This is a genomic window from Gammaproteobacteria bacterium, assembly GCA_029884425.1.
GTDB lineage: Bacteria > Pseudomonadota > Gammaproteobacteria > S012-40 > S012-40 > JAOUHV01.
This window is the reverse complement of the sequence record JAOUHV010000008.1, coordinates 1-57,307: the sequence shown is the minus strand read 5'-3', so window position 1 is coordinate 57,307 and position 57,307 is coordinate 1. Positions and strand designations below refer to the sequence as shown.

At 51.7% G+C, this 57,307-nt stretch carries 55 protein-coding genes, 3 tRNA genes and 2 pseudogenes (1 of these 60 cut by a window edge); 40 read left to right on the top strand and 20 right to left on the bottom strand.

All coding sequences use genetic code 11. The annotated features are described in order from the left end of the window. A protein-coding gene (locus OEW58_03830) for an FGGY-family carbohydrate kinase (GenBank protein MDH5300470.1) crosses the window boundary here: on the bottom strand, positions 1-152 show its beginning. Its footprint begins 1,138 nt before the window's first position; 152 of the gene's 1,290 nt are visible here — the first part of the coding sequence; its start codon is at positions 150-152; its stop codon lies beyond the left edge, outside the window. Beyond that, a complete protein-coding gene (queF, locus tag OEW58_03825) occupies positions 153-542 on the bottom strand; it encodes a preQ(1) synthase (protein MDH5300469.1) in 390 nt (129 codons plus the stop codon). It lies immediately after the preceding gene. A gap of 125 nt (positions 543-667) precedes the next feature. On the opposite strand from queF, the pseudogene smc reads away from it, so the two are divergent. From smc to ligA, 3 genes and pseudogenes are all read left to right on the top strand, one after another. Beyond that, positions 668-4,185 (top strand): annotated as a pseudogene (smc, locus tag OEW58_03820) (chromosome segregation protein SMC). Positions 4,186-4,191: 6 nt separating this feature from the next. After that, positions 4,192-5,241 (top strand): hypothetical protein, encoded by a 1,050-nt coding sequence (locus OEW58_03815; protein ID MDH5300468.1) that lies wholly within the window; start codon positions 4,192-4,194, stop codon positions 5,239-5,241. A gap of 21 nt (positions 5,242-5,262) precedes the next feature. Then, complete coding sequence (ligA, locus tag OEW58_03810; protein MDH5300467.1) at positions 5,263-7,290, top strand: NAD-dependent DNA ligase LigA; 2,028 nt, start codon at positions 5,263-5,265, stop codon at positions 7,288-7,290. A 59-nt stretch (positions 7,291-7,349) separates the two neighbouring features. Here ligA and OEW58_03805 read toward each other — a convergent pair whose 3' ends face one another. Then, entirely contained in the window at positions 7,350-9,155 is a 1,806-nt protein-coding gene (locus OEW58_03805; GenBank protein MDH5300466.1) for a DEAD/DEAH box helicase, read from the bottom strand. 280 nt (positions 9,156-9,435) lie between these two features. Between OEW58_03805 and OEW58_03800 the strand changes: the two genes are divergently transcribed. Continuing rightward, positions 9,436-9,561, top strand: coding sequence for a hypothetical protein (locus OEW58_03800; GenBank protein ID MDH5300465.1), 126 nt, complete (start codon positions 9,436-9,438; stop codon positions 9,559-9,561). A gap of 132 nt (positions 9,562-9,693) precedes the next feature. Next, positions 9,694-9,969: a hypothetical protein gene (locus OEW58_03795; GenBank protein MDH5300464.1), complete on the top strand. Its 276-nt coding sequence runs from the start codon at positions 9,694-9,696 to the stop codon at positions 9,967-9,969. 148 nt (positions 9,970-10,117) lie between these two features. Here OEW58_03795 and OEW58_03790 read toward each other — a convergent pair whose 3' ends face one another. The 4 genes from OEW58_03790 to OEW58_03775 are packed head-to-tail and all read right to left on the bottom strand — an operon-like array spanning position 10,118 to position 12,039. Then, positions 10,118-10,939, bottom strand: a complete 822-nt coding sequence (locus tag OEW58_03790; protein MDH5300463.1) for a peptidylprolyl isomerase — start codon at positions 10,937-10,939, stop codon at positions 10,118-10,120. Beyond that, entirely contained in the window at positions 10,929-11,201 is a 273-nt protein-coding gene (locus OEW58_03785; protein ID MDH5300462.1) for a BolA family transcriptional regulator, read from the bottom strand. The genes OEW58_03790 and OEW58_03785 overlap by 11 nt, the downstream gene beginning before the upstream one ends. After that, a complete protein-coding gene (locus OEW58_03780; protein MDH5300461.1) occupies positions 11,198-11,500 on the bottom strand; it encodes a YciI family protein in 303 nt (100 codons plus the stop codon). The genes OEW58_03785 and OEW58_03780 overlap by 4 nt, the downstream gene beginning before the upstream one ends. An 11-nt stretch (positions 11,501-11,511) precedes the next feature. After that, the gene (locus OEW58_03775) at positions 11,512-12,039 is read right to left on the bottom strand and encodes a septation protein A (protein MDH5300460.1); all 528 of its coding nucleotides are present in this window, start codon (positions 12,037-12,039) and stop codon (positions 11,512-11,514) included. 121 nt (positions 12,040-12,160) lie between these two features. Here OEW58_03775 and OEW58_03770 point away from each other — a divergent pair, with 121 nt between their 5' ends. Continuing rightward, the gene (locus OEW58_03770; GenBank protein ID MDH5300459.1) at positions 12,161-12,364 is read left to right on the top strand and encodes a DUF2892 domain-containing protein; all 204 of its coding nucleotides are present in this window, start codon (positions 12,161-12,163) and stop codon (positions 12,362-12,364) included. Between the two features lie 66 nt (positions 12,365-12,430). Here the strand turns inward: OEW58_03770 and rsgA (OEW58_03765) are convergent, their stop codons facing one another. From rsgA (OEW58_03765) to OEW58_03745, 5 genes are all read right to left on the bottom strand, one after another. Beyond that, the gene (gene rsgA, locus OEW58_03765; GenBank protein MDH5300458.1) at positions 12,431-13,501 is read right to left on the bottom strand and encodes a ribosome small subunit-dependent GTPase A; all 1,071 of its coding nucleotides are present in this window, start codon (positions 13,499-13,501) and stop codon (positions 12,431-12,433) included. Continuing rightward, the gene (locus OEW58_03760) at positions 13,498-13,668 is read right to left on the bottom strand and encodes a hypothetical protein (GenBank protein ID MDH5300457.1); all 171 of its coding nucleotides are present in this window, start codon (positions 13,666-13,668) and stop codon (positions 13,498-13,500) included. Before OEW58_03760 ends, rsgA (OEW58_03765) begins: the two co-directional genes overlap by 4 nt. A 467-nt stretch (positions 13,669-14,135) precedes the next feature. After that, positions 14,136-14,507 carry a hypothetical protein gene (locus tag OEW58_03755; protein ID MDH5300456.1) on the bottom strand — a complete coding sequence of 124 codons (372 nt, stop codon included), beginning with the start codon at positions 14,505-14,507 and terminating at the stop codon, positions 14,136-14,138. 252 nt (positions 14,508-14,759) lie between these two features. After that, a tRNA-Met gene (locus OEW58_03750) sits at positions 14,760-14,836 on the bottom strand. 124 nt (positions 14,837-14,960) lie between these two features. Next, positions 14,961-15,037: transfer RNA gene (locus tag OEW58_03745), tRNA-Met, on the bottom strand. A 282-nt stretch (positions 15,038-15,319) separates the two neighbouring features. Between OEW58_03745 and OEW58_03740 the strand changes: the two genes are divergently transcribed. Both OEW58_03740 and OEW58_03735 read left to right on the top strand, forming a co-directional pair. Then, on the top strand, positions 15,320-16,501 hold the full coding sequence (locus OEW58_03740) for an O-succinylhomoserine sulfhydrylase (protein MDH5300455.1): 1,182 nt from the start codon (positions 15,320-15,322) through the stop codon (positions 16,499-16,501). Positions 16,502-16,517: 16 nt separating this feature from the next. Next, on the top strand, positions 16,518-17,009 hold the full coding sequence (locus OEW58_03735) for a DUF4149 domain-containing protein (GenBank protein ID MDH5300454.1): 492 nt from the start codon (positions 16,518-16,520) through the stop codon (positions 17,007-17,009). Between the two features lie 3 nt (positions 17,010-17,012). On the opposite strand, the gene yhbY is transcribed toward OEW58_03735, so the two are convergent. Continuing rightward, positions 17,013-17,303 (bottom strand): ribosome assembly RNA-binding protein YhbY, encoded by a 291-nt coding sequence (gene yhbY / locus OEW58_03730; GenBank protein ID MDH5300453.1) that lies wholly within the window; start codon positions 17,301-17,303, stop codon positions 17,013-17,015. Positions 17,304-17,312: 9 nt separating this feature from the next. On the opposite strand from yhbY, the gene OEW58_03725 reads away from it, so the two are divergent. From OEW58_03725 to OEW58_03615, 23 genes are all read left to right on the top strand, one after another. Then, positions 17,313-17,585: a hypothetical protein gene (locus tag OEW58_03725; GenBank protein MDH5300452.1), complete on the top strand. Its 273-nt coding sequence runs from the start codon at positions 17,313-17,315 to the stop codon at positions 17,583-17,585. Then, positions 17,563-18,180, top strand: coding sequence for a 23S rRNA (uridine(2552)-2'-O)-methyltransferase RlmE (rlmE, locus tag OEW58_03720; GenBank protein ID MDH5300451.1), 618 nt, complete (start codon positions 17,563-17,565; stop codon positions 18,178-18,180). Before OEW58_03725 ends, rlmE begins: the two co-directional genes overlap by 23 nt. Before the next feature lie 118 nt (positions 18,181-18,298). Beyond that, on the top strand, positions 18,299-20,227 hold the full coding sequence (gene ftsH / locus OEW58_03715; GenBank protein ID MDH5300450.1) for an ATP-dependent zinc metalloprotease FtsH: 1,929 nt from the start codon (positions 18,299-18,301) through the stop codon (positions 20,225-20,227). A gap of 3 nt (positions 20,228-20,230) precedes the next feature. Continuing rightward, positions 20,231-21,082, top strand: coding sequence for a dihydropteroate synthase (gene folP / locus OEW58_03710; GenBank protein MDH5300449.1), 852 nt, complete (start codon positions 20,231-20,233; stop codon positions 21,080-21,082). Then, entirely contained in the window at positions 21,079-22,416 is a 1,338-nt protein-coding gene (glmM, locus tag OEW58_03705) for a phosphoglucosamine mutase (GenBank protein MDH5300448.1), read from the top strand. Before folP ends, glmM begins: the two co-directional genes overlap by 4 nt. A gap of 66 nt (positions 22,417-22,482) precedes the next feature. After that, positions 22,483-23,235, top strand: a complete 753-nt coding sequence (gene tpiA, locus OEW58_03700; protein MDH5300447.1) for a triose-phosphate isomerase — start codon at positions 22,483-22,485, stop codon at positions 23,233-23,235. A 6-nt stretch (positions 23,236-23,241) separates the two neighbouring features. Next, a complete protein-coding gene (secG, locus tag OEW58_03695) occupies positions 23,242-23,583 on the top strand; it encodes a preprotein translocase subunit SecG (protein MDH5300446.1) in 342 nt (113 codons plus the stop codon). Positions 23,584-23,612: 29 nt separating this feature from the next. Continuing rightward, positions 23,613-23,697: transfer RNA gene (locus OEW58_03690), tRNA-Leu, on the top strand. A gap of 214 nt (positions 23,698-23,911) precedes the next feature. Further along, positions 23,912-24,268, top strand: coding sequence for an NADH-quinone oxidoreductase subunit A (locus OEW58_03685; protein MDH5300445.1), 357 nt, complete (start codon positions 23,912-23,914; stop codon positions 24,266-24,268). Next, positions 24,259-24,738: an NADH-quinone oxidoreductase subunit B gene (locus OEW58_03680; GenBank protein MDH5300444.1), complete on the top strand. Its 480-nt coding sequence runs from the start codon at positions 24,259-24,261 to the stop codon at positions 24,736-24,738. Before OEW58_03685 ends, OEW58_03680 begins: the two co-directional genes overlap by 10 nt. A gap of 12 nt (positions 24,739-24,750) precedes the next feature. Next, positions 24,751-25,425: an NADH-quinone oxidoreductase subunit C gene (locus tag OEW58_03675; GenBank protein MDH5300443.1), complete on the top strand. Its 675-nt coding sequence runs from the start codon at positions 24,751-24,753 to the stop codon at positions 25,423-25,425. 5 nt (positions 25,426-25,430) lie between these two features. Continuing rightward, a complete protein-coding gene (locus OEW58_03670; protein MDH5300442.1) occupies positions 25,431-26,684 on the top strand; it encodes an NADH-quinone oxidoreductase subunit D in 1,254 nt (417 codons plus the stop codon). Beyond that, positions 26,684-27,181: an NADH-quinone oxidoreductase subunit NuoE gene (gene nuoE, locus OEW58_03665; protein MDH5300441.1), complete on the top strand. Its 498-nt coding sequence runs from the start codon at positions 26,684-26,686 to the stop codon at positions 27,179-27,181. The genes OEW58_03670 and nuoE overlap by 1 nt, the downstream gene beginning before the upstream one ends. A gap of 17 nt (positions 27,182-27,198) precedes the next feature. Next, positions 27,199-28,464: an NADH-quinone oxidoreductase subunit NuoF gene (gene nuoF / locus OEW58_03660; GenBank protein ID MDH5300440.1), complete on the top strand. Its 1,266-nt coding sequence runs from the start codon at positions 27,199-27,201 to the stop codon at positions 28,462-28,464. A 36-nt stretch (positions 28,465-28,500) separates the two neighbouring features. Continuing rightward, complete coding sequence (nuoG, locus tag OEW58_03655; GenBank protein ID MDH5300439.1) at positions 28,501-30,891, top strand: NADH-quinone oxidoreductase subunit NuoG; 2,391 nt, start codon at positions 28,501-28,503, stop codon at positions 30,889-30,891. Continuing rightward, the gene (gene nuoH / locus OEW58_03650; protein ID MDH5300438.1) at positions 30,884-31,942 is read left to right on the top strand and encodes an NADH-quinone oxidoreductase subunit NuoH; all 1,059 of its coding nucleotides are present in this window, start codon (positions 30,884-30,886) and stop codon (positions 31,940-31,942) included. Before nuoG ends, nuoH begins: the two co-directional genes overlap by 8 nt. Positions 31,943-31,956: 14 nt before the next feature. Continuing rightward, a complete protein-coding gene (nuoI, locus tag OEW58_03645) occupies positions 31,957-32,445 on the top strand; it encodes an NADH-quinone oxidoreductase subunit NuoI (GenBank protein ID MDH5300437.1) in 489 nt (162 codons plus the stop codon). Positions 32,446-32,469: 24 nt separating this feature from the next. Next, on the top strand, positions 32,470-33,075 hold the full coding sequence (locus OEW58_03640) for an NADH-quinone oxidoreductase subunit J (GenBank protein MDH5300436.1): 606 nt from the start codon (positions 32,470-32,472) through the stop codon (positions 33,073-33,075). 20 nt (positions 33,076-33,095) lie between these two features. Beyond that, on the top strand, positions 33,096-33,401 hold the full coding sequence (gene nuoK / locus OEW58_03635; protein MDH5300435.1) for an NADH-quinone oxidoreductase subunit NuoK: 306 nt from the start codon (positions 33,096-33,098) through the stop codon (positions 33,399-33,401). A gap of 15 nt (positions 33,402-33,416) precedes the next feature. Then, positions 33,417-35,369: an NADH-quinone oxidoreductase subunit L gene (gene nuoL, locus OEW58_03630; GenBank protein ID MDH5300434.1), complete on the top strand. Its 1,953-nt coding sequence runs from the start codon at positions 33,417-33,419 to the stop codon at positions 35,367-35,369. Between the two features lie 34 nt (positions 35,370-35,403). Beyond that, positions 35,404-36,921: an NADH-quinone oxidoreductase subunit M gene (locus OEW58_03625; protein MDH5300433.1), complete on the top strand. Its 1,518-nt coding sequence runs from the start codon at positions 35,404-35,406 to the stop codon at positions 36,919-36,921. An 18-nt stretch (positions 36,922-36,939) separates the two neighbouring features. Beyond that, a complete protein-coding gene (gene nuoN / locus OEW58_03620; protein ID MDH5300432.1) occupies positions 36,940-38,379 on the top strand; it encodes an NADH-quinone oxidoreductase subunit NuoN in 1,440 nt (479 codons plus the stop codon). A 15-nt stretch (positions 38,380-38,394) separates the two neighbouring features. Beyond that, the gene (locus OEW58_03615; GenBank protein ID MDH5300431.1) at positions 38,395-39,270 is read left to right on the top strand and encodes an HDOD domain-containing protein; all 876 of its coding nucleotides are present in this window, start codon (positions 38,395-38,397) and stop codon (positions 39,268-39,270) included. On the opposite strand, the gene rsgA (OEW58_03610) is transcribed toward OEW58_03615, so the two are convergent. After that, complete coding sequence (gene rsgA / locus OEW58_03610; protein MDH5300430.1) at positions 39,271-40,290, bottom strand: small ribosomal subunit biogenesis GTPase RsgA; 1,020 nt, start codon at positions 40,288-40,290, stop codon at positions 39,271-39,273. 112 nt (positions 40,291-40,402) lie between these two features. On the opposite strand from rsgA (OEW58_03610), the gene orn reads away from it, so the two are divergent. Then, positions 40,403-40,945: an oligoribonuclease gene (gene orn / locus OEW58_03605; protein ID MDH5300429.1), complete on the top strand. Its 543-nt coding sequence runs from the start codon at positions 40,403-40,405 to the stop codon at positions 40,943-40,945. Here the strand turns inward: orn and queG are convergent. After that, complete coding sequence (queG, locus tag OEW58_03600; GenBank protein ID MDH5300428.1) at positions 40,929-42,020, bottom strand: tRNA epoxyqueuosine(34) reductase QueG; 1,092 nt, start codon at positions 42,018-42,020, stop codon at positions 40,929-40,931. The two genes, orn and queG, sit on opposite strands and share 17 nt — an antisense overlap. A 35-nt stretch (positions 42,021-42,055) precedes the next feature. On the opposite strand from queG, the gene OEW58_03595 reads away from it, so the two are divergent. The 3 genes from OEW58_03595 to OEW58_03585 all read left to right on the top strand — a co-directional run bounded on the left by OEW58_03595 (position 42,056) and on the right by OEW58_03585 (position 45,484). Continuing rightward, the gene (locus OEW58_03595) at positions 42,056-43,543 is read left to right on the top strand and encodes an NAD(P)H-hydrate dehydratase (protein ID MDH5300427.1); all 1,488 of its coding nucleotides are present in this window, start codon (positions 42,056-42,058) and stop codon (positions 43,541-43,543) included. A gap of 2 nt (positions 43,544-43,545) precedes the next feature. Then, complete coding sequence (tsaE, locus tag OEW58_03590) at positions 43,546-44,034, top strand: tRNA (adenosine(37)-N6)-threonylcarbamoyltransferase complex ATPase subunit type 1 TsaE (GenBank protein MDH5300426.1); 489 nt, start codon at positions 43,546-43,548, stop codon at positions 44,032-44,034. A 61-nt stretch (positions 44,035-44,095) separates the two neighbouring features. Next, on the top strand, positions 44,096-45,484 hold the full coding sequence (locus OEW58_03585) for an N-acetylmuramoyl-L-alanine amidase (GenBank protein ID MDH5300425.1): 1,389 nt from the start codon (positions 44,096-44,098) through the stop codon (positions 45,482-45,484). 204 nt (positions 45,485-45,688) lie between these two features. Here the strand turns inward: OEW58_03585 and OEW58_03580 are convergent, their stop codons facing one another. From OEW58_03580 to OEW58_03565, 4 genes are read right to left on the bottom strand one after another with little or no spacing between them, the layout of a single operon-like run. Next, positions 45,689-45,994 carry an EscU/YscU/HrcU family type III secretion system export apparatus switch protein gene (locus OEW58_03580; protein MDH5300424.1) on the bottom strand — a complete coding sequence of 102 codons (306 nt, stop codon included), beginning with the start codon at positions 45,992-45,994 and terminating at the stop codon, positions 45,689-45,691. After that, positions 45,991-47,760 (bottom strand): flagellar hook-length control protein FliK, encoded by a 1,770-nt coding sequence (locus OEW58_03575; GenBank protein ID MDH5300423.1) that lies wholly within the window; start codon positions 47,758-47,760, stop codon positions 45,991-45,993. The genes OEW58_03580 and OEW58_03575 overlap by 4 nt, the downstream gene beginning before the upstream one ends. 27 nt (positions 47,761-47,787) lie before the next feature. Next, on the bottom strand, positions 47,788-49,455 hold the full coding sequence (recN, locus tag OEW58_03570; protein MDH5300422.1) for a DNA repair protein RecN: 1,668 nt from the start codon (positions 49,453-49,455) through the stop codon (positions 47,788-47,790). 11 nt (positions 49,456-49,466) lie between these two features. Next, positions 49,467-50,345, bottom strand: a complete 879-nt coding sequence (locus tag OEW58_03565; protein MDH5300421.1) for an NAD(+) kinase — start codon at positions 50,343-50,345, stop codon at positions 49,467-49,469. A gap of 175 nt (positions 50,346-50,520) precedes the next feature. Between OEW58_03565 and hrcA the strand changes: the two genes are divergently transcribed. From hrcA to dapB, 5 genes and pseudogenes are all read left to right on the top strand, one after another. Next, positions 50,521-51,564 (top strand): heat-inducible transcriptional repressor HrcA, encoded by a 1,044-nt coding sequence (gene hrcA / locus OEW58_03560; protein MDH5300420.1) that lies wholly within the window; start codon positions 50,521-50,523, stop codon positions 51,562-51,564. Between the two features lie 60 nt (positions 51,565-51,624). Then, positions 51,625-52,230, top strand: a complete 606-nt coding sequence (grpE, locus tag OEW58_03555) for a nucleotide exchange factor GrpE (protein MDH5300419.1) — start codon at positions 51,625-51,627, stop codon at positions 52,228-52,230. 83 nt (positions 52,231-52,313) lie between these two features. Continuing rightward, positions 52,314-54,238 (top strand): annotated as a pseudogene (dnaK, locus tag OEW58_03550) (molecular chaperone DnaK). Positions 54,239-54,376: 138 nt separating this feature from the next. Continuing rightward, positions 54,377-55,510, top strand: a complete 1,134-nt coding sequence (gene dnaJ, locus OEW58_03545) for a molecular chaperone DnaJ (GenBank protein MDH5300418.1) — start codon at positions 54,377-54,379, stop codon at positions 55,508-55,510. A gap of 116 nt (positions 55,511-55,626) precedes the next feature. Continuing rightward, on the top strand, positions 55,627-56,430 hold the full coding sequence (dapB, locus tag OEW58_03540) for a 4-hydroxy-tetrahydrodipicolinate reductase (GenBank protein ID MDH5300417.1): 804 nt from the start codon (positions 55,627-55,629) through the stop codon (positions 56,428-56,430). A 51-nt stretch (positions 56,431-56,481) separates the two neighbouring features. Here the strand turns inward: dapB and OEW58_03535 are convergent, their stop codons facing one another. Continuing rightward, positions 56,482-57,192: a response regulator gene (locus OEW58_03535; GenBank protein MDH5300416.1), complete on the bottom strand. Its 711-nt coding sequence runs from the start codon at positions 57,190-57,192 to the stop codon at positions 56,482-56,484. Positions 57,193-57,307: the final 115 nt, after the last annotated feature.

Below are 57,307 nucleotides of genomic sequence, written 5' to 3'. Positions count from 1 at the left end.
CACCACAACGCCGGTGCCTGACGCACACCGTTGGCCGCATGGATTGGCGCGGGCAACGAGGTGTGCGCCCAGCCGACCGCGCGTCCCTGCTCGTCGATGGCGACGGCACGGACACCGGAGGTGCCCAGGTCTATGCCGAGATACAAACCCACTTAGGGCAGCTGAACCAGAGGTTTTGGGGTCCAACCTTTGGCGTGATGTTCAACCACCACGTTGGTGTAAATTCCACCGCGAACGGCAAATTCACCGGTCAGGCGCATGAAGCGAGGCTGGCAGGCAGCAACGAAGTCCTGCAGCATTTGATTGGTCACTGCCTCGTGGAAGGCACCTTCCTCGCGGAATGACCAGATGTACAACTTCAACGATTTCAGCTCGATACACTGTTTGTCCGGGATGTAATCCAGGTACAGCGTAGCAAAGTCGGGCTGGCCGGTTTTGGGGCACAGGCAGGTAAACTCCGGCATCCGAATGCGGATGGTGTAGTCGCGCTCTGGATTTGGGTTGTCGAAGGTCTCAAGAATTTTGGACGGTTGGCTAGGCATAAACAGTGTCTCTGTGATACTTTAAAGCGCTCAATTTTACCCCAAGAAACAGCCGTTTGGCGAAAAAGTTTCGTCGTTCATCGGGGAACTAATGCTTTGTTTCCGTTAGAGTTGTCACTGGTTATATGCGCTTATCAAAAATAAAGCTGGCTGGATTTAAGTCATTCGTGGATCCAACCACGGTCATTCTCAAGAGTAATCTGGTGGGAGTGGTGGGGCCTAACGGCAGCGGCAAGTCCAATATTATCGACGCGGTACGCTGGGTCATGGGGGAAACCTCGGCCAAACACCTGCGTGGTGGTTCCATGGCGGACGTCATTTTCAATGGCTCCTCCAGCCGTAAGCCCGTGGGGCAGGCGTCGATTGAACTGGTTTTCGACAACTCCGAAGGCAAGCTGGGTGGCCAGTACGCCAATTTCATGGAGATTTCGGTCAAGCGCGTGGTCAACCGCGATGGCCAATCAGGTTATTTCTTGAACGGTGCCCGTTGCCGACGCAAGGACATTACCGATTTGTTCCTGGGAACCGGCTTGGGTCCGCGTTCTTACGCCATCATCGAACAGGGCATGATTTCGCGCATGATCGAGGCCAAGCCCGAAGAGCTGCGCGCGACCATTGAAGAAGCCGCCGGCATTTCCAAATACAAGGAACGCCGTCGCGAAACCGAAACCCGGATTCGAAGCACCAAAGAAAACCTGGATCGCATTAACGATTTGCGCGATGAGTTGGGCAAACAGCTGGAGCGCCTGCAGCGTCAGTCGCGTACTGCCGAGCGTTTTAAGGAATTGAAGCAACAAGAGCGCGACACTCGTGGTCAGTTGTTGGCGCTGCAATGGCAGAGCCTGGACGAAAAAGCCCGCGAAGTTGAAGGTGGTGTGACCAGCCTGGAAGTCAAACTCGAAGAAGAGCTGGCCACGCAGCGTTCAGCTGAAGCCGGCATTGAGCGTCAGCGCGAAGCGCACACCGAGTCCAATGACGTTTTCAACGAGATTCAGGGTAAGTTCTATCAGGTCGGCGCGGATATTTCGACCAAAGAACAGTTTATCGCCCACACCCGCGACCGTCAGCGTCAGCTCAGCACCGATCTGGATCAGGCCGAGCGCAGCTTGCAGGAAATGCAGGCGCATCAAACCGCAGATCACGAACGTTTGATGGAGCTGGAACTGCGCGAGCAGGAACTGGCACCCCGTTACGAAATGGCGGCGGAAACGTCGGCACAGGCACGCGTTCAGCAGACGGAAGCTGAATCGGCCATGCAGGACTGGCAAAACCAGTGGGACGCCTTTAACCAAAGCGCCAACGAGCCAGCGCGTCAGGCCGAAGTCGAACGTACCACCATTACCCACATGGAAGTGCAATCACGGCAGTTGGAACAGCGTCATCAGCGCCTGCAAGAGGAAATGCTCGGACTGAATTTCGCCGACCTCGAATCAGAGCTGGAGCTGGTCAACGAACAGATCGAAAATGAGCAGCAGCAGGCCGAAAGCCTGCTCTACAATCGTCAGGACACACAAACCAAACTGGCAGAACAGCGTGAGCAAATCACCGCGCTGAACCGGCAGTTGTCTGCGGTGCGCGATCAGTCGCAAGCACTGTCGGGACGCATTGCGTCCCTGGAAGCGCTGCAGGAAACCGCGTTGGGCAAATCCAATTCTCAAGTGGGCGATTGGTTGCGTAACAACGGTTTGGCCAGTGCGTCGCGCTTGGCGCAAGGCATCGATACCGAATCCGGCTGGGAAAAAGCAGTTGAAAGCGTTTTGGGCTTTCACCTGGAAGCGGTTTGTGTCGATAACCTCGCCGATATTCCGCAGGCGTTGTCGCGCTTGGAGCGTGGTGCGCTGGAAATATTTAATTTGCAAAACAGCGGCGTCAGCCTGACTGCCAATGAGGCGCTGGGTTTGCCAACGTTGTGGTCAAAGATCAACAGCCGCTGGCCGGTGCAATCGCTGTTTGCCGGGGTGTATTGCGCCGAAACCCTGGAACAGGCGTTGGCCGCGCAGAACAAACTGCAGGGCAACGAGTCCATCGTTACCCGCGATGGCTTGTGGCTGGGGGCGCAATGGTTGCGGATTAATCGCAGCCAGGACGAAAAAGCCGGTGTGTTGCAGCGCGAAAAAGCCCTGCGCGATGCCATTGCAGAAAAATCTGCTTTTGCCGAACAACTGGATACGCTGGAAGCGAGCTTGTTGCAGGCCAGAGATACTCAGGCGCAACTGGAAGAAGAACGCGATCGCATTCAGGCACAACTGAGTGAATTTGAACGTCGCCTGGGTGACTTGAAAGCCAGTCGCAGCGGCAAGCAGGCGCGGGTTGATCAGTTGCGCAAGCGCAAGGACACCATCGTTGGCGATATGGAAGAGTTGCAAATGCAACTGCAGACCAACAGCGAAAATATCGCCGAAGCGCGGGGACGGCTCGAAGAAGCGGTTGAGCGTATGGAAGAGCTGGCAATACGCCGCGAGGAATTGCAGCAGCGCCGCGAAGAATTACGTTTGCGCCTGGATGAGGCGCGTGCCGCCGCCAGTCAGGATGCTGTGGCCATGCAGGCATTGACGGCAGAATACACTGCGGTGAAATCCAACATCACCTCGACTCAACAAAGTCTGGCGCGTGTCGAAAACCAATTGCGGCAACTGCAGCAGCGTCGCGATATGCTGTTGGAGTCACTCAATATTGACGACAACCCGATCGCGTCGTTGACTGAGGAACTTGAAGGCTTACTGGCGGTTCGTCTGGAAGTGGAAGGCCGTTTGGCCGAGGCACGCCGGGCGATGGAAGCAGCCGATGCAGAAATGCGCGAACTGACCACCAAACGCATGCTGGCTGAACAGCGTGTGCACATGGTGCGCAGCTCGCTCGAACATGACCGGATGGAAGCGCAAACCTTGCGGGTGCGTCGCCAGACTATCCAGGAGCAGTTGACCGAAGCGGGCTACGAATTGCATCTGTTGTTTGAAGGGCTGTCTGATACGGCCAACATTGCCGAATGGGAAGAGGCGCTACGCGATCTGGAACAAAAAATCCAGAAGCTGGGGCCGATCAACCTGGCCGCGATTGACGAGTATAACGAACAGTCGCAGCGCAAGGAGCACATCGAAGCGCAATACAAGGACTTGATGGATGCGCTGGAAACGTTGGAAAATGCGATCCGTAAAATTGATCGTGAAACGAGAGCTCGCTTTAAAGAAACCTTTGATTTTATCAATAATGGTTTGAAGCGCATGTTCCCGAAATTGTTTGGTGGCGGTCAGGCGTATTTGGAAATGACCGGCGAAGATTTGCTGGATACCGGCGTGACCATTATGGCGCGTCCTCCTGGCAAACGTGTCACCAACATTCATTTGTTGTCGGGTGGTGAAAAAGCACTGACTGCGGCGGCGTTGGTGTTCTCGATTTTTGAGCTGAATCCGGCGCCGTTCTGTATGCTGGACGAGGTGGACGCACCACTGGATGAGGCCAACGTTGGTCGCTTCTGTGACTTGGTGAAAGAAATGTCCAAACAGGTGCAGTTTATTTTTATCACCCACAACAAGGCAACGATGGAAATTTCGAACAGCTCAATGGTGTCACCATGCATGAGCCGGGTGTCTCCCGCTTAGTGGCGGTAGACGTGGAAGAGGCAGTACAACTTGTGGCGTCGTAAAACTCTATGATTACACCCATTGTTCAGTTCTTTTCTGATCCGTTACGACTGACGTTATTGGTAGTCGGTTTTTTTGTGTTGTTGGCCGTTTTTTTCATTAGCCGACGTCCCCGTTTGAGCAAAACCGCGCTGGCAGAAGAAAACCGTGCGGTGCATCCCAGTCAGTACCAAGATCTGCCCGAGGAACGCGGTGCGCTGGGCAAGGTCTCTGTGCGCAAAGCCGCTGATCACGAGATGGTGATGCCCAAGCCCAAGTCCACGGTGAAAGCGTTTCGACGTCTGGAAAAAGAAGACGAACTCCCCAGCGTCAAGCTGCATGACGATGAAGACAATGTGGACGATGTTGGTCCGGTATCGGTAAAGAAGGCACCGGCACCTGAGGTGAAAAAGCAGCAGGCTCCTGCGGCAGAAAATAAACCGCGCAATGAAAAGAAATCGGAAGTGGTGGAGAAAAAAGTCGGTTCTGCATCATCACGACCAACGCCACCAGCCAACGACAAGCCAAAAGTAACCCGGCCCGTGGTGGAAGTGAGCAAGAAAAATTCGGAGCCGATGGATGAGGCTTCGGTGGATGCTGCGGAAACCTCCGATCATGCCGAGCCGGTTGTACGTGTCGCCGAAAGAGTCAAGCTGTCACGCGACAAAACAAAAAAAGTGATCACGGTGTACCTGAAAAGTGATGGTGGTCGCAAGTTTGGTGGGCGCATGTTCGTGAGCGCGATGCAGGAAGTCGGTTTGGAACTAAACGACCGTGGTATCTATCAGCATCTTGCCAAAGACCAGAGTCGCGTCTACGTGAACTTTAGTGTTGGCAATGTTACTGAAGCCGGAAATTTTGATCTGCAGAACATCGATGAGTTTTCCACAAATGGTTTGACGTTCCAGATGCAGGTGCCCATGGAAGTGGGTAACGCGTCGCTGGCATTTACCCAAATGATGTCTGCCGCACAGCGTTTGTCACGCCGTCTTGGCGGCAAGTTGTACACCGAAGATCGCAAACTGCTTAGCGTCTCCGAAATCAATGTCATGCGCATTGATGTAGAAAAATACATGTAATTTCTTCTGGAGTTTTTCTCCATGTCCAATGTTGATCATCAACGGGCTGCTGAGCTTCGTCAGCAGCTCAATTACCATAATTATCGCTACTACACGCTGGACGAACCGGAGATTCCCGACGCCGAATACGATCGGCTGATGCGCGAACTGGAACAGCTTGAGGCGCAGTATCCCCAATTGCGTACCGCTGACTCGCCAACCCAGCGGGTGGGCAATGCACCCCTGGATGCGTTCGAACCTGTTACTCATCATGTTCCCATGTTGTCGCTGAGCAATGCATTCAGTGACGAAGACGTGTTCGACTTTGATCGCCGCATCCGCGAACGCCTGGAGCTGGGCGACGAAGAATACGTTGCCGAACCCAAGCTGGATGGTTTGGCTATCAGTTTGTTGTACGAACACGGTACGCTGGTGCGTGCTGCGACGCGGGGCGACGGCACCACTGGTGAAGATGTCACCCAAAATGTGCGTACCATCCGAGCTGTGCCGCTGCAATTGATCAGAAATTTTCCTGCGTTGCTGGAAGTGCGTGGCGAAGTGTTCATGCCCAAAAAAGGGTTTGAACAATTGAATCAACGCCAACGCGAGGCCGGCGAGAAAACATTTGCCAATCCTCGCAATGCCGCCGCAGGTTCATTGCGTCAACTGGATTCGCGCATTGCTGCAAAACGGCCGCTGGCAATGTATTGCTACGCAATTGCTCAAGTGGAAGGGCAATCTTTGCCAGTCACCCAATTTGCACAACTGGAGTGGCTTAAAACATTGGGTTTGCCAGTGTGCCCATTGGCGGAAAAAGTCACAGGCCCGCAAGGTTGTCTGGATTATTTTCAGCGCCTGGGTGAGCGGCGCGAGCAGCTTGAATATGACATTGATGGCGTGGTTTATAAGCTCAATGATGTTCGTTTGCAGCAGCGAATGGGATTTATTGCCAAAGCACCTCGTTGGGCAATCGCGCATAAGTTTCCGGCGCAGGAGCAGCTCACCGTGCTTGAGCGCATCGAAATTCAAGTGGGCCGTACTGGTGCATTGACACCTGTGGCGCGGTTGCAGCCAGTGTTTGTTGGCGGTGTAACGGTGACCAATGCGACCCTGCACAATCTGGATGAAATTGAGCGCAAGGATATTCGCGAAGGCGACACGGTGATTGTTCGTCGTGCCGGCGATGTGATTCCTGAAGTGGTGGGTTCGGTGCTTTCCATGCGTCCGCAAAATACCCAGGCGTTTGTGATGCCGCAGCAATGTCCAGTGTGTGGTTCACACGTCATGCGCGTCGAAGGCGAAACGGTTCTGCGTTGTACCGGTGGATTGTATTGTGCGGCACAGCAAAAAGAAGGCATCAAGCACTTTGCCTCGCGGCGGGCGATGGACATTGAAGGTCTGGGCGATAAGCTGGTTGATCAACTGGTCGAGCTGGGCCTGGTGAAAAATGTTGCCGACTTGTATTCGCTGACGGTAGATCAATTGGCGGGGCTGGAGCGCATGGCGGAAAAGTCTGCGTCCAATTTGATTGCCGCGTTGGAGAAAAGTAAAGCAACAACGCTCGCACGTTTTTTGTTTGCGCTGGGCATACGCGAAGTGGGCGAAGCAACGGCACAGGCACTGGCAAATTACTATGGCAATCTCGACAAAATTATGCAGCAAGACGTGGAGTCCTTGCAGCAGGTACCTGATGTTGGGCCGGTGGTTGCCAGTCGCATCGCCGAATTTTTTGCAGAAATGCATAACAAAAATGTGATTGCAGAGCTTCGCAAGCCTAATATGCTGCACTGGGATGATGTGGTGGTTGATGATTCGGTTTCCAAACCACTAGAAGGCAAAACCATCGTACTGACGGGTACGTTCAACAGTCTGAGTCGCACTGAAGCCAAAGAGGCATTGCAAAAACTCGGTGCGAAAGTGGCGGGCAGTGTGTCTAAAAATACTGATTACGTGATTGCAGGGGCGGACCCTGGTTCCAAGGTGGAAAAAGCCGAGTCATTGGGGGTCGCCGTTTTGGATGAAGCCGCGCTGCAAAAATTGCTCAACGGTGAGTTGCTGGCTGACGAATAAAAATTCAGTGTATTGAACAAAAAAAAGAGGGGACGTTGGTCCCCTCTTTTCATTTTGGTTTAGCCTTTAGGCTTGCTGTCTTTGTTTTTCGGCCGAGGCTTGGCTTTTGAATTGCCGCCTTTGTTAGGTGGTCTGGGTCCCTTGGGCTTGGGTTTGCCCGCATGACTGCGTGGGCTGCCGCCGTCAGCCAAACTGATATTGAGCATCCGACTGGCAACGCGAACTTTGCGCAGGTGCTGGAAAATATCGTTGGGCATGCCTTCCGGCAAATCCACGGTGGAGTAATCATCATGGATGGTGATGTTGCGAATGAACGCGCTTTCGACACCGGCTTCGTTGGCGATGGCACCGACAATGTGTTTGGGTTCTGCGCCATGTTGACGACCGACTTCAATGCGGTAGCGGGCCATGCCTGCTTCCGCTTGTTGCTGCGACTTGAACTTGTTGCCGCCGCTGCGTTCGCTACGCTCGCCGCGATCGCCTGAACCGTAGCTGTCTCTGTCACGCTTGTCTTTGCGCGGTGGCGCAGATTCCACAACGTCAGTGAACTCTGGTGCAAGCGGACGATCTTTTTGCAGCAGATACGCCAGCGCAGCAGCGACTTCGCTCATGCCGATGTTGTGTTCTTCCTGATAGCCTTCGACGATTTCCTGGAAATACGCGAGCTCCTGCGATTCGATGGCATCGCTGATCAATTGTTTGAACGCCATGACGCGCTTGTTGGCGATGGTTTCACGACTGGGAAGCTGCATGGGCTCAATTTTCTGGCCGGTCGCTTTTTCGATGGTGCTGAGCATGCGTTTTTCGCGGGGGGCGACAAACAAAATGGCGTCACCTTTACGACCCGCACGACCGGTACGACCGATACGATGCACGTAGGATTCGGTGTCGTATGGAATGTCATAGTTGATGACGTGACTAATGCGTTCAACGTCCAGTCCACGGGCAACAACGTCGGTGCCGACCAGAATATCCAGACTGCCTTTTTTCAGACGATCGACCGTTTTTTCCCGCAACTGCTGACTCATGTCACCGTTGAGTGGCGAGGCAGAATAGCCACGGGCTTCCAGTTTTTCTGCCAATTCAATCGTCGCGTTTTTGGTGCGGACAAAGATAATGACACCGTCGAATTCTTCCACTTCCAGCATACGCGTTAGCGCGTCGAGCTTGTGAATGCCACTCACTTGCCAGTAGCGTTGGGTAATGGCGGAAACCGTCGTCGTTTGCGACTTGATTTTGATTTCTACCGGATTACGTAAATAGGTGTCGGCAACACGCTTAATGGCGGGCGGCATGGTGGCGGAGAACAACGCCACTTGTTTATCCGCAGGCGTGTGCTGCAGGATGGCTTCAACATCATCGATGAATCCCATACGCAACATTTCGTCGGCTTCGTCCAGAACAACAGCACGGATGGAATCCAGCTTCAGGGTGCCGCGACGCAGGTGATCTTGTACGCGACCGGGGGTACCAACCACAACGTGCACACCGCGTTTTAGCTGGCGCAGCTGGGTGTCCATGCCTTGACCACCGTATACCGGCAAAATGTGAAAACCCTGCATGTGACGCGCATAAGCCTGCATGGCTTCGGCAACCTGGATGGCCAGTTCCCGCGTGGGCGCGAGTACCAGCAACTGAGGCTGGTTTCGCGAAATGTCCAGTCTGCTCAGCAGAGGAAGTGCGAATGCCGCCGTTTTACCCGTGCCGGTTTGCGCTGTGCCCAGCAGGTCGCGTCCTTCCAGCAAAGGGGGGATGCTTTGCGCCTGGATGGGCGATGGCGTTTCGTAACCAATATCCGCAACGGCTTGCAGGATAGCAGGTGACAGTGAAAGTTCGGAAAAACGGCTGATGACTTGCTGCGACATAAGAAGACCTAGATTGTGAGGTACACCGGCAACTGATGGAGCCGTGGCGCCCATAGTGGTGGAGGTCGGCATTATACCTGATTGTTGTGTTGGGCAGGCGGTGATTTATTAACCTCATATATTTAAGTAATAAAAAATGAAAGGTTATTAAAAAATTGTATTAGCTATCCTGCAATTGAGGGACTACAATGAAATTACTATCTGGATCTAAGTAAGTTGTTGATAGTAAAGGTAAATTATTGCTAGCCGTAGTTCCTGTGTGATGTGAGAGGAGAAAGTTATGACTTCCGTGTCTGATGATGTAAAGGGCTATTTGGCATTTGCCGCGTTTATGTTTGCGCTACCTGCTATGTACTTGGCGCCAGCACTTCTTAACGCATTGGTCGACCTGTCAGGTCGTTTCTAGTCCGGCGTTGAGGACTCTGCCGCGAGGCTAGGAACCTTGCGCTCACAGTTCTCCCCGAACAAACAGCCGCTAAATGCGGCTGTTTTGCGTTCTGAGGCTGAAAAAACAAATTAAAACCCTCAGAAAATACAGATGAATTTTTTATTCCCTCGATCAAGTTATTTAATTGGCGCTTATTTCCCTTTGAAAATATACTTCTACGCGCCGTATGGTTATGCGGCGATGTGGGGCGGCTGGTGCTGTTGCCAGCGCTTTTTTAAAACATGTATGTGGGAGATGACCGGTATGGTGCTTTCTGATGATGTAAAAGGCTACATGGCGTTTTTCGTGTTCTTGTTTGCTCTGCCAATGTTGTATTTGGCACCCACCATCCTGAATGCCATCATAGACTTGTCTGGCAAGTTTTAATGAATGGCTAGCAGCAGGGCGTGTTGCTGAGGCAACACTGGAGGGCGCCCCGCTGTTTCAAATCGATATCGTTGCCGAGGGGTCGGTTACGGGATCGAATCAAAAGGTCTGCATAGACCGTCAATTCGAGTTTTTTGGCTTCACCGATCTAGTTTTCGTCGATAATCGCGTCTTCACGCAGCTTGTTGATGTAATCTTCGATCGTCTGGTTCTGAATCATTTTTGCCAATTTGCTCTGCAGGCTGTGATAGCTTGGGGGAGCAACATCTCTGCTTTCTTCTAACTTGATAACATGCCAGCCGAAACGGGTTTGCACGGCTTTTTTGGTGTATTCACCCGGTTTGAGCGCTTCTACAGCTTCTGAAAACGGCTGTACCATTTGATCGGGTGTGAACCAGCCCAGGTCTCCGCCATCGGGAGTAGAGCCAGAGGACGTTTCATTTGCCAGTTTGACGAAATCAGTGCCCTTATCCAGGATGGCGATGATCTTGTTCGCATCTTCTTCGCTTTTCAGCAAAATGTGGCGGGCGTGATATTCACGATTGGCACTGTCGGCCAGTTGTTGCTCGTACAACTTGCGCATTTCTTCTTCGGTGACCGGCGTTTCCGCCAGCAGTTTTTCAATGCGCTGCGTGGTAATGATGTTGCGGATTTGCTCATAGATAAGAGTTTGCACCGCGTCTGTCTGGTCGAATCCTTCGTTCAACGCGGCCTGATAAATCAGTTCACGATTGATCATTTCTTCCATGTATTGACTGCGTTTGTCCATTGGCAGGCTCGCACCGGGGGACACGCCCAGGCGGGATTTGGTGTAGGCCTGAAAATCCACTTCGGTGAATTTGGTGCCGTTGACCGAGGCAATGACTTTTTCCTCAGCGTCTTGGGCGGAGGCTGTGGAGGCCAGACAAACTGAAAGGCAAAGTAACCAGAGATTTTTTTTCATCGGCTCAAAATAATTATTAAATTTCATCAGAAGACAGGGCGCGAATGCTCAAGGCATGTATTTCGGTATTCATTGCTTCGCCCATGGCCGCATAAACCATGCGGTGACGCTGAATAGTGGGCTTGCCGCGAAACGCGTCGCTGACCAACATCACCCGAAAGTGGCCGCCACCCTTGGCACTGGCGTGGCCAGCGTGCAAGTGACTGTCGTCACCAATTTCCAGTTGCGAGGGCGAAAACGCATCGCTCAAGCGTTGACGAATGTAATCTATTCGCTCTTGTGGCGTCATTGCGGAAATACCTTGCGGAACGGCTTGACGATTACCTGCTCGTAAACCCCGGCGGATTGATAGGGGTCGTTGCTGGCCCAGGTTTCTGCGGCGTCCAGGCTGGCAAATTCGGCAACGATCAGACTGCCGCTGAAACCCGCGCTGGCAGGATCGGTATTGTCGGCGTTGGGATGAGGGCCGGCGATGATCAAGCGACCTTCATCCTGCAGTTGTTGCAACCGCGCCAAGTGCGCTGGGCGTGCGGCCAAACGTTTCTCCAGACTGTTTTTTACATCGGTAGCGATAATGGCGTAAAGCATGGTTCCTCAGCTTATTCCTTGATGTAGCGTGCGAGATAAAGTCCCTGAGCGATCATGAAGGCAACCGTTAATCCGAGCATGCCGAACAGTTTGAAGTTTACCCAGGTATCCGTGTCAAAATTGTAAATCACGTAGATGTTGATCACACCCAGCGCGAAGAAGAAGTAGACCCAGCTCCAGTTGATGCGGCGCCAGACGTGATCAGGCAGGGTCAGTGCTGCCCCCATCAAGCGCTGCGCAACGTTTTGTTTGCCCACAAACTGGCTACCCAGGAATACCGCTGCAAACAGCCAATTGACGACGGTTGGCTTCCACTTGATGAAGATTTCGTCCTGCAAAACCAGGGTGGCACCACCAAACACGGCGATCAGACCGAGCGTGATCAAGTGCATTTTTTCGAATTTGCCGGTGCTATAGCGCGAATACAGCACCTGGACCAGGGAAGCGACGATGGCCACCACGGTGGCGACGTAAATGTCGTATGTCTTATACGCTATGAAAAACAACAGGATAGGAAAAAAATCCAACAGCAGTTTCATTACGGGTACCGGCAATTAAATGGAGTCGCCATTAAAGCACAAAGGGGTAAAGGCCGCTATATTTTACATAATTAGAATATTGTGATATTCTAATCTGTAGGTGTGTTATGAGGAGCTTTTTATGAGTATCGAACGTATTGTGTTGGCCTTTGCGGGCGCAATGATTTTGGTGACCTTACTGTTGGCGCATTACCATGCCAGCGAATGGCTGTATTTCACCGCGTTTATAGGTGTTAATCTGTTGCAATCAGCGTTTACCGGTTTTTGCCCGCTGGCGAAAATCCTGCGTGCCGTAGGTGCGCGTAGCGGTACCGCGTTTTCCTAAGATTTAGTCAGAACGTTGCAGATAGAGCGCGGGCGGTTTCGTCCGCGCTTTTTTGTGGGTGGACGATCAGCCTTTTCTCAAATCTTTTTTTGCTGACTTGATATATCGACCAAAATCCCGATCCTTCTTGCGTTTTTCGGCATAGGACATGTCGTTGAATGCGGATTCTTCTTTGAGCTTAAGAAAACTATCAAGGGATTCCTGGCTGATCTCGCCGGCACGCACCGCCGCGAGTACCGCGCAACCTGGCTCGCCAGTATGGTTGCAGTTTTGATAGCGGCAGTTGGATGCGATATCGACAATGCCGGCATAGCTGTTTGCCAGGCCGCTTTCTGAGCCGAGGATGCCGAATTCGCGCATGCCAGGGTTGTCGATCACCAGCGCGCCGCCGTCAAGACGGATCAGCTCACGACGAACGGTTGTGTGTCGACCTTCTCCTGATTCGCTGACAGATTTTGTTTCCATTTTTTCGCGGCCGACCAACTGATTTATCAGTGTGCTTTTGCCAACGCCTGATGAGCCGACGAAACAATAGGTTTTTCCTGGCTGCAGTAACTGTTTAATGCCTTCCAGACCGTCGCCAGTTATGTTGCTCAATGTCGCAACCGGCGCGGTGATACCGATAGACTTGATTTGTGCCAGCTGCGTGGCCAGTACCTCTGAATCCACCAAATCAGTTTTGGTCAATAGAATGTACGGTTCAGCGCCGCCTTCCATCACCATGACAAGATAGCGTTCCAAGCGTTTCGGATTAAAATCGAAGTGACAAGACTGCACGATCAGCACGTAATCCACGTTCGCTGCAATCATCTGGTACTCAATGACGTTTCCTGCTGATTTCCTGCGCAGCGATGTTCGGCGTTCCAGCAGCGCGTGGATTATCCCAAAGTCGTCTTCAGGCTGTTTTTCCACACAAACCCAGTCGCCTACGCACGGCAATTCCTGGCTCAGGTGGTGATGATGCAAGTATCGGCCAGCCAATTTTGCCCGAAAACTTCCGTTTTGATCCGTGAGTAACAACTGGTCACGGTCGACAGCCGCAACGCGAGCGACAGTATCTGTTGGTTGGCACACGGCTTGTTGTTCGAACCAATCGCTCCAGCCCAGTTCATGCAATTCATCGCGTTGTTTGTTCATTTGTTTATCCATATTGCTTGCATCTTCTGATCAAACGCATAGCGTCCGAATTCAGCATTGTAGCCGGGATTCCGCATCTCGGGCACCAGGAAAATTGCTCGATAGGGTAGGGTGCGCCGCGCGCACCAAAGCAGCGGGTTTGGATTGATCGCAATGATGGAGTTCATCGAAAATTCGGGGGTAGGGCGTAATAAGCAAAGCGCATTACGCCGGATGTTTCGCAAAAAATGGTGCAATGCCTTTCAGTTCTTGCAGCCTACGGCTGCTCTTGCTCAAGTCAGAACAGTAGGTGCGAATAGCGTTAGCGTATTCGTACGCATGAAATGAACCTCCATGCCTCCGATTACGCTGCGCTAATCGGAGCTACGAGGCTCGATAGGGTAGGGTGCGCCGCGCGCACCAAAGCAGCGGGTTTGGATAGATCGCAATGATGGAGTTCATCGAAAATTCGGGGGTAGGGTGTAATAAGCAAAGCGCATTACGCCGGATGTTTCGCAAAAAACGGTGCAATGCCTTTCTGTTATTGCAGCCTACGGCTCTTGCTCAAGTCAGAACGGTAGGTACGAATAGCGGTAGCGTATTCGTACGCATGAAATGAACCTCCATGCCTCCGATTACGCTGCGCTAATCGGAGCTACGAGGCTGCGCCAACTATTTGTAACAAAAAGCCCGCTGTTAACAGTGATATGCCCAGTACTGCTGCAATTATCGCTTTGTCTTGGTGCTGTTCGCTTGCATCTAACACAATATCCTGGTTTTTTTTGATCATAGGCAGCCAGTTGGCATCAATTACCGCCTTGCTTTTTTCAATATCTTCTTTCGGAAATGGTGGTGAATGAACTTTATCGATGTTGGCTTTCAGCATTTCAAAATAAAATTGTTGCTGTTCAAGTCTTATTTGAGCGACTTTCGCTAGCTGCCTTTTGTGGTAGCCCCATAAAAATTCGTAGGCGAGCAGCCACGCACCGACGATGTCAAAAATAAGGCCAAGGATGGTATATGACATTTGCGCACCTCGGTTTTTGGCAGTTGCTTAGGCAGTTTTCTCGATCCCATCCCATGATGATCCCTATTGGGAGTGTATATTTTCCGCTTTGGGTGGTCCAGGGCGCAGAATAGGGAAAAGACCAAACTAGCTGGCTGCTATTGGTTGAAATATTTTGGCTTGGAAGTTTTTGAGGATTTGCCAGTGAATTCAAAAGAACTCACTGGCAATCTCGCTGGTCGAATGGCTGATGCATCAGACCAGTTTTAAAGTTGGTAGCGGGGGCTGGATTTGAACCAACGACCTTCGGGTTATGAGCCCGACGAGCTACCAGGCTGCTCCACCCCGCATCAGATGGACGGTATACTATCACGGAAAAGTCAGATTGCAAGGAACCCGCCAAGGGAATGTTGAAAAAGATTTTGCCGGGCTGAAAAAGAAAAAAGCCGACTTATAAAAGTCGGCTTTTTGTATTGGTAGCGGGGGCTGGATTTGAACCAACGACCTTCGGGTTATGAGCCCGACGAGCTACCAGGCTGCTCCACCCCGCATCAAATGTGGCGCTATAGTACCATGTAGCTTTTTGATTGCAAGGCCAAAAAAGTATTTATTTTCAGATTGTTGGAATTTTGATCGAAGCCGTTTGCCCCGCCTTCCATAATAGGGACGATTGACAAGCAGGGCAGCAAAAACTACAGTGTGCACAAATGAGGTTGGCGCCGATTTGTCTCTGATTGCGGGCGCCTAATAAATGCGGCTAAAGTTGAGGGTAACCTGCTTTGGCTGTGAAGCGGGTTTTTTTGTGCCCAGGTTTTTTTGAAGGTGGTGCCAAAATGGTAGGTGAGTGGGAAGAATTTGAAACGTTGGCCGTGCGCGCAGGTCATGTACGCACCAATGAGCTGGAGCAGGGGGAGCCGATTTTCCCGACGTCCAGTTATGTTTACGCCAATGCGGCACAGGCGGCGGCGCGTTTTCAGGGGCAGGAGCCGGGCAATATTTATTCGCGCTTCACCAATCCCACGGTGCGCACGTTTGAACAGCGTTTGGCGGCACTGGAGGGCGGTGAGCGTTGCGTGGCCACGGCTTCTGGTATGGCAGCGATTTTGGCGACGGGCATGGCGATTTTGCAGAGCGGTGATCACATCGTTTCTTCGCGTGCGATTTTTGGTTCAACCGTCATGCTGTTTAATGCCTACTTCAAAAAATTTGGGGTGGACACCACGTATGTGCCACTAACCGATTTGCAGGCGTGGGAAGCGGCGATTACGCCCAAGACCAAAATGTTGTTTGTTGAAACGCCATCCAATCCGTTGACAGAAATTGGTGATTTGCGCGGTTTGGCGGCAATCGCCAAGAAACACGGTTGTTTGTTGGTGGTGGATAACTGTTTTTGTACGCCAGCACTGCAAAAGCCGTTGGAACTTGGTGCCGATATCGTGGTCCATTCTGCGACCAAATATATTGATGGTCAGGGACGCTGCATCGGTGGCGCGGTTGTTGGCAGTAACGAATTGATGGAGCCAGTGTACGGATTTTTACGCACTGCCGGCCCAAGTATGAGCCCATTCAATGCGTGGGTGTTTTTGAAGGGCCTGGAAACGTTGTCGCTGCGCATGCGTGCACATTGCGACAGTGCGTTGGCGTTGGCGCAGTGGCTGGAAAAAAGCGCGTTGATCAAGCGCGTGTACTATCCTGGTTTGCCATCGCATGCGCAGCATGAGCTGGCCAAAAAGCAGCAGTCGCATTTTGGTGGTATTGTGGCGTTTGAACTGCAGGGCGGGCGTGAGGCGGCGTGGAAGTTTATTGATTCAACGCGATTGATTTCGATTACGGCAAACCTGGGTGATACCAAGTCGACGATTACTCATCCCGCAACGACAACGCACGGTCGGTTAACCGATGAGGCGCGTGCGCAGGCGGGAATTTCTGAAGGTTTGATTCGTATTTCTGTTGGCCTTGAAGGGCTGGAAGATTTAAAGGCTGATTTACAACGTGGTTTGGATGCGTTGGCATAATTGAGGGCTTCGCACAATGTTCGGTAACAGCGTTAAACGATTGGAACAATTGCTTTTGGCATTGTGGACAGGAAGTATGGTTGGCGTGGGTTACATTGCAGCACCAGTGTTGTTTAAAACGCTGGATGATCGCAAGTTGGCCGGAATGCTGGCGGGTAACATGTTTGGCGTGATTTTTATCGCCGGCAGCGTTATCGGTTTGGTGTTGTTGCTGTTGCTGATCGGTCGCCTGGGGCGCAGCGTATTTGCGCAGTGGCGATTCTGGGTCTTGCTGGTGATGTGGTCATTGGCAATGGCGAGTTTGTTTGTGGTGCAGCCGATGATGGCAGAGTTGAAATCGCAAGGATTGTTGCCCGGCAGTGAAGCGGCCAAGCAGTTCGGCATGATGCACGGCGTTTCGTCGGTGATGTATATGCTGACCAGTCTGGGCGGTGTGGTGCTGGTATGGGCGGGATTGCGTAAAAGTGAGGTCAACCGACCGCGCTCGGCGATCGGTGGCCACATTTAGTTGTTAGGGCAGGGTGATTTTTTTCTTTTCTGAGCTGCGGAAAAGCACGACAATACGGCCGATGGTCTGGGCGTGTGCAGCTTTGGTTTGCTTGCAGATGGCTTCAATCAGTGCCGATTTGGTGTCTTTATCGCCAGCCGGCACTTTTATTTTGATCAGTTCGTGGTAGTCAAGCGCACCTTCAATTTCGGCAAGAACGTTTTCGGTTAATCCTTTGTCGCCGATCATGACCACGGGTTTGAGTGGGTGAGCTAAGCTGCGCAAGAATTGAGTTTGTTTACCAGTAAGTTTCATGGGGTTTCCGTGGATCGCGAAAAAGAGCGTAGTCTAACGCAAAACGACGAAGGTTTCACCGTTGCCGCCAGCCCTTTTAATGCCGTCAAGGTGGAATTGGCCATTATTTTGATCCTTGGCGTGGTGTTGTTTGCCTGGCATCCTCATTTGACGACCGACGAGGATTGGCAGTTGCTCATCCTGGCGGGATATGGGGTGGTGTCGGCGGCGTGGTTGGTGTTGCGGGTAAAAAGGGTTGAAAAGGTATTGGCGGTAAAGCGTGGCGAAGAAGAAAAACAGTAACTGGATGCAGCGGCACGTGAGCGATGTCTACGTGCAGCAGGCGCAAAAAGACGGCTATCGCAGTCGTGCTGCCTATAAGTTGCTGGAAATACAGGAAAAAGACAGGTTGTTCCGGCCGGGAATGCGGGTGGTTGACCTGGGCGCGGCACCGGGTGGCTGGGTGCAGGTGGTTTCTCGCCTGATCGGCGATAGCGGTACCTTGGTGGCCATGGACATTTTGCCGATGGACCCGTTTGAGGATGTGGTGTTTATTCAGGGCGATTTCCGTGAGCAGGCGGTGTATGACCAATTGCTTGAGGTTTTGGACGGCGAGCAAGTCGATGTTGTAATTTCCGATATCGCCCCCAACTTAAGTGGCGTCAAGAGTGCGGACCAGGCGCGGGCGATGCATTTGGCGGAGCTGGTCCTGGACTTTTCCAAGCAGGTATTGCGGCCAGGGGGCGACATGCTGGTCAAGGTATTTCAGGGCGAAGGAATGGATCAATACCGTAAGGATGTACAGCAGGCATTTGCTAAGTTATTGACTCGAAAGCCCGACTCGTCACGGTCTGAGAGCCGCGAGTTCTATATATTGGGCAAAAACCGCATTGTTTAGTCGTTGTTGCTGTAGTAATGTTGTCAGATGATAGTTTGCATGTTGTCCGCCAGAATTCTGTTGTGGTCAGCGGTGTGACAGACATAGCCAATTGAATGAGGGGCGAATTTTGAACGAGATGGTTAAAAACATCATTCTGTGGGTGGTAATCGCCATCGTGCTGATGTCGGTGTTTAGTAGTTTTTCACCTCGGCAAGCAGGGACACGTCCCTTGGAGTATTCGCAGTTTATCCAAGATGTGAAAAATCGTGATGTTCAGCGGGTATTGATCGAAGGACGTGAAATTCAGGGAATTCGCCAGAACGGCGAGCGTTTCCGCACCTACAGCCCCGGTGACCCCGGCCTGATTGGTGACCTGCTGGATAGCGGCGTTGTTATTGATGTTAAGCCACCTGAGCAGCAAGGTCTGTTGATGCAGATCTTCATTTCCTGGTTCCCGATGCTGTTGTTGATTGGGGTCTGGGTGTTCTTTATGCGCCAGATGCAGGGCGGTGCCGGTGGTCGTGGTGCCATGTCGTTTGGCAAGAGTAAGGCGCGCATGCTGGGCGAAGATCAGGTCAAGGTGACATTTAATGATGTTGCCGGCGCTGAAGAAGCCAAAGAAGAAGTGGCGGAACTGGTTGAGTTCCTGCGCGACCCCAGCAAATTCCAGAAGCTGGGTGGCAAGATTCCGCGCGGCGTGCTGATGGTTGGTCCTCCCGGTACTGGTAAGACGCTGCTGGCAAAAGCCATTGCCGGTGAAGCGAAGGTGCCGTTCTTTACCATTTCCGGTTCTGACTTCGTGGAAATGTTCGTCGGTGTGGGTGCATCGCGTGTTCGTGACATGTTCGAGCAAGCGAAGAAGCACGCACCCTGTATCATCTTCATCGATGAGATCGATGCGGTTGGTCGTCACCGTGGCGCTGGCTTGGGTGGTGGTCACGATGAACGCGAGCAAACGCTGAACCAATTGCTGGTCGAGATGGATGGTTTTGAGGGTAACGAAGGCATTATCGTTATCGCAGCCACCAACCGTCCTGACGTACTGGACCCTGCGCTGCTGCGTCCTGGTCGTTTTGACCGCCAGGTGACTGTGCCGCTGCCCGATGTTCGTGGTCGCGAGCAGATTCTGAAAGTACATATGCGCAAGGTGCCATTGGCTGAAGATGTGAAGCCAAAGGTAATCGCGCGTGGCACCCCCGGTTTCTCCGGTGCCGATCTGGCCAACCTGGTGAACGAGGCGGCGCTGTTTGCTGCGCGTGGCAATCACAAGTTGGTGACCATGCAGGATTTTGAGCGTGCCAAAGATAAAATCATGATGGGTGCAGAGCGCCGCTCCATGGTGATGAGTGAGGACGAAAAACGTCTGACGGCTTATCACGAGGCGGGGCATGCAATTGTCGGTCTGATGGTTCCTGAGCATGATCCTGTCTACAAGGTGAGCATTATTCCGCGTGGCCGTGCGCTGGGTGTGACGATGTTCCTGCCTGAGGAAGACAAGTACAGCTACAGCAAGCAGAAACTGGAAAGCAACATCTCCAGCTTGTTTGGTGGCCGTATTGCGGAAGAGATGGTGTTTGGTCGCGAAAAAGTGACTACCGGTGCTTCCAACGATATTCAACGGACCACCGACATCGCACGGAACATGGTGACCAAGTGGGGCTTGTCCGAGCGCTTGGGGCCGTTGACGTATGCAGAAGAGGAAGGCGAAGTATTTTTGGGCCGGCAGATGACGCAGCACAAGAATGTTTCTGACGAGACTGCACACATCATCGATGAAGAAGTTCGTGCGATTATCGATCGCAACTACGCGCGTTCGACCAAGATTCTGGCTGAGCATCTGGATAAGCTGCATGCCATGTCCGAGGCGTTGATGCAGTACGAAACGATTGATCGCGGTCAGATTGACAAGATCATGAAGGGGTTGCCGCCTGGCCCTCCTAGTGATTGGGATGAGTCAGATTTGGATGTACGTCCTGGTGATGCGCAGGAAGGCGAGCCGCAGGCCCGTTCGAGTGCGCCCAAGAATGATCAGGGCGACGTAGGAAATCCCGTTAATCAATCCTGATCTATGAGAAATACAATTGCCAACGGGCGAACTCTGGATTTGAGTTCGCCCCGCGTGATGGGCATTCTCAATGTTACCCCCGATTCTTTTTCAGACGGGGGTAAATTTTTTGCCGCTGATTCGGCACTCTTTCAAGCTCAAAAAATGCTACAAGACGGCGCCTACGTCATTGATGTGGGTGGCGAGTCCACGCGTCCGGGAGCGCAAGAGGTTTCGTTGTCTCAGGAACTGGACAGAGTTATTCCGGTTATTGAGTCGTTGACTGCTGAATTTGATGTGGCGGTGTCGGTTGATACCAGTAAACCTGAAGTCATGACGGCGGCGGTTGCTGCCGGAGCGGTGTTGATCAATGATGTGCGTGCGCTGCGTGAACCGGGTGCGGTTGCGGCAGCAGCGGCAACCGGTGCCTATGTCTGTCTGATGCACATGCAGGGTCAGCCGCGCAGTATGCAACTTGCGCCGGCTTATGAGGATGTGGTTCGCGAGGTCAATGATTTTTTAATCGACAGAGTGGCTGTTTGCGAGCAGGCAGGCATTGCGCGCTCGCGTATATTGCTTGATCCCGGATTCGGATTTGGTAAAAATCTGCAACATAACCTGAGTTTGTTGCGGAATATTGATGCGGTGGTGGCGTTGGGGTTGCCGGTTTTGGTCGGGATCTCGCGTAAATCCATGTTTGGTCAGTTGATGAATTTGTCGGTTGAACAGCGATTGATTCCCAGTGTGGCTGCAGCGGTGATGCTGGTCATGCGCGGTGCGCGTTTGGTGCGCGCACATGATGTTCAGGAAACAGTACAGGCACTGGCGGTGTGTTCCGCCGTGTTGGCGATGGAAAATGAAGGAGACGTGCGTTGAGCAGGAAATACTTTGGGACAGACGGCATTCGTGGTCTTGTGGGCCAGGCGCCAATCAATGCTGAATTTGTGATGCGTCTGGGCTGGGCTGCGGGCAAGGTGCTTGCGCGCGAAGGTCGTCGTAAAGTGGTTATCGGCAAAGATACTCGTATTTCCGGTTATATGTTTGAGTCCGCTTTGCAGGCAGGTCTTTCTTCAGCAGGTGTGAACATCAAATTATTGGGGCCGATGCCAACGCCGGCGATTGCCTATCTGACGCGTACTCTGCATTGTGATGCTGGAATCGTGATTAGTGCGTCACACAATCCGTACTATGACAACGGCATTAAATTTTTCTCCGGGGATGGCACCAAACTGCCTGATGAGGTTGAGCTCGCAATTGAAGCTGAGCTGGAAAATACCATGACCACGGTGGATTCCGGTGAGCTGGGCAAGGCAGTGCGCGTTATCGATGCGGGCGGACGATACATCGAGTTTTGTAAAAGTACGGTTCCCATTTCGTTCTCGCTAAAAGGTTTGAAAATTGTTATCGATTGCGCCCATGGTGCAACTTATCACGTGGCACCCAGCGTGTTTACCGAGCTTGGTGCGGATGTGTATGCCATCGGTGTCACGCCCGATGGTTTGAACATTAATGAGGGTTGTGGCTCCACCAAGCCTACGCTGTTGCAGGAAGAAGTGCTAAAGCGCAAAGCGGACTTGGGTATCGCATTTGACGGTGATGGTGATCGCGTCATTATGGTGGATCACAAGGGTGAAGTGCTTGATGGTGATGAGTTGCTCTACATCATTGCTCAGTCGCGAATGACGCGCGGCGAGCTCAAGGGTGGTGTGGTTGGAACCCTGATGAGCAACTTTGGTCTGGAAGAAGCGCTGGCACAGAATGATGTTCCGTTTGTGCGTGCCCAGGTGGGCGACCGCTACGTGATTGAGCAGCTCAAGGCGACTGGTTGGTCGCTGGGTGGCGAATCGTCGGGGCATTTGATTTGTCTGGATCGCACTACCACGGGTGACGGGGTTGTGGCGTCACTGCAGGTTCTGGAAGCTGTTATGGATTCGGGCAAGAGTTTGTATGAGCTCAAATCTGGAATGCGCAAATATCCCCAGGTGATGGTCAATGTCAAAATTGCCAAGCGTCAGGATGTGATGGCCAATGAGGCGATACGCAAAGCTGTCGAAGATGCAGAGCAAAAATTGGCGGGTAAGGGGCGGGTGTTGTTGCGTGCCTCGGGAACCGAACCGCTGATTCGGGTGATGGTCGAGGGGAGCAATCCGGTGAAAGTCGATGCGCTGGCTAATGAGTTGGCAGAAGTTGTAAGAAAATCGCTAACTTAGTCAATATTGTCTTTTTAAAATTTAGCCGGTAAACTTGCTGGCTTTTGGATGTAAGGGGAATTGGAAATGCGTAAACCGCTGGTGGCTGGAAACTGGAAGATGAACGGCAATAGCGCCAGTATTAAGGCGCTGCTAGATGGTCTTTTGAGCGGAAAAGCAGCGAATGGTTCCGCAGAAGTTGCTGTTTGTTCCCCATTTGTATACATTCCACTAGTCGCCGAGATAGTGTCGGGTTCGAACATCGCTGTTGGTGCGCAGGACGTCGCTGTTGAGGAAGTGGGCGCCTATACGGGCGAGGTTTCCGGGGCGATGCTTAAAGATGTGGGCTGCCACTACGTGCTTGTCGGTCACTCCGAACGCCGTTCGCTGTACGGTGAAACGGATAGCATGGTTGCGCAGAAATTTGCAGCGGCTCAGCGTGATGGTCTGGTGCCCATTCTATGTGTGGGCGAGACCTTGGATGAGCGTGAGTCCAGCATGACCGAGGCTGTGGTAGAGAAACAGCTGGCGGCGGTTGCCCTGTACTCTGGCGTCAAGGCATTGAATAAAGCGGTTATTGCTTACGAACCTGTGTGGGCAATCGGTACCGGCATGACTGCCACGCCTGAACAGGCGCAGGCGGTACATGCATTTATCCGTCATTGGATAGAAAAACAGGATGCAGAACTGGCGGCTAAAGTACGTATTCTTTACGGCGGCAGCATGAAAGGTTCGAATGCGGCAGAGCTGATGGCTCAGCCGGATATTGATGGCGGCTTGGTGGGCGGCGCCTCACTGCAGGCCGAAGAATTTTTGACAATCTGCCGTGCGGCAGGGTGATAACAGATGGATGCAGTTCTTTTAGTTATACACGTGATTATTTCAGTTGCTCTGGTTGCGTTGGTTTTGTTGCAGCAGGGTAAGGGCGCGGACATGGGGGCAGCGTTTGGCGCGGGTGCGTCACAAACGGTGTTTGGTTCGACAGGATCCGGTAACTTTTTGTCTCGCACCACTGCGGTATTGGCGACAAGCTTTTTTATTACCAGCTTGGCCCTGGCCTATTTGGCGACCTCTGGCGATGGTGAGGCGGCAAGTGTTATGGAGCGAGTAACGGTGAGTGCGCCGGCTGCTGCAGATGTTCCTGTTGTGCCGCAAGATGCGCCAGTCAGTGATGTGCCACCAAATTAAAGAGTGGCGCCCCGTTTAGAAACGTTTATGCCGACGTGGTGAAATTGGTAGACACGCCATCTTGAGGGGGTGGTGGGGCAACCCGTGCCGGTTCAAATCCGGCCGTCGGTACCAAATTTGTTGCAAGTAAAAAAATAATAATAATTAGTTTTCAAGTGTTAAGCGTTTGATTGCTTGAGTTAGCGGTCAGGGTCTCGGCTTGACATGTGTAAATGCCAACCCTAGACTGCGAACTCTGCAAAATTGAGATCAATACTAGGTTATTTGTCATCAAATTAATTTCAGCAAAGATTATGCCGGGATAGCGGCAGAGTTTGTTGGGGGGAACGTGCTAGAAAATTACCTGCCAATATTGGTTTTCTTGGTTCTGGGTGTCATTTTTGGAGCGGTGCCGGTTGCGTTAAGCATGTTGGCAGCGCCTAATCGTCCAGATAAAGAGAAGCTGTCTGCATACGAATGCGGATTTGAAGCCTTTGACGATTCGCGCATGAAATTCGACGTGCGTTTCTATCTGGTGGCAATTCTGTTCATTATTTTCGATTTGGAAATTGCGTTTCTGTTTCCGTGGGCCGTCGTGCTGAATGACCTTGGTTGGTTCGGCTATTGGTCGATGGTGATTTTCCTGTTGATCCTGGTTATTGGCTTTATTTATGAGTGGAAGAAGGGGGCCTTGGAATGGGAATAGAAGGCGTTCTTGAGAAAAGCATTGTTACCACTTCGGCTGACAAGCTAATCAACTGGGCTCGGACGGGTTCACTGTGGCCGATGACGTTTGGTCTGGCTTGCTGCGCAGTGGAGATGATGCACGCTGGTGCGTCCCGCTATGACCTTGATCGTTTCGGTGTTATCTTCCGCCCTAGTCCGCGTCAGTCTGACGTGATGGTGGTTGCAGGTACGCTGGTGAATAAAATGGCTCCTGCACTGCGCAAAGTTTACGATCAGATGTCCGAGCCGCGTTGGGTTATCTCCATGGGTTCCTGCGCGAACGGTGGTGGTTATTACCACTACTCGTATTCTGTTGTTCGTGGTTGTGATCGGATCGTTCCTGTGGACATTTATGTTCCAGGATGCCCGCCGACGGCTGAAGCGTTTCTGTACGGAGTTATCCAGTTGCAGAACAAGATTAAGCGCACCAATACCATTGCTCGCACCTAATTCGGATTGAACATGGAAAACTTGCAGAACGAACTGAAAGCATACTTTGGTAATCAGCTGACCAGTTGTGTCCTGTCACCGCAGGGCGAGTTGACGATTGAAGTGGCGAACGAGAATTTTTTAAAAGTTTGCTTTGCGCTGCGCGATCAAAAACAATTTGGTTTTGAGCAATTGATTGATCTGTGCGGTGTGGATTATCTCACCTACGGTGAAACCGAGTGGTCGACAGAGTCCGCGACAGAGACCGGATTTAGTCGTGGTCGGGCGGTGGGTTCCAGCAAACGCCATAAGTGGACACGTCCTCGTTTTGCTGTTGTGCTGCACCTGATTTCGTACGCGAACAATCAACGTCTGCGGGTGCGCACGTTTGTTGATGAAAATGAACCATTGGTTGCTTCGGTTGTTGATGTATGGAATGTGGCGAACTGGTATGAGCGCGAAGCGTTCGACATGTATGGAATCATTTTTGATGGCCATCCTGACTTGCGCAGAATTCTCACCGACTATGGTTTTATCGGTCATCCGTTCCGTAAGGACTTCCCGTTGGGTGGCCATGTAGAAGTGCGTTACTGTGAAGACAAAAAACGCGTTGTTTATGAACCTGTCAATCTCCAGACTCGCACGTTGGTGCCGCGCGTTATCCGCGATGATCAGCGGACGGCAACCAAGGCAGAAGGGGAGGCGTAGTCAATATGTCTGAAATCAAAAACTATACGCTGAACTTTGGTCCTCAGCATCCTTCCGCACACGGTGTATTACGCCTGGTATTGGAGATGGATGGTGAGATCATTGAGCGCGCCGACCCGCACATTGGTTTGCTGCATCGCGGCACGGAAAAATTAGCCGAAACCAAACCCTATAACCAAAGCATTGGTTACATGGATCGTTTGGACTACGTGTCGATGATGAGCAACGAACACGGTTATGTGCTGGCGCTTGAAAAAATGCTGGGCGTAGAAGCGCCGATTCGCGCGCAATACATTCGTGTGATGTTTGATGAAATTACCCGAATTCTGAATCACCTGATGTGGATCGGTGCGCACGCCATGGACATCGGTGCCATGACAGTGTTTTTGTACGCTTTCCGCGAACGTGAAGATTTGCTGGATGCCTATGAAGCAGTGTCTGGTGCGCGCATGCATGCGACCTATTACCGTCCTGGTGGTGTGTATCGTGATTTGCCCGAACGCATGCCTTTGTATGAGCCATCCAAGTGGCACAGTGCGCGTGAAGTTGCCAAGAAAAATGAGAATCGCCAAGGTTCCTTGCTGGATTTCCTGGAAGATTTCACCAATCGTTTCCCTGTCTACGTCGATGAATACGAAACGCTGTTAACGGATAACCGTATTTGGAAACAGCGTACTGTGGGCATTGCGGTTGTTACGCCAGAGCGCGCACTGCAGTTGGGCTTTACCGGCCCGATGTTGCGTGGTTCGGGTATCGAATGGGATTTGCGTAAGAAACAGCCCTACGAAGTGTACGACAGACTTGATTTTGATATTCCAGTCGGCGTGACCGGTGATACTTACGATCGCTATCTGGTTCGTGTTGAAGAAATGCGTCAGTCCAATCGCATCATCAAACAGTGTATCGAGTGGCTGCGTAAAAATCCGGGTCCGGTGATGTTGGCAGATCATAAAGTGACGCCACCTTCGCGCGAACACATGAAGGGTGATATGGAGTCGCTGATTCACCACTTTAAACTGTTTACCGAAGGTTATTGCTTGCCTGAGGGCGAGGCCTATGCAGCGGTAGAGCACCCCAAGGGTGAATTTGGTTGTTACATCGTTTCTGACGGTGCGAACAAACCGTATCGTCTAAAAATTCGCGCGCCGGGTTATCCGCACCTTGCAGCTACCGATGAAATGTCGCGTGGCCATATGCTTGCTGATGTGGTGGCGATTATCGGTACACAGGACATTGTATTTGGGGAAGTAGATCGCTAATGTCTGACACAAAATTGCATCTGATTGATTCCGACTCTCGTGCGGAAATTGATATCTGGGTTGCCAAGTATCCAGCTGACCAGAAGCAGTCAGCGGTAATGGCGGCACTTCGAATTGTGCAGGATGCCAACGCGGGTTGGTTGACCAATGACTTGATGGATGCGGTCGCCGAGTACTTGGATATGCCCAAGGTTTCCGTATACGAAGTGGCGACCTTCTATTCGATGTACGAGCGCAAGCCGGTTGGTAAACATAAAATCTGTGTTTGCACCAACGTGTCTTGCATGTTGTGTGGTTCCGATCAGATCGTTTCGCATTTGAAGAACAAATTAGGCGTTAAAGGATTTGGCGAGATCACGGCAGATGGCCGTTTTTCCTTGAAGGAAGTGGAGTGTCTTGGGGCTTGTGGTGGTGCACCGATGTTCCAAATTGGCCGTAAATATTATGAGAATCTGACACCTGCAAAGGTTGATGAAATTCTCGATTCTCTGGATTAACAAACAAGATAATTCCTATGGCTAACGAAGTTTGTTTTAGTACGCTCCACCTAGACAAACCCTGGACTCTGCAGACATACCAGAGCACAGGCGGATACGAAGCATGGAAGAAAATTCTGCGCGAAAAAACTTCTGCGGAAGATATTATCAATGAAGTGAAAACGTCGGTCATTCGTGGTCGCGGGGGCGCAGGTTTTCCAACCGGGTTGAAGTGGAGCTTTATGCCTCGCAACGCCTCTGGCCAAAAGTATATCGTTTGTAATTCTGACGAAGGCGAGCCAGGGACGTTTAAAGATCGCGATATTTTGCGTTATAACCCGCATGCGCTGGTCGAAGGCATGGCGATCGCTGGTTACACTATTGGTGCAACCCGTGGATACAACTACATTCGTGGTGAATTTTGGGAACCTTATGAGCGTTTCCAGCAGGCGATCGAAGATGCGCGTGCTGCCGGCTTGTTGGGCAAAAACATCATGGGCAGCGGTATTGATTTCGATCTGGAAGTCCACCTGGGTGGTGGTGCTTACGTTTGCGGCGAAGAAACCGCACTGATCGAATCTATCGAAGGCAAAAAAGGCCAGCCGCGCTTCAAGCCACCGTTCCCTGCAAGTTACGGTTTGTATGGTCGTCCGACAACCATCAATAACACTGAGACGTTGTCGTCCATCCCGTACATTATGCGCAACGGCGGTCAGTGGTTTGCTGACTTGGGTGTGCCAGGCAGTGGTGGCACCAAGTTGTTTTCTGTTTCAGGTCACGTGAACAAGCCGGGCAACTATGAAGTCGGGATGGGCACGCCTTTCTCTGAACTGTTGGAGATGGCCGGCGGTGTTCGTGGTGGTCGCAAACTTAAAGCTGTTATTCCTGGTGGGTCCTCTACGCCAGTAGTGCCTGGGCACATCATGATGCAGACGAAGATGGACTATGACTCCATCGGCAAGTCTGGCTCCATGTTGGGTGCAGGTTCGGTGATTGTGATGGATGACACGACTTGTATGGTCAAGGTACTGGCGCGCATTGCGCACTTCTACTTTGAAGAGTCATGCGGTCAGTGCACGCCTTGCCGTGAAGGTACCGGCTGGCTGGCTCGCGTTGTTCACCGCATTGAACACGGCCATGGACGTCCAGAAGATCTGGATTTGTTGATGGATGTTTCTGCCAAAATTGAAGGTCATACAATTTGTGCACTGGGTGACGCTGCGGCGATGCCAGTAGCAAGTTTTATTAAGCATTTCCGTGAAGAGTTTGAGTATCACATCCAACACGGCAAGTGCATGGTTTAGGCAGTGGTTGAAAGTCGCGGATAACGGGACACCAGCATGGTAAAGATTGAAATAGACGGTAAAGAAGTTGTAGCGCGCGATGGGGCGATGCTCATTGAGGCGGCTGACGAGGCAGGAATTTATATTCCTCGCTTCTGCTATCACAAAAAACTGTCCGTGGCGGCCAATTGCCGCATGTGCTTGGTTGAAGTTGAAAAAGCTCGCAAGCCACTGCCCGCGTGTGCAACGCCGGTAACCGATGGTATGCGTGTTGCGACCAAATCACCTGGCGCACTGGCTGCGCAAAAAGGTGTGATGGAGTTTCTGCTGATTAATCATCCGCTGGATTGCCCGATCTGTGATCAGGGTGGCGAGTGTGAATTGCAGGATGTCGCTGTTGGCTATGGCAAAGATGTATCTCGCTACAGCGAGAGCAAGCGTGTACTGGGTGACAAGAACATCGGTCCGCTGATTTCCACTGACATGACGCGCTGCATTCACTGTACGCGCTGTGTGCGTTTCTGCGACGAAATCGCGGGTTCCAAGGAACTGGGCGGAATGGGACGCGGTGAGCACATGAGCATCGGTACCTATGTGGCGGCGACGGTGGATTCAGAACTGTCAGGCAATATTATCGATTTGTGTCCAGTAGGCGCACTGACCTCCAAGCCTTTCCGTTACAAAGCGCGTGCATGGGAAATGTTCTCCCGTGATGGCGTGGCAGGCCATGACAGCGTTGGTTCCAACTTGACGGCCCATACCCGTGGCAATGAAATTTTGCGTGTTGTTCCTGCAGACAATGAAGCAGTGAATGAAACTTGGTTGTCTGACCGTGATCGTTTTGCCTATACCGGTATCGAGAGCAAAGAGCGTCTGACGTCGCCAATGGTAAAACAGGGCGGCAGTTGGAAGCAGGTTGATTGGGAAACCGCTTTGCGCGTCGCTGCTGAAGCATTGCAGCGAGTGAGCGGTGTCGATGGCCCTCATTTGTTGGGGACCTTGGTTTCTCCCAGCTCCACGACCGAAGAAATTTATCTTGCGCAGAAAATAACGCGCGGATTGCTGAGCGATAACATTGATTATCGTCTGCGCCAGCGTGATTTTTCTGATGTTCAGGCTGATCCCGTTTGCCCGACATTGGGTGTGGCGATTGCAGATATCGAAAAAGCCGATGCGCTGTTGTTTATTGGCGCGAATATTCGTAAGGATCAACCATTGTTGGGCTTGCGCACTCGCAAGGCAGCGAAAGCCGGCGCACACGTCTCGTTTATTAACTCGATGGCGTACGATTTTAATTTCCCTGTTGCCAATAATATTGCAGTCAAGCCTTCTGAAATGCTGGTGCAATTGGCGGCAGTTGCCAAGGCATGCGCTGCGAATGCCAGCAGCAAGGTGGCTGGTCTGGATGCGCTTACTGCTGGAGTTACAGTGGGTGAGTCGCACAAGAAAATCGCGGAAGCGCTGCTCAAGGGTGAGCGTGCTCACGTTATCCTGGGTGTTCATGCCATGGCGCATGCGGATTACGCAGCGTTGCGCGCGTTGGCTAAGGCGATTGCGGATATGACCGGCGCTACCTTTGGTTACGCAACGGCGGGTGCAAATGCGGCCGGTGCATCGATGGTTGGTGCTGTTCCACACCGTGCGACAGCAGTTAAGGCCGGCATGAATGTCAGTGAAATGCTGAATGCCAAGATGAAGGCAATGCTGCTGTTGAACGTCGAGCCAGAGTTTGACTGCGCAGATACTCAAGCAGCATTGCAGGGTATGAAAAATACCGATTTTGTTATCGCATTGACGCCATTCCGTTCTGCGTCCATGGACAGCTACGCTGATGTGTTGTTGCCCATTGCGACCTATGCCGAAACAGCAGGCAGCTTTGTCAACGGCGAAGGCCGCTGGCAATTGTTTGAAGGTGTGTGTGCACCGAAAGGCGAGGCTCGCCCTGCGTGGAAAGTGTTGCGAGTATTGGGTAACTTGCTTGACCTGAACGGATTTGATTATTTCAGCGTTGAAGAAATTCACGATGAGCTGCGTGCAAAAGTCGGTGAGCCAGTGAGTGCAACCGGCGCAGTTGCAATGCCTAAATCTCTGCCGTCGGATGTTGCCTTGGAGCGCGTGGCGGATGTGCCAATGTACGCGATTGACAATATCATTCGTCGTGCTGCGCCGTTGCAGAAAACAGCGGATGCCATGCAGGCTGCGGTTTATTTGAATGCTGAGACGGCGGCGAAGTTCGCTGTTACTGAGGACGACCATGTGGCTGTGACTCAGGGACAGGCGAAAGTAACGTTGCCATTGATTATCGACGCACGCGTTCCAGCGGGTGTCGTATACGTACCTTCATCGTTGGCAGGTACGATTGCTTTGGGGAACGCGCAGGGAACTATTAGCATTGCTAAGGCCAGTGCTGTCGCAAACAACGAGAAGGTGAGTGCAGGTAATGCTTGATCTGATAGCTTCAATGCTTTCCTTTTTGCCAGAGAATTTGGTAACACTGATTCTCATTATTCTGAAGATTCTGGTGATTGTGTTGCCAGTGATGGGGGCGGTTGCCTACCTGACGCTGGCAGAGCGTAAAGTCATTGGATACATTCAGGTACGTATTGGTCCTAACCGTGTTGGTCCGAGAGGCTTGTTGCAGCCGATCGCTGATGCGGTGAAGTTGTTGATGAAGGAAACCATCATCCCGACCAGTGCTAACCGCGTGTTGTTCTTGATTGCACCGGTGTTGGCGTTTGCGCCTGCGATCGCGGCATTTGCGGTTATTCCATTCGAAGAAGAATTGGTGTTGGCCAATATTGATGCGGGTCTGCTGTACATCCTGGCGATTACGTCGATGGGTGTGTACGGTGTCATCATCGCTGGCTGGGCCTCCAACTCAAAGTACGCATTTTTGGGTGCATTGCGCTCTGCGGCACAAATTGTATCGTACGAAATTGCGATGGGTTTTGCGCTGGTCGGTGTGTTGATGGCTGGCGGCAGCTTGAACCTGGTTGAGATCGTAAAGGCCCAGGAAGGCAGTATGCTGCACTGGTTCTGGATTCCGTTGTTGCCACTGTTCGTGATTTATTTCTTGTCCGGTGTTGCTGAAACCAATCGTGCACCGTTTGACGTTGCCGAAGGTGAATCAGAAATCGTAGCGGGCTTCCACGTCGAATACTCGGCGATGACGTTCTCGGTATTTTTCCTTGCGGAATACTCCGCAATGATTCTGATTTCGTTGCTGACGGCACTGATGTTCTTGGGCGGTTGGTTGTCGCCTTTCCAGGGCTGGCCTGTTATCGGTGATACGTTCCTGGGAGAGGGCAGCATTATCTGGTTGCTGCTGAAGGCATCGTTCTTCTTGTTCCTGTTTTTGTGGTTCCGCGCGACGTTTCCGCGCTATCGCTATGACCAGATCATGCGTTTGGGTTGGAAGGTGTTTATTCCGTTGACCATCGTTTGGATTATCGTGCTTGGCGCAGCCATTTTAGGCGGTCTGGGTCCCTGGTTTGACTAAGGTGAAATAGGAAAATGACTGCAGCTATTAATTACGTCAAGAGCCTGTTCCTTTGGGAACTGCTAATGGGATTGAAGTTAACTGGCAAATATTTGTTTGCCAAAAAGATAACGGTTCAATACCCGGAAGAAAAAACGCCGATGTCACCACGGTTTCGTGGTTTGCATGCGCAGCGTCGTTATGCCAACGGTGAAGAACGTTGTATCGCATGTAAATTGTGCGAGGCGGTTTGCCCTGCGCTGGCAATTACCATCGAGTCTGCGCAGCGTGAAGACGGCAGTCGCCGGACTAGTCGCTACGATATCGACTTGTTCAAGTGCATTTACTGTGGGTTTTGTGAGGAATCGTGTCCGGTCGATGCAATCGTTGAGACACGCGTTTTTGAATACGTGTTTGAGGAACGTGGTGAGCATATCATGACCAAGGAAAAGCTCCTGGCCATGGGTGATAAGTACGAAGATCAGATTGCTCGTGACCGAGCTGAAGATGCTCGTTTCCGTTAACGTTAACAGACAGATCAAACCTATATGAATATAGAGTTAATACTTTTTTATCTGTTCTCGGCGATTCTGGTGATAGCGGCAGGCGCGGTTATCACCATTCGCAGACCGGTTCATGCGGCACTGTTTCTCGTGTTGGCGTTTTTTGCCAGCGCAGGTGTGTGGTTGTTGCTTGAGGCAGAATTCCTGGCGGTAACCTTGGTGCTGGTGTACGTTGGTGCGGTCATGGTGCTGTTCCTGTTCGTGGTGATGATGCTGGACATCAACTTGGCACCGCTCAAGGAAGGCTTTACGCGCTACTTGCCTGTCGGGTCGTTGATCGCATTCGTGCTGATTCTGGAAATGATCATGATTGTTGGTCCAGAGCGTTTTGGTTTGAGTGTGATCAAAGATCCTCTGCCCAAACCAGAAGGTTACAGCAATACCAAGGAGTTGGGCCTGGAGCTGTACACCACGTACATTTACCACTTCGAATTGGCGGCGGTTATTCTGGTGGTGGCGATTGTTGCTGCGATTGCTTTGACCTTGCGTCCAAGACGCTGGAGTAAGTACATGAAGCCTGAAGATCAGGTGGTTGTTAAGCGCAATGATCGTGTCCGCATGGTTAAAATGCAGGCTGAGAAGAAAAAATAAGCTGGGGGCAGGGTGTTCAAATGATTTCGTTATCGCATTTTCTGATACTCGGTGCCGTGCTGTTTTGCATCAGCGTCGCTGGCATTTTTTTGAACCGTAAAAATATTATTATTCTGCTGATGGCGATTGAATTGATGTTGCTGGCAGTTAACATCAACTTTGTTGCTTTCTCTCATTATATGGGAGATACCGCAGGGCAGATTTTTGTGTTCTTCATTTTGACCGTGGCGGCCGCAGAGGCAGCGATTGGTTTGGCGATTCTGGTTGTACTATTCCGTAATCGCAGAACCATCAACGTCGACGATCTGGGTTCCTTGAAAGGTTAAGGATTGAGTCTAAATATGGAAAATATTTATCTCACCATCGCTCTCGCTCCTCTGGTAGGTTCAATTATCGCGGGCTTGTTCGGTCGACGCATTGGCCGCGCTGGCGCTCATTGGGTGACAATTATCGGTGTTGCTGTTTCCTGTGCATTGGCAATGATGGTTTTCAAACATCATGTGTTTGATGGCGCGGCAGCATTTAACGGTTCGGTGTATACCTGGCTGGTTAGTGACGGCATCACGTTTGAAGTTGGATTTTTGGTTGATAACTTGACGGCCATGATGATGGTCGTGGTTACGTTTGTATCGTTGATGGTGCACATTTACACCATTGGCTATATGAAGGACGATCCTGGCTATCAACGCTTTTTCAGCTACATTTCGCTGTTTACCTTCTCCATGTTGATGTTGGTCATGGCCAACAACTTCATGCAGCTGTTCTTCGGCTGGGAAGCGGTTGGTTTGGTGTCCTACCTGTTGATTGGTTTCTGGTATAAGCGCGAAACAGCGATTTATGCGAACCTGAAAGCATTTTTGGTAAACCGTGTTGGTGACTTTGGCTTCCTGCTGGGCATTGCGTTGGTGTTGATGTATTTCAACAGCCTGGATTATCGCGATGTGTTTGCCGCCGCTCCTTCCATGGCCAATATGACGATTGAACTCATTCCTGGTCATCAGTGGTCGTTGATGACAGTGATTTGTATTCTGTTGTTCATTGGTGCGATGGGTAAGTCGGCCCAGGTGCCATTGCATGTCTGGTTGCCGGATTCGATGGAAGGTCCGACGCCGATTTCTGCCTTGATTCACGCTGCAACGATGGTTACCGCCGGTGTGTTCATGGTGGCGCGTATGTCGCCAATGTACGAACTGTCAGAAACTGCGCTGGCGTTTGTGATGATCATCGGTGCGATGACGGCACTGTTCATGGGATTCCTCGGTTTGGTGCAAAACGACATCAAACGCGTGATTGCCTATTCGACCTTGTCTCAGTTGGGTTACATGGTGGTTGCGCTTGGCGTGTCTGCGTACGCAGCGGGCTTGTTCCACTTGATGACTCACGCGTTTTTCAAAGCATTGCTATTCCTTGCCGCAGGTTCTGTCATCATTGCGATGCACCATGAGCAGGATATTCGCAAGATGGGCGGCTTGAAGAAATACATGCCGATTACCTATTGGACGAGTTTGATTGGTTCGTTGGCACTGATCGGCTTCCCTGGCTTGGCCGGATTTTATTCGAAGGATGCGATCATTGAGGCGGTGCATGCGTCTGATCTGACGGGTTCTGGCTTCGCGTATGTCGCGGTGCTGCTCGGTGTGTTTATCACCGCGCTGTACAGTTTCCGTATGTTCTTCCTTGTCTTCCATGGCCAGGAACGTATGGATGCACACACCAAGTCGCATTTGCATGAGAGTCCATGGGTTGTGACCTTGCCATTGGTATTGCTGGCGATTCCATCGGTCGCGATCGGCTTCCTGACCATTGGCCCGCTGTTGTTTGGCGACTATTTTGGTAGTGCATTGTTTGTGTTGCCTGAGCACGATGTGCTTGGCAAGTTAGGCGAGAGCTTCACTGGTCCTGTTGGTTTCTTGGTGCACGGTTTGATGACGCCAGCGTTCTACTTGTCGATGGCAGGTTTGGCGACCGCTTGGTACGTTTACATGAAGAAACCCCAGATTGCGGCCCGCATGAAGGAAAGTTATCCAGGTATTTACAACATGTTGGACAATGCCTACGGATGTGATCGTTTCAACGATAAATTCTTTGCTGCTGGCAGCCGTAAGTTGGGTCAGTTCCTGTGGCAGAAGGCGGATGTGAAAGTGATCGACGATGCCATCGTAAATGGTTCGGCACGTTTTGTCGGTTGGACGGCGCAGACTATGCGGCATATGCAGACTGGCTATCTATATCACTATGCGTTTGCCATGATCATCGGGTTGTCCGCTTTGGTGACATGGGCGTTCCTCGCGTAGTTGTAAGTCAGATATATAAATAGGAAACCATTGAATGTTTTCTGATTTTGCCTTGTTAAGTTTGTTGATCTGGCTGCCCATTCTGGGCGGTCTGATAGTATTGTTCGCGAGCGGTGATAAAAACCCGGTAATGACACGTTGGCTGTCATTGTTTTTCTCGCTGGTGACGTTTTTAGTCTCTATCCCGCTGTTCTCGCAGTTTGATGTGTCAACGGCGGAGATGCAGTTTGTTGAGAAGGTGTCCTGGATACCGACATTCAACATTTACTACTACCTCGGCGTGGATGGCATTTCCATGCCGCTGATTCTTTTGACGACGGTATCCACTGTGCTGGTGGTAATCGCCGCGTGGGAGGTCGTGCAGACCAAAGTGTCGCAGTACATGGCGGCGTTCCTGATCATGGAAGGCCTGATGATCGGCGTGTTTGCTGCGCTTGATTCTGTGTTGTTCTATGTATTCTGGGAAGCGATGCTGGTTCCGATGTTCCTGGTGATCGGTATGTGGGGCGGTCCAAACCGCGTTTATGCAACGATCAAGTTTTTCCTCTATACCTTTTTCGGCTCGGTGTTCATGTTGGTTGCGTTGATCTACATGTACACCAAGTCCGGCAGCTTTGGCATTTTGGATTTCCACATGTTGCCGCTGTCACAGCCAGAACAGGTTCTTATCTTCCTGGCATTTTTGGTGGCGTTTGCGGTCAAGATTCCGATGTGGCCGGTGCACACTTGGTTGCCAGATGCTCACGTTCAAGCTCCCACGGGTGGTTCGGTGATTCTGGCTGCCATCATGTTGAAAATGGGTGGTTACGGTTTCTTGCGCTTTAGCTTGCCGATTACACCTGATGCCAGCAATCAGTTGGACTGGCTGGTTATTGCGCTGTCGTTGATTGCTATCGTTTACATCGGTTTTGTGGCCTTGGTTCAGCAGGACATGAAGAAACTGATTGCGTACTCGTCCATTTCCCACATGGGATTTGTGACGCTGGGTATGTTCTTGATGTTCATGATTTATGAGAACACCGGCAGTTACGATGGTGCGGCGCTGGGTATCGAAGGCGCCATGGTGCAAATGATTTCGCACGGTTTCATTTCTGCCGCAATGTTCTTGTGCGTGGGCGTGCTGTATGACCGCGTACATTCTCGCGAGATTTCTGCATACGGTGGTGTTACCAATACCATGCCGGTGTTTGCTTCATTTGCGGTGCTGTTCGCGATGGCGAATGCTGGTTTACCCGGTACGTCTGGATTCGTTGGTGAATTCATGGTGGTATTGGCGGCGGTTAAAGCGAATTTCTGGATAGGTACAGCGGCTGCGCTGACCTTGATTATCGGTGCCGCCTACACATTGTGGATGGTAAAGCGCGTATTCTTTGGTGAAGTTGCCAATGACAACGTCGCCGCGCTGAAAGATCTGGATAAGCGTGAATTTCTGTTCCTGGGAGTGTTGGCAGTGTTGGTACTGGGTGTGGGTATCTGGCCCAATCCGTTGCTGGAAGTAATGCATGCAACGGTGGATAACCTAGTTGCTCATGTAGCCAACTCTAAATTGTAATTACTAGAGAACTCTCTGATGACCACTGTCAATATCGCCGAATTTATACCGTTACTGCCGGAGATTTTTGTACTCTCCATGGCTTGTATCATTCTGCTTGTCGATCTGTATCTGAGTGATGAGACCAGAGACGTTACCTACTATCTGTCTATTTTTACCCTGGCTGTAGCTGCTGGGTTGACGATTGTTCTTGCACCTGCTGAAGCGCAGGTTGTGCTTTCTGGTACGTTCGTGAGCGATTCGCTCAGTGTTGTACTGAAGGTGTTTGTCTACGTGGTCACTATTGGCGTGTTCATTTATTCGCGTCAATACTTGGCAGATCGTGGTTTGTACAAGGGTGAATTTTTTGTGCTGGCGCTGTTTGCCGTCCTGGGCATGATGGTGCTTGCGTCTTCGCACAACATGATTTCTGTTTACCTGGGTTTGGAATTGTTGTCACTGGCGTTGTACGCGATGGTGGCAATGAACCGCGACTCACTGATTTCCACCGAAGCTGCGATGAAATATTTCATCCTGGGTGCGTTGGCGTCTGGTTTGCTGCTGTATGGCATGTCGATGTTGTACGGCGCGAGCGGTACCTTGGATCTGGCGGTGCTGAGCAAGTACATTGCTGAAAATCCAGAGCGCGATTTGGTGCTGATTTTGGGGTTGGTATTTACCGTGGTGGGCCTGTCGTTCAAGTTGGGCGCGGTTCCTTTCCACATGTGGGTGCCAGACGTTTACGACGGCGCACCAACAGCGACTACCTTGTTTATCGGTACGGCACCCAAGCTGGCTGGTTTGGCGATGATCATGCGTATGCTGGTTGACGGCATGAGCGGTTTGGCGGCGGATTGGGCTGGCATTTTGGTGATTCTGGCGATGCTGTCTATCGCCGTAGGTAACATTGTTGCGATTGCCCAAACCAACATCAAGCGCATGCTGGCGTATTCGACCATTTCACACATGGGCTTTTTGTTCCTGGGTATTTTGTCGGCCAGCCCCGAGGGCTATTCTGCAGCGCTGTTCTACACGATCGCCTATACCCTCATGGGATTGGGCGGCTTCGGCATGATTTTGCTGCTGACTCGCGCTGGTTTTGAGGCTGACAAGATTGACGACTTCAAAGGCTTGAACGATCGCAGCCCGTGGTTTGCGTTTGTGATGCTGATCCTGATGATTTCCATGGCGGGTGTACCGCCGGTGTTGGGCTTTTACGCCAAGCTGACCGTGCTGCAGGCCGCAGTGGCTGCGGGCTATACATGGCTGGCAATTTACGCCGTGGTATTCTCCATCATCGGTGCCTTCTACTACCTGCGCATTATCAAGGTCATGTATTTTGATGCGCCAGTAGAGACCCATCCTATTACTGCGCCAGGTGACATGCGCGCGGCGATGAGTGTTAACGGCATCGGTGTGCTGTTGCTGGGAATTTTCCCGAGTGCGCTGCTGGCCCTGTGTGCGAATGCGCTTAGCTGATTTGCTGCCTAAGGCATGACTGATCGCCCCAGCGTCGCAGTTCAGGAACTGGATACACTCAGGGAAGAAATATCGGAAAGAATGCGTGCCGGGCAGCTGAAACTGCCCGGTCTGCCTGACATCGCGATTCGTGTACGCCAGGTTATCGATCGCACCAATTACTCCACCGCAGAGCTTGCCAGGGTTATTCAGTCGGATATCCCTCTGACAGCGCGTCTGATTCAGGTTGCCAATTGTCCTCTGTACAAATCAGCCCAACCGGTTGAGCACGTGCACGCGGCGATTAATCGTCTCGGTGCGAATGTGGTCAAAAGTTTGGTCACCAGTTTCGCCTTGCGCCGCGTCTATGCGGCCAAATCCAAAGTCACAAATCGTTTGGCAGAACGCAGCTGGAAGCACAGCCTGCAGGTTGCCACGCTTGCGTTTGCATTGGCGCGAGTGACGCCTCGTTTGGATCCTGAACATGTGATGCTGGCGGCGCTGGTGCATGACATTGGCTTGCTGCCGGTGCTGGCGTATGCAGAGACTGACACGACGTTGCAGCAGGCCGAGTCCAGACTGCAGGAAGTTGTTGACCACTGTCGCGTTCAGCTCGGCGTTGACGTGCTGAAAATGTGGCGTTTTGACGATGAATTTGCCGATGTGGTGCGTAACGCCGAGAACTGGAATTATGATCATCCGGGCGTAGCGAACAACAGTGATGTCGTCATCATTGCCCAGTTGTTGGCGAGCAAACTGGCCGGCGAAGGGCAGGATTTACCCGAGCCCGAAAGCTTGCCGGCGCATGGCAAATTTCCGCTGTTTAAACTCGGGCGGGCGGCGTACCTGGAATTGATTGCTGAAGCCAAAGACGAAATGGCCGAGCTGACGCGGCTACTGAGCGTCGCCTGATCAGCCAGCGTTTTTGTTGCTGTCGATAATCTGATGAAAGTGACTTAGCCGTTCCCGACTGATGTCGCCGGCACTGACAGCGGCTTGAATTGCACAGCCAGGTTCGTGTTGATGGCTGCAATTGCTGAATTTGCAATTGCCCAGCAATGGGCGAAACTCGCGAAATCCCCAGCTGATTTTGTCCTGCTCCACCTGCCATAAACCAAAGTCCCGCACCCCAGGCGAATCAATAATGCCGCCGCCAAATGGCAGATGGAAATAGCGTGATGAGCTGGTCGTGTGCCGCCCCAGCTTGCTGGTGGCACTCAGTGCCCCGATCTGGATTTCAATGTCCGGCATCAAGTATTTGATGGTGGAAGATTTGCCGACCCCGGACTGCCCGGCCAGAATGCTGACTTTGTTTGCCAGGGCCTGTTCCAACTCTTTGGCTCCGACGTTGTTGGCAGTGGAGATATAAATCAACCGATAACCCATGCGCTGATACGGTTCGAGCTGGTGTTTTAGCGCGGCCAGCTCGGAGGGCGACAACAGGTCAATTTTGTTAACCACAATAACCGCGTCCAATTTGGCAAGCTCAGTTGCCACCAGGTAGCGGTCGAGCAACAACAGCCCCAGCGCTGGCTCGGGGGCGGTCATGATAAAAACCTGATCAATATTGGCGGCAACCGCTTTGTGGTCTTCGTGCATGGTGGGGCGTTCCAGTACGGTACGGCGTTCCAGGCGGGCGACAATGACGCCTTCGTTGTTGTCACCAATGGCATGCCAGATAACGCGATCACCACAGACAATTTGCCCTAAATTTTGCCGGATTTGGCAGCGAAACAGGTGTTTGAAGTCGTTTTCAACAATGGTGTTATTGCCGAAATTGGCAATAACCAGACCTTGCTGGGCTTCGCCCAGAGACGATGCGCCAAGCTGCTGTTCCAGTTGCTGGGCTTTTTTCTCGCTGCGACGGATACGCTCTTGCTGGATTTTTTCGGCGCGCCAGGCTTGTTGCTGATTTAATCTACGTTTGCTCATTTACATCTTTTCGCTGCGGTTTCGCGCACCAGGTGATTGGGTTAAACTGGAGACTGTCAGCAATCATGCCAGATTCGGTGTGTGAACAAAACGCTCATTCGTGGGAAGTGCTATGAAAAATGATGATAACCTGATTTGGATCGACCTTGAAATGACCGGCTTGAATCCGGAAAAAGACGTAATCATCGAGATGGCGACCATTGTCACGGATGCGCAATTGAATGTGCTGGCTGAAGGGCCGGTGATCGCGGTTCATCACAGCGATGAGGTTCTGCAAGTCATGGATGAGTGGTGCGTGAAGACGCACGGCGCGTCCGGTTTGACCCAGCGTGTGCGCGAAAGTCAAATTGATACCGCAGAGGCTGAGCGCTTGACCATTGAATTTCTGCAGCAATACATCGACAAGGGGAAATCGCCGATTTGTGGCAACAGCATCGGTCAGGATAGACGGTTTCTGGTCAAATACATGCCTACATTAGAGGCGTATTTCCACTATCGCAATTTGGATGTGAGCACCCTCAAAGAGCTGGCTCGACGCTGGCAGCCTTCTGTGCTGAATGGACTTGTTAAACAAGGTACGCATTTGGCGCTGGACGACATCCGTGAGTCCATCAAAGAACTGCAATACTACCGTCAAACTATTCTGAAGATCTGATACCGTGACGCGCCAATGCCCAATGCACATGTTCGCGCAGTAATTCCGAGGGATGCTGCTCACGCGTGTGAAGGGCATTGATGATGTGCTCACTGGTGGGCGCATTGCCCAGGCCAACGGCAATGTTGCGTAGCCAGTTTACATAGCCAATGCGCCGAATGGGCGATCCCTCAAAATTTTGCATGAACTGAGCTTCTGTCCACTGAAATAAATCGCACAGGGTGATGTTGTCCAGTTGGTGACGAGGACGAAAATCAGCTTCTGCGGTTGTTTTGGCAAAACGATTCCACGGACAAAACAACTGGCAATCATCACAGCCATAAATTCGGTTGCCCAATAATGGGCGAAATTCCAGCGGAATACTGCCTTGATACTCAATGGTGAGATAGGAAATGCAGCGCCGGGCATCGATTTCAAATGGTGCGACGATGGCCTGGGTTGGACAGGCCGTGATGCAGGCAGTGCATCGGCCGCAATGAAATTGGGTAGCTTCGACATTCACGGGCAGCGGCAAATTGGTAAAAAGTTCGCCTAAAAAAAACCACGATCCCGCATCGCGATTGATCAGATTGGAATGTTTGCCTATCCACCCCAGCCCGGCTTTTTCGGCAATGGCTTTTTCCAACACGGGTGCGCTGTCGACAAAAGCGCGGCCTTCAAAGGTGGCGACGCTGTCGCGGATGAAATCAGCCAGTTGTGCCAGCCGCTTGCGCATGATTTTGTGATAATCGCGGCCGAGCGCATAGCGTGACACATAGGCACGGTCAGGATCATTTAACACCTCAATGGGCGGTGTGGCTTCGGGAAGATAATTCATTCGTACCGAAATAATGCGTAAGGTGCCTGCGACCAATTCTGCGGGACGGCTGCGTTTGGTACCGTGGCGTGACATGTAGTCCATTTCACCGTGATATTGATTTTCCAGCCAGCGCAACAAATGCGGTTCGGCTTGGGATAAATCGACATCGCTTACCCCGCACTGCTCAAACCCTAATTGTTGCGCGTGCTGCTGGATATTCAGCCACAGTGTGTGCAGCTGTTGCTCGGTCAGCGAGGGTGGTGAGAGAGAATCCATGGTCAGCGTTTTGCCCGCAATGCTAGAATAAAACTATGAACCTTCCGATCGCATTATACACCGCAGAACAAACTCGCCAGCTTGATTCTCTGGCAATCCAGCGTTTTGCTGTTCCCGGCTATAGTTTGATGTCGCGTGCCGGCGAGGCGATTTTTTCTGTGATCAGCCAGTACGCGCCACAGATTTTGCGCGCAGTGGTGGTGTGCGGTGTGGGCAATAATGCTGGCGATGGCTATGTGGTTGCGCGATTGCTGCATACTCGCGGCTACAGAGTTGATGTTTTACAGCTTGGCGATGCTGCAAAAGTGACGGGCGATGCCTTATTGGCAAAGCAGGCCATGGAGCAATCCGGGGTGTTTGCCCGGCCATTTGTTTCGTCGGAGTTAGTCGGGGCGGACGTGATTGTCGATGCCATTTTCGGCACAGGATTAGAACGCGACGTTGCGGGTGCCTGGGCGGATGCGATTGTCGCCATAAATGAGAGCGATGCACTGATTGTGGCGGCGGATATTCCCAGTGGTTTGCACGCCGATACCGGCACGGTGATGGGGGTTGCAGTGCAGGCGAATTGGACAGTGACGTTCATTGGTTTGAAGCTGGGGATGTTTACTCATCATGGCGTTGATTATTGTGGCGAGATTTTTTTCGATGATTTGCAAGTGCCCAAGGAAATCTACGCCGCTGTCGATGCGGTTGCGCAGCGGTTATCCTGGGAGCAGCGGCCGCGTTTATTGCCTCAACGCCGGCGCAATGTTCACAAGGGCAGCTTTGGTCATGTGCTCGCTGTTGGCGGCGAGATCGGTATGCCTGGTGCAATCAGTCTGGCTGCGCAGGCAGCAATGCGCGTGGGAGCGGGCATTGTTACTGTCGCAACGCGCCAACCGCATGCGGTGCCACTGGCGCTGGCTTGTCCGGTGCTCATGGCAAAGCCAGTGGAGTCTTCAGATGATCTGACGCCGCTGCTGCAAAAAGCGACTTGTGTGGCGATAGGCCCTGGACTGGGGATGGGCGAGTGGGGACAGCAGATGCTAAATGTTGTGTTGTCCACGTCCTTGCCGATGGTGATTGATGCCGATGGTTTGAATTTGCTGGCGACACAGAAGGCGGCGGTTCACCGTTCGAATTGGGTGTTGACGCCGCATCCGTTGGAAGCGGCTCGTCTGTTGGGATGCAGTGCTGCGGATGTTCAAGCAAATCGACTCGCAGTGGTCAAACAAATTGCGCAGCGCTTTGGCGGTGTGTGCCTGCTAAAAGGTGCGGGCACGCTGATCAGTGATGGTGAGAAGGTGATATTATGCGACGCCGGTAATGGGGCGATGGCCAGTGCCGGTATGGGCGATGTTCTGACTGGCGTAATTGCCGGTCTGCTGGTGCAGCAGGATGGTGATGTCCGTGCTGAATGGGTGGCGCAAGCGGCGTTGTTGCATGCACATTGTGCCGATGTGCTGGTCGAACAGGGATACGGAAGAATTATCGCCAGCGATTTATTAACGCAATTAGCAAGGCAAGTGAAAGATATTTAAACATGACCCAACTCACCTGGCAGGTTTGTGGCGAACAATCCATGGAAGACACTGGTCGGCAGTTGGCGGCAGCTTTGCCGGCGATGGGCGCGGTGATTTTTTTACACGGTGATTTGGGAGCAGGGAAAACAACACTGAGTCGTGGTTTGTTGCGCGGCCTGGGGCACGCAGGCAAGGTGAAAAGTCCAACCTATACGCTGGTTGAGGAATATGTGTTTACGGATCGACAGGTGTTTCATTTTGATTTGTACCGCTTGTCCGATCCTGAGGAATTGGAATACATGGGCCACCGTGATTTATTTCACGGAAAAGCCCTTTGCGTGGTGGAATGGCCGGAAAAAGGATTGGGATATTTGCCGCCTGCCGATTTGCAGATTTTTATTCAGCATGATGGTGCTGACTGTCGACAGTTGCGCATTCAGGCGGATTCGCGAACAGGTGAGCAGATTCTAGCGCGTTTAGGGGATGTTACAGGTCCGAATTCTGCATAAAATATCACTGGATCACACTTTAAAATTTGAAAACACAGCATATTTGCCCGAAAATAGAGATATGAAACGCTTTTCTTACAACGTAATTTTAATTCTTTTTCTCGCAGTCAGCAGCGCATGGGCGAGTGCGGGGCAGGTGACTGGCGTGCGTCTGTGGGATTCTCCGGACGGTACGCGTTTGGTGCTGGATGTGAACAGCAGCACAGATTATTCTGTTTTCACGCTGAATAACCCTCAGCGCGTAGTGATCGACCTGCGCAATACCTCGCTTAAAGCCCCGTTGCCTGCGGTTGCCCAGTCACGTTCTGTGGTCAAAGAAGTTCGCGCTGCCGCGCGCAATGGCGGAAAAGACTTACGTGTGGTTTTGGGCGTTGAATCTCTTGATGGCGTAAAGAATTTCGCGTTGATTCCACAAGGCCAATACGGACACCGCATTGTGGTGGACATGGGCGGCAAACAAGCAGAGGAAAAACCCGATGCGGCGGATCCGATCGCAGCCGTGGTTGCATCCGCTGCTGCCAAAGAAAAACCCAAGAGCGGATCGTTCAATGTTGACGCTGCTCCCGCTCCTGTCGCACCGCCTAAATCGTCTGGCAAGACACGCGATATCGTTGTGGCCATTGATGCAGGTCACGGTGGCGAGGATCCTGGCGCGATGGGCAAATACGGTACACGTGAAAAGGATGTGGTGCTGGCAATCGCAAAGCGCTTACACGATCATCTGGAGGGAGAGCCAGGCATTCGCCCGGTGTTGATTCGCACTGGCGATTACTACCTAAGCTTGCGTCAGCGGATTCGCAATGCGCGTAAGCACAACGCGGATTTGTTTATTTCAATTCATGCCGATGCGTTCAATAACCGTGACGTGAAGGGTTCATCGGTTTACATCCTGTCGCAACGCGGTGCGTCGAACGAGACAGCGCGCTGGTTGGCGGAGAAAGAGAACTCGGCAGATTTGATTGGTGGCGTGAGTCTGGATGACAAGGACAACATGCTTGCCCAGGTACTGCTGGATCTTTCCATGAACGGCACGATTGATGTGAGCGAGAAAATCGCCGAGCATGTCTTAAAGGAAATGACCAAGGTGGGTGACGTGCACAAATCCAATGTGCAAAGTGCCGGCTTCGTGGTGCTTAAATCGCCGGATATTCCCTCCATGCTGATTGAAACGGCGTTTATTTCCAATCCCAGCGAGGAACGTCGCTTAAAAGATGGGCAGTATCAGGACCGTCTTGCCAAGTCCATTGTGCGCGGCGTGAAACGCTATTTTGAAAATCACCCACCGCCCGGATCCGTGTTTGCGCAGCGTGGCATGCGTGCTCAGGTTTCATTGCCTGAGGACGTGACGCCAGGCAGCGTGCAAATTAGCATTGAAAGCGCGCCGCAGAACGCATCGATTGATGAAGATCATCGACGCGCAGAAGATCGAACACGCGATCCTGTACTCTAGCGATTCCTCTTCCAGCCCGAGTTGCGGGCCATGCCACTCTGGCTGGCCTGCTTGACGCGTATCCACGGTATCATCGTCGATAGTCAGTTTTATCTACCCATGCTCCGTGTTCAATTTCGCCTGATTTTTTTCAGCACTGTAATGTTCTCGGTATACGGCATCGTGATGTTCGGGAAAACGCAGAAGATAATCTGTGATTATGGGTTATTCGGTGGACTTGGTTTCGGAAGGTAAATCCATAAGTTTGTTATTGATAGAGTAAATAAAGGCCAATACTTCAGCGACGGCCTGATATAGATTGTTGGGGATTTCTTCGTCCAAATCCAGACGGGAAAGCAATTTTACCAGTTCGCCATCTTCGTACAGAGGAACGCCATGTTCCTTGGCGATGGTCATGATTTGTTGCGCGATCTCGCCTTTGCCTTTGGCGACTACTTTTGGCGCACTCATACCACCATCGTATTTGAGCGCAACGGCAGTGGTGTTTGGGGTGACTTCTTTTTCGCTCATGCTTTGACATCCAGTATGCTGGAATTTAGTGCAGTCAGATCATTTTGCAGACTGGTTTTGGGTGGCTTGCCTTCAAGAAAAGACATCTGCTCAGGCTTCAGGCCAGCACGAGTGAGGCGCTGTTCAAGATCGTCTGAATTTTGTATCGCAGTTTGCAGAGTGTGGTTATCTTCGGCCCAAAATACCACGGACACGCTTTGTTTTCGTACATTGATTCGGGCATAGATCGGGCCGGTGCCTTCCAGATCCAGACTCAGGGTGACGGTGAGGCCATTTTCAAATTTACTATTACCGTTCTCACCTTCATCTTCCTGTACGCGTAACTGCAGCAAATCAATTTGTTCGCCACGCCGCAAGGGAATTTCAGCATTGATGAGCAGTCGACCAGCTTCCTGTTCCAGCAATGATCCCGTTTGCTGAGTTTGCACACGGGCGAGCGCGGCATCTGTTTGTCGCAGTAATTCATGCACCGCATCTTGGGTGTTGTTGATGTTGTTCAACGATGGTGGCGGTGTTGCCTGGGCTTGCAGCTGTGAGCGTGGCAATGGTGGTTGAAGCGTGTCGTGTGCGCTTGCCGTCGTTCTTGGTCCACGGAATAGCTGCATGAACAGGTGATCCAGCGCGCCTAAATTATTGCGCAGTGCCATAGTCCCAGGAGTGGTGCTAATCGGCAGTGATTCAAGCAATCCGCCCAGTGCACGAATGTCCAGTTGCAAGCGCTGCAATGCTTCCATTGTTTTAGCTGGCAATGGCTGTGTCGACGGCGAGGAAGGGATGGATGGTGCAATGACATCCAGTTGCTTCATCAAAGCGATGAGCTGATTTTTCACTTTGTCAGGCAGGGCAGTAGCTGATGCCAGATTTTGTTTTATTGCGCTGATAATTTGTGGCAGTTCAGTGCTGCTTGCAGTGGCCCCAGTGCCGGCATCTTTGGCGCTAATTTGCGCCGTGGTGGTTGTCAGTTTGGCATCAAGAACTTCAGCAGTGATAGCGGCTTGTTTGTTGGCCGTGATTGGTGCTGATGTGGAGGTCTGTTTGTCTGTGCTAGCCGTTTGTAGATTGGCAATTTTCTCCAGCGCGGCTGTGGGCAGTGCTGGCGATGGATTATTCTTCACGCCCGATTGGCTCGACAGGGCATTGAGTAACTCTTGGCGCAATTGCAGCAGGTTATTTTTGAAATCCTGCGTTAGCGAATTTGGGGCTTTGGCTTGCGTGTTTGTCGCAGTTAAATTTTTGAGTTTTTCTTCAAGAAATATCCCGCTATTTTTTAGTGCCTCTTTTAGCCCTGCTGCGGTAGTGATTTGGCGAGCCTCAGGCAATTGGGTTAATAACTGCTTGGCAACCTGTTGCACGGCTGGTGGAAGATTGGGCAGTGGCAGGGCGCTGGCCGACTTCGGCTGATCAACGATTGCCCGTAGATTGGCCAGAATGTCAGTCAGGCTGCCTTGCTTGGGCAGACTGGTGCGCAGGGCTTGCGAGATGAGCGCTGCGTGGAGCGAGTTGTCAGAGAGTTTCAGTACGGTCTGCTTGCCGACCTGGCTGACGATCAAATTGAGCAGTTGCCCTTCGGTGAGTACCAGGTCGGTGCTTGCCTGGATTTGGCTGTTGTTGACGTTGAGGCTGACCTGACCGTTCGCGGTGGCGGTCAAAACCGTGGCAGTGACTTGTTGACCAGGCGATAGGGCCTGAGCGGCAGCTTGGCCGGTTGGGACGGTAATTTGCGGCGTGACGGTGCTGACACTGCTTTGGCCGGTATTGATTTGCATGCTGCGCTCCTGGGGCGCATCGGTTGTCTAGACCGTTGCGCGCTCAAGCATTTCACGGGCGTGATTGCGGGTGGTTTCGGTTAATTCCACCCCGCCAATCATGCGGGCCAGCTCTTCGACTCGCTGCTGGCCTTCCAATAACAGTATTCGGGTCGAAGTGCTTTCTTTTTGAGCTATTTTTTCAACTTTAAACTGTTGATTTCCCTGGGCTGCGACCTGGGCTTGATGAGTGATGCAGACGATTTGGCGGTTATTGGCCAGTTGGCGCAGCATATTGCCGACAATTTGTGCCACGCCGCCGCCAATGCCCACGTCAACTTCGTCGAAGATCAGGGTTGGAATGCGGGCCACCTGGGAGGTGGCAACCTGAATGGCCAGTGCCAGGCGTGACAGTTCACCGCCCGAGGCAACCTTTGCCAGTGGTTTGAACGGCTGGCCGGGGTTGGTACAGATCAAAAACTGAATATCTTCCTGGCCATGTGCGGTGGGCTGGGAGGCGTCGCTGGCGACCATTTCCACCTGGAATCTGGCGTTGCCCATGCCCAACTGGTGGATAGTTTGGTCGACTTGTTGCGATAGTTTTTTTGCCGCCGCCTGACGGGCGACAGTCAACTGCTGCGCCAACTGGCGATATTGTGCGTGTAGCTGCTGGCGCTGTTGCTGAAGTTGTTCCAGTTGCTGGTCGGAATGTTTCAACGAATGTAGCTCATCACTGATTTGTTGATGCACATCCACTAGTTGCTCGGGATCACAGCGATGTTTGCGCGCGGCATGATTCAGTTCGCTGATGCGCTCATCCAGCCACTGCAAACGCGCAGGATCCAGTTCGGTATTCTGCCATTGATCACGCAGTTCGGCGGTGGCTTCGTCGATTTGGATGCGGGCATTTTCCAGCATCTCGCGCGGCGAACTGGCCTGTGGCAAATACCGTTGTGCATCGTTGAGTACGTTGATGCAGCGGTTGAGTTGTGAGAGCAAATTATCATCGCTGTCGTAGAGCACTGACAGCACGCTACTCAGCTGGGTTTGAATTTGCTCGGCATGGGCCAGTTGGCGATGTTCTGCATCCAATTGTGCCCACTCATTGGGTTTTAATTCCAGCGCATCCAGTTCTTGCAATTGGAACGACAAATAATCCAGTCGCTGCTCACGCTGATCTTTGGCCTGTTCCAGTTGTTGCAGTTGCTGATTGATTTGTTGCCATTGGCGGTACACACCACGGACTTGTTTGAGCACGGTGTCATTTTGCGCATAGTCATCAAGCAGCTCGCGTTGCTGGTCTTTTTGCAACATGGATTGATGTTGATGCTGGCTGTAAATATCGACCAATTGTGCACCGAGTTCGCGCAGTAAACTGACCGAGATCGGGCGACCATTGATGTAGGCTTTTGAGCCATTTTCAGCCAAGGTGCGGCGTAGGATACAGGCACCATCTTCGTCCAATTCATGCTCGGTTAACCACAACTGCACGTTGCTTTGCTGGCGAATGTCGAAACAGGCAACCACTTCACCGCGGTCGCTTCCTGTGCGCAGCATGGAACTGTCGACACGATCACCCAGAGCAATGGCGAGCGCATCAATGGCGATGGATTTGCCCGCACCCGTTTCACCGGTGAGCGTCGTCAAACCCGTGGAAAAGTCGACGGATAATTCGTCGACGATGGCAAAATTACGAATGTGCAGTTCAGTCAACATAACAAACGTTCTTAGAGGTTTTCGCTCCAGTGAAGCTTTTCGCGCAGAATATGATAGTAGTCATAATCTTTAGGATGGATTAATCGAACTTTTTTCTCAAACCGTTTGATGCGGATACGGTCACCGGCAATAACTCCCAGATTTATTTGGCCATCGCAGGTAACTTGGGCGCGACCATGACAACTTTCACTAATGGTGATTTCAACATCGCTGTGTCCGTCGATCACCAAGGGACGTTGGCTGAGAGTGTGCGAGCAGACGGGAACAAGCAGCATCGCGTCCAGTGTTGGAAAAATGATAGGCCCACCACCGGACAGGGCATAGGCGGTTGAGCCGGTGGGTGAAGAGACGATTAATCCATCAGAACGCTGGCTGTTAACAAAACCGCCGTTGATGAAGGTTTTCATTTCCAGCATGCGCGCCTCTTCCCACTTGTGAATGACGACATCATTCATCGCAATCGAGGTATCGAGCAGCGCACCGTCGCGTAAAATATCAACGCGCAGCAGCATGCGTTCTTCGATGATGTGATCACCTGCAAGAATTTCGTCGAGCTTGTCCGCAAATTCGCTAAAAGAAATATCGGTCAGAAAACCCAACCGGCCTAAATTGATGCCAACCAGTGAGATTTCATGACGGGTCAGTGAGCGTGCGGCATTGAGCAACGTACCGTCACCACCGATGACAACGGCCAGATCGCAGGTGTTTCCGAGTTGTTCTCTGTTTAAAACTTGTACGCCGGGTAACTGGACGATACCGGCACTTCCTTCATCCAGGAAAACTTCAATTTGTCGGTCGTGTAGGTGCTGGTAAACGCTTCGGAGTTGCTCACTCATATCGGTGCCGGCATATTTGCCAATCAGGCCGATTTTTTTAAATTGACTGGTCATCCCCTCTCCCGGAAAGATGTCGTAATTTTTTGTTAGACGCATAATACAACCAAAGCCCCGGCTTGACACCATAATAGTAGCTTGGTAGCGTGCCTGGCCAGCACGGATCGCATCAGGGAGTCAAACGTGTCAGCAACGGTGATAAGCGAGCGTGGTTAAAAAAGCGACAACCTCCATGGATCAATTATTGAGCGGGCGAGCACAGCGGCTGCTTAAACTGTTGATCGAACAGTATATCGAGTCGGGTCAACCCGTGGGCTCGAAGCTGCTTGCGCAGCATTCAGGTATGGAGTTGAGTGCGGCCACGATTCGCAATGTGCTGGCTGATTTGGAGCAGCAGGGCTTGCTGGCTTCGCCGCATACTTCAGCCGGGCGGGTGCCGACTGATTTGGGTTATCGGTTGTTTGTTGATTCCCTGGTTTCGGTCAAACCTCTGGAAGACAAGCTGTTGTCGCAGTTACAGCGACAAATTCGCCTGGAATCCAATTCGCAGAATTTGTTGTCCAGTGCTTCCAATATGCTGTCGGAGCTAACCAGTCTGACCAGCATTGTCATGCTGCCAAAGCGCGATTGTATTGCGTTGCGGCAGATTGAATTTGTTCCCCTGTCCGAGAAGCGCGTGTTAGCCATCATGGTGATGAGCGATGCTGAGGTGGAAAACCGCATCATCCACACCAGTCGTAACTTTTCCGAAACGGAGCTGCGTCAGGCAGCCAATCTACTTAATCGCCTGCTGGTTGGTCGTGACATTCAAACTGTGCGCGACAACATTTTGGGTGAATTAGAATCCATGCGCAAAGAAGTGAATGAGTTTTTACAGGCGGCGGTGGAGATGGCTTCGCAAATGTTTAGCACAGACGGTTCCCCTGCACGTGATGATTTGGTGGTGTCTGGCGAAAGCAAGCTGCTGCACATGGACTCCCTGGCGGACATTGGCAAGGCGCGGCGTTTACTCGATGCGTTTGGCCATAAACGCGACATTCTGGATCTTCTGGATCGCTGCATGTCTTCGGAGCGAATGCAGGTTTTTATTGGTGCCGAAACCAACAACCCGGAGTTTGAGCAATGCAGTCTGATCAGTGCGCCCTACAGCATGGACGGTAAGGTGGTTGGCGTGCTGGGCATCATCGGCCCGACCCGCATGGCTTACGACCGGGTTATTCCCATGGTTGATGTCACTGCAAAATTGTTAGGCGCGGCCTTGCAATTCAAAAAGTAGCCCCCATATTCCACCCAAACACCTGTTTTGAATTAACGCTATAAACGTTTGGAGTCGCTAATGGCTGAAGATAAGCTTATGAATGAAAACGAAAATTTGCAGAACCAAACGGCCGGTGGTGCCGCCTCGGCAACGGCAGAATTAGGCCCAGAGGCTGCCCGAATCGCCGAGCTGGAAGCGGCCCTGGCCCTAGCCCAGGTTAAGGCTGAAGAAAACTGGAACCTGGCTTTGCGCACCAAGGCTGAAGCAGAAAATATGCGTCGCCGGGCGGAAAAAGATATCGAAAGTGCTCACAAATTCGCCATCGAGAAATTTGTCAACGAACTGATTCCGGTCATCGACAGTATTGAGCTGGGTTTGTCTGCGACTCATGAAGATAACGCCAGCATCGCGAAATTCCGCGAAGGTTCCGAGCTGACGCTGAAGATGATGTCCACCGTCATGGAAAAATTTAACATGGCTGCCATCTCACCCAAGGGTGAGAAGTTCGACCCCGCCAAACACCAGGCGATCACCATGCAGGAACAAACCGGCGTTGAGCCCAATATCGTGCTGCATGTGATCCAAAAAGGCTACTCTTTGAACGACCGCGTGTTGCGTCCCGCGATGGTGGTGGTTTCCAAGGCATCATCCAGCGAACAAAACAAATTTGATGGCATGGCTTGAAATTGCCGGGATTGACCCGCACATTGAGCCTCAGAGCAGTACACAAACGAATTTAACCAGACGAATTACAACGGAGAAAATCCATGGGTAGAATCATAGGCATCGACTTGGGCACCACCAACTCCTGTGTGGCAGTGATGGAAGGCGGCAAGCCCAAAGTGATTGAGAACGCAGAAGGTGATCGTACCACTCCTTCGGTTATCGCGTTTGCCCAGGATGGCGAAGTATTGGTTGGCCAGCCAGCCAAACGTCAGGCGGTTACCAATCCGCAAAATACCTTTTTCGCAGTAAAACGCTTGATCGGCCGTCGTTTTGAAGAAAACGTGGTACAGCGTGACATCAGCCTGGTGCCATACAAAATCACCAAGGCAGACAACGGCGACGCATGGTTGCAATCCCGCGATAAGAAAATGGCTCCGCCAGAAATTTCTGCGCGCGTTTTGATGAAAATGAAGAAAACCGCAGAAGACTACCTGGGCGAAGAAGTGACCGAAGCGGTTATCACCGTTCCTGCGTATTTCAACGACTCTCAGCGTCAAGCGACAAAAGACGCGGGCAAGATCGCTGGTCTGGAAGTTAAGCGTATCATCAACGAACCAACCGCAGCTGCACTGGCCTATGGTTTGGATAAAAGCCGTGGCGACAAGAAAATTGTTGTATACGATTTGGGCGGTGGTACGTTTGATATTTCGGTCATTGAAATTGCCGAAGTGGAAGGCGAGCACCAGTTCGAAGTGTTGGCAACCAACGGTGACACGTTCCTGGGTGGTGAAGACTTCGATACCCGTCTGATCGACTACCTGGTTGACGAATTCAAGAAAGACAACGGCGTTAACCTGCGCAATGATCCACTGGCGCTGCAGCGTCTGAAAGAAGCCCAGAAAAGGCCAAAATTGAACTGTCTTCTGCGCAGCAGACTGAAATTAATCTGCCTTACATCACTGCCGATGCCTCAGGTCCAAAACACCTGAACATCAAAGTAACACGCGCCAAGCTGGAATCGTTGGTGGATGAACTGATTCAGCGCACCATGGAACCATGCAAAATTGCTCTGAAAGATGCCGGCCTGACGATTTCCCAAATTGACGATGTCATTTTGGTCGGTGGTCAAACCCGTATGCCCAAGGTGCAACAAGCGGTTAAAGATTTCTTCGGCAAAGAGCCACGCAAAGATGTAAATCCAGATGAAGCAGTTGCTGTTGGTGCCGCTATTCAGGGTGGTGTATTGGGTGGTGAAGTAAAAGACGTTCTGTTGTTGGACGTAACCCCACTGTCCTTGGGTATCGAAACCATGGGCGGTATCATGACCAAACTGATTGAAAAGAACACCACGATTCCAACCAAGGCTAGTCAGGTGTTTTCAACGGCAGACGACAATCAAACAGCGGTCACCGTACATGTACTGCAGGGCGAGCGTGAAATGGCATCCGGCAACAAGTCACTGGGTCGTTTCGACTTGAGCGACATTCCACCTGCGCCACGCGGTGTGCCACAGATCGAAGTGTCTTTCGACATCGACGCCAACGGTATTTTGAACGTATCTGCCAAAGACAAGGCGACGGGCAAGTTGCAGTCCATCGTGATCAAAGCCTCTTCTGGTTTGTCTGATGAAGAAATTCAGAAAATGGTAAGAGACGCAGAAGCCCACGCCGAGGAAGACCGCAAGATCAAGGCATTGGTAGATGCACGCAATCAAGCGGACAACATGATTCACGCCACTGAGAAATCCATGAAAGAACTGGGTGACAAGGTGGAGGCGAGCGAGAAGAAAGATATCGAAAACGCCATCGCTGAACTGAAGACCGCGATGAAGGGCGACAACAAGGACGACATCGAGGCCAAAACGCAAAAACTGGCCGAGTACTCTGGCAAGATGGCGCAGCGTCTGTACGAAAACAACAATGCTGCCGAGGGTGCGCAGCCTTCAGGTTCGACCAACAGCCAGCAGGGCAGCAAGGCTGACGATGTTGTTGATGCTGAGTTTGAGGAAGTCAAAGACGACAAGTAAGGTTGTTGTCGGTGAATCCTGTTCGCAATATTCGAAAACAGGACGTTGTTTAATATGGCTGCCCGCGTATGCGGGCATGACCATGTAGTGGGTAGGCAATTTTGATATTGCACTCGCTCATTGTTTTGGAAACTGTATATGTCTAAACGCGATTATTACGAAATCCTCGGCGTTTCCAAAAACGCCACCAAAGATGAGCTGAAAAAAGCTTATCGCCGTTTGGCCATGAAGTATCATCCTGACCGTAATACGGATAATCCCGAAGCGGAAGAAAAATTCAAGGAAGCCAAAGAGGCTTATGAAATTTTGGATGATGACCAGAAACGAGCGGCTTACGATCAGTTTGGTCACGCGGGCGTCGATCCCAGTGCGGGTGGCCCCGGATTCCGCGGCGGTGCGGGTCCAGGCAATTTTGGTGATATTTTCGGTGATATCTTCGGCGATATTTTCGGCGGTGCTCGTCGCGGTGGTGCGCACGCAAATCGCGGCGCAGATCTGCGCTACAACCTGGAAATTTCACTGGAAGAAGCTGTTGCCGGCACGACTGTAAAAATTAAAGTACCAACCTTTGTCAGTTGTGGCACCTGTGACGGTAGCGGCGCTAAAAAAGGTAGCAAGCCGGTCACGTGCTCTACCTGTGCGGGCCACGGTCAGGTTCGTATGCAGCAGGGATTTTTCTCGATTCAGCAAACTTGTCCAACCTGTCAGGGACGAGGTGAAACAATTTCTGATCCTTGCTCTGTGTGTCATGGCCAAGGGCGAGTGCAGGAAACCAAAACACTTTCCGCGAAAATTCCCGCAGGCGTGGATGTTGGTGACCGCATTCGTTTGAGTGGCGAGGGAGAGGCCGGCGAAAATGGTGGTCCACCCGGCGACCTGTACATTCAAATCAATGTCAAAGCACATCCGATTTTTGAACGCGAAGGCGCGGACTTGCACTGTGAAGTTCCCGTGAGTCTTGTGACGGCGGCATTGGGTGGTGAACTGGATGTGCCGACGCTGGATGGTCGGGTGAAACTGAAAATTCCTGCGGAAACGCAAACCGGCAAGTTGTTCCGTCTGCGTGGCAAGGGTGTTAAACCTGTGCGTGGTGGAGCGGTAGGTGATTTGTTCTGCCGCGTGAGCGTGGAAACGCCGATAAACCTCAGCAATAAACAGAAAGAAATGTTGCGCGAATTTGAAGCCAGCCTGAATAATGGCGGCAAGCATAATCCGCGTTCTCATGGCTGGTTGGACAAGGTCAAGACCTTCTTCGACGAGATGAAATTTTAAACTCGGCATTTTGCTTGAGTTTACGGCATTGAAGCGCGACGAGTGTATGCTTGTCGCGCTTTTTGCTTCAAACAGTCGTGTGTGCGTAATCTGATATCAGGGTAAGGGTAATCGAAATGATTAAAGTGGGCATTACAGGCGCTGGTGGGCGCATGGGCAAGGCGTTGATCGAAGCTTGTGTCAATACTGCGGGTTTGCAGTTGGCCGCTGCAGTGGAGCGTAAAGGCAGTTCACTGGTTGGTGTGGATGCCGGTAGTTTGGCCGGTGTGGGCGAACTTGGGATCAAACTGGTCGATGATCTGCGTAGTGTGATTGGCGATATTGATGTGCTGATTGATTTCACCGGCGTTGAACCTACACTGCAACATGTACAAATCTGTGCTGATGCGGGCAAGCAAATTATCATCGGCACCACGGGATTTAACGAAGAACAAAAAGCCAAGATCAGCGCAGCCGCTCAGCGTGTTGCGGTCGTGTTGGCGCCGAACATGAGCATCGGTGTTAATTTGTGCCTGAAACTGCTGGACATCGCTGCACGCGTGATGGGTGATGAAGTGGATATCGAAATTATCGAGGCCCATCATCGCCACAAGGTGGATGCGCCATCAGGTACCGCTGTGCGCATGGGTGAGGTTGTTGCCAAAGCGTTAGGCCGTGATCTGAAGACCTGTGCTGTGTACGGGCGTGAAGGTATGACTGGCGAGCGCGACCGCAAAACTATCGGATTTGAAACAATTCGTGCGGGCGATATCGTTGGTGAGCACACAGTGATGTTTGCTGATATCGGTGAGCGTGTGGAAATTACGCACAAGGCTTCCAGCCGAATGACGTTTGCCAACGGCGCAATGCGTGCTGCAGCTTGGTTGAACAGCAAAAACACGGGTCTATATGATATGCAGGACGTGTTGGGCTTAAAGTAACTCTTAGCCAGATTGTACTTTAAACCGAAGGCCGAAAGGCCTTCGGTTTTTTTATGCATGTATTTTTGATTTTTTTGCGTCCAGTAAACGATTTATTTTTTCGGTCGTGTTCGCATCCATGCTGCTTAGGGCATATTTCAATTGTGTTGAGGTTGAAGTACCCACTGGGCTTGAATTTATCAATGTGCCTTTTACGTAAAATGAATGTTTCTGGAAGTTTATGAAGATTGTGGTTTCCAGTGCAGCATCGTGCGATTCATTGCTCTCGGTGGTGATAATATGGCATTCCTCAGGGGTAATGCTCATCAGTGTGCCATGAATTTCTGAGTCGCCTTGTTTTATCAATGAACTGATGAAATGCTCACCGTTCTTTTTATTCGAACCGGACAGTAGTTTGTCTATTTTTTCTTCGAGTGATTTTCCTGAAAACGGCTTGATGAGATAGTCATTCACGCCCGCTTCAATGGCCTTGATAATCGATTCCTTGTCAGCGCGTGATGTGGCCATGATGAATGGGATGGATTTGAAATGTTCAATTTCTTTGATTTTGCTCAAAAACGAAAGGCCGGATATTTTCGGCATTTCCCAGTCGCAAATGATAATGTCCACCGATTTTTCTTCAGCTAATCGCGACAGCGCATCTCTGGCATTGGCGGATTGCACCACTTTGGAGAATTGTAATTCGGTTTGCAAAATCCGGCTGACAAACTGCCGGGTACTTGCGGTGTCATCAACGACCAGGGCTTTCATGCTCTTGTACATAGCGTATACCCATAAATGAAGGTGTCTGCTGTCAGTTAACGGACAAAAAGTAACGTATTTGTAACATGGCGTCACCAAAACTGTGAGACGAGTCACGTAATCTGGACGGGTTCTC

Coding starts and splice junctions, on each gene's coding strand:
- queF (MDH5300469.1), bottom strand. CDS start 542: ATGCCTAGCCAACCGTCCAAAATTCTTGAGACCTTCGACAACCCAAAT.
- OEW58_03815 (MDH5300468.1), top strand. CDS start 4,192: ATGATTACACCCATTGTTCAGTTCTTTTCTGATCCGTTACGACTGACG.
- ligA (MDH5300467.1), top strand. CDS start 5,263: ATGTCCAATGTTGATCATCAACGGGCTGCTGAGCTTCGTCAGCAGCTC.
- OEW58_03805 (MDH5300466.1), bottom strand. CDS start 9,155: ATGTCGCAGCAAGTCATCAGCCGTTTTTCCGAACTTTCACTGTCACCT.
- OEW58_03800 (MDH5300465.1), top strand. CDS start 9,436: ATGACTTCCGTGTCTGATGATGTAAAGGGCTATTTGGCATTTGCCGCG.
- OEW58_03795 (MDH5300464.1), top strand. CDS start 9,694: ATGAATTTTTTATTCCCTCGATCAAGTTATTTAATTGGCGCTTATTTC.
- OEW58_03790 (MDH5300463.1), bottom strand. CDS start 10,939: ATGAAATTTAATAATTATTTTGAGCCGATGAAAAAAAATCTCTGGTTA.
- OEW58_03785 (MDH5300462.1), bottom strand. CDS start 11,201: ATGACGCCACAAGAGCGAATAGATTACATTCGTCAACGCTTGAGCGAT.
- OEW58_03780 (MDH5300461.1), bottom strand. CDS start 11,500: ATGCTTTACGCCATTATCGCTACCGATGTAAAAAACAGTCTGGAGAAA.
- OEW58_03775 (MDH5300460.1), bottom strand. CDS start 12,039: ATGAAACTGCTGTTGGATTTTTTTCCTATCCTGTTGTTTTTCATAGCG.
- OEW58_03770 (MDH5300459.1), top strand. CDS start 12,161: ATGAGTATCGAACGTATTGTGTTGGCCTTTGCGGGCGCAATGATTTTG.
- rsgA (MDH5300458.1), bottom strand. CDS start 13,501: ATGAACAAACAACGCGATGAATTGCATGAACTGGGCTGGAGCGATTGG.
- OEW58_03760 (MDH5300457.1), bottom strand. CDS start 13,668: ATGAACTCCATCATTGCGATCAATCCAAACCCGCTGCTTTGGTGCGCG.
- OEW58_03755 (MDH5300456.1), bottom strand. CDS start 14,507: ATGTCATATACCATCCTTGGCCTTATTTTTGACATCGTCGGTGCGTGG.
- OEW58_03740 (MDH5300455.1), top strand. CDS start 15,320: ATGGTAGGTGAGTGGGAAGAATTTGAAACGTTGGCCGTGCGCGCAGGT.
- OEW58_03735 (MDH5300454.1), top strand. CDS start 16,518: ATGTTCGGTAACAGCGTTAAACGATTGGAACAATTGCTTTTGGCATTG.
- yhbY (MDH5300453.1), bottom strand. CDS start 17,303: ATGAAACTTACTGGTAAACAAACTCAATTCTTGCGCAGCTTAGCTCAC.
- ftsH (MDH5300450.1), top strand. CDS start 18,299: ATGGTTAAAAACATCATTCTGTGGGTGGTAATCGCCATCGTGCTGATG.
- folP (MDH5300449.1), top strand. CDS start 20,231: ATGAGAAATACAATTGCCAACGGGCGAACTCTGGATTTGAGTTCGCCC.
- tpiA (MDH5300447.1), top strand. CDS start 22,483: ATGCGTAAACCGCTGGTGGCTGGAAACTGGAAGATGAACGGCAATAGC.
- secG (MDH5300446.1), top strand. CDS start 23,242: ATGGATGCAGTTCTTTTAGTTATACACGTGATTATTTCAGTTGCTCTG.
- OEW58_03680 (MDH5300444.1), top strand. CDS start 24,259: ATGGGAATAGAAGGCGTTCTTGAGAAAAGCATTGTTACCACTTCGGCT.
- OEW58_03675 (MDH5300443.1), top strand. CDS start 24,751: ATGGAAAACTTGCAGAACGAACTGAAAGCATACTTTGGTAATCAGCTG.
- OEW58_03670 (MDH5300442.1), top strand. CDS start 25,431: ATGTCTGAAATCAAAAACTATACGCTGAACTTTGGTCCTCAGCATCCT.
- nuoE (MDH5300441.1), top strand. CDS start 26,684: ATGTCTGACACAAAATTGCATCTGATTGATTCCGACTCTCGTGCGGAA.
- nuoF (MDH5300440.1), top strand. CDS start 27,199: ATGGCTAACGAAGTTTGTTTTAGTACGCTCCACCTAGACAAACCCTGG.
- nuoG (MDH5300439.1), top strand. CDS start 28,501: ATGGTAAAGATTGAAATAGACGGTAAAGAAGTTGTAGCGCGCGATGGG.
- nuoH (MDH5300438.1), top strand. CDS start 30,884: ATGCTTGATCTGATAGCTTCAATGCTTTCCTTTTTGCCAGAGAATTTG.
- nuoI (MDH5300437.1), top strand. CDS start 31,957: ATGACTGCAGCTATTAATTACGTCAAGAGCCTGTTCCTTTGGGAACTG.
- OEW58_03640 (MDH5300436.1), top strand. CDS start 32,470: ATGAATATAGAGTTAATACTTTTTTATCTGTTCTCGGCGATTCTGGTG.
- nuoK (MDH5300435.1), top strand. CDS start 33,096: ATGATTTCGTTATCGCATTTTCTGATACTCGGTGCCGTGCTGTTTTGC.
- nuoL (MDH5300434.1), top strand. CDS start 33,417: ATGGAAAATATTTATCTCACCATCGCTCTCGCTCCTCTGGTAGGTTCA.
- OEW58_03625 (MDH5300433.1), top strand. CDS start 35,404: ATGTTTTCTGATTTTGCCTTGTTAAGTTTGTTGATCTGGCTGCCCATT.
- nuoN (MDH5300432.1), top strand. CDS start 36,940: ATGACCACTGTCAATATCGCCGAATTTATACCGTTACTGCCGGAGATT.
- OEW58_03615 (MDH5300431.1), top strand. CDS start 38,395: ATGACTGATCGCCCCAGCGTCGCAGTTCAGGAACTGGATACACTCAGG.
- rsgA (MDH5300430.1), bottom strand. CDS start 40,290: ATGAGCAAACGTAGATTAAATCAGCAACAAGCCTGGCGCGCCGAAAAA.
- orn (MDH5300429.1), top strand. CDS start 40,403: ATGAAAAATGATGATAACCTGATTTGGATCGACCTTGAAATGACCGGC.
- queG (MDH5300428.1), bottom strand. CDS start 42,020: ATGGATTCTCTCTCACCACCCTCGCTGACCGAGCAACAGCTGCACACA.
- OEW58_03595 (MDH5300427.1), top strand. CDS start 42,056: ATGAACCTTCCGATCGCATTATACACCGCAGAACAAACTCGCCAGCTT.
- tsaE (MDH5300426.1), top strand. CDS start 43,546: ATGACCCAACTCACCTGGCAGGTTTGTGGCGAACAATCCATGGAAGAC.
- OEW58_03585 (MDH5300425.1), top strand. CDS start 44,096: ATGAAACGCTTTTCTTACAACGTAATTTTAATTCTTTTTCTCGCAGTC.
- OEW58_03580 (MDH5300424.1), bottom strand. CDS start 45,994: ATGAGCGAAAAAGAAGTCACCCCAAACACCACTGCCGTTGCGCTCAAA.
- OEW58_03575 (MDH5300423.1), bottom strand. CDS start 47,760: ATGCAAATCAATACCGGCCAAAGCAGTGTCAGCACCGTCACGCCGCAA.
- recN (MDH5300422.1), bottom strand. CDS start 49,455: ATGTTGACTGAACTGCACATTCGTAATTTTGCCATCGTCGACGAATTA.
- OEW58_03565 (MDH5300421.1), bottom strand. CDS start 50,345: ATGACCAGTCAATTTAAAAAAATCGGCCTGATTGGCAAATATGCCGGC.
- hrcA (MDH5300420.1), top strand. CDS start 50,521: ATGGATCAATTATTGAGCGGGCGAGCACAGCGGCTGCTTAAACTGTTG.
- grpE (MDH5300419.1), top strand. CDS start 51,625: ATGGCTGAAGATAAGCTTATGAATGAAAACGAAAATTTGCAGAACCAA.
- dnaJ (MDH5300418.1), top strand. CDS start 54,377: ATGTCTAAACGCGATTATTACGAAATCCTCGGCGTTTCCAAAAACGCC.
- dapB (MDH5300417.1), top strand. CDS start 55,627: ATGATTAAAGTGGGCATTACAGGCGCTGGTGGGCGCATGGGCAAGGCG.
- OEW58_03535 (MDH5300416.1), bottom strand. CDS start 57,192: ATGTACAAGAGCATGAAAGCCCTGGTCGTTGATGACACCGCAAGTACC.